Raw genomic sequence first — 53,871 nt, 5'->3', positions numbered from 1 at the left:
AAATCACCATGGGCATTCTCTGGACGATCATCATCGGCTTTCTCGCCGGCATCGTCGCCAAGTTCCTGATGCCGGGTCGCGATCCGGGCGGCTTCATCATCACCACCCTGCTGGGCATCGCCGGCGCCTTCGTCGCCACCTATCTGGGTGCTGCCGTCGGTTGGTACCGGCCGGGTGAAGGCGCGGGCTTCATTGGCGCCATCGTCGGCGCGATCATCATCCTGGCCATCTACCGCATGATCGCCGGCCGCCGCACGACGGTGTAAGGACGGTTCAGAGAAGCGTCGGCCTGCCCGTAGGCCGGACATGAAAAAGGGACCGCCGGACGACCGGCGGTCCCTTTTTCATCGCGTGGAGGGCATCAGGCCAGCGCCACCGGCTGCGGCATGAAGATGGCACGGGAGATGGCGGCCTGGATGCCGGCGTTGGTGAAGGGCTTGCGGACGATCTGCCCCAGATGGCGGGCGTCGCGGGCCAGAATGTCGTCGTCGAACGCGGTGACGAAGATGGTGCGCAGGTCGCGCACGCGTTTCAGCCGCCGGGCAATCTCGATCCCGCTGCCGCCATCGGCCAGCCGGACGTCCAGCAGGGCCAATGTCGGCTTTTCGGCATCCAACAGGGCCAGCGCCTCCGGCTCGTTGCCGGCGGTGCCACAGACGACATGGCCCATTTCCGCGACCAGCGCTCCCAATTCCATCGCCAGCAGGGCGTTGTCCTCGACCACCATGACCCGCTGCACCATGGTGCTGCGGACCCGCGCGCGCGCGGACTTGAGCCGCAGGATCGCCTCCCCCGTCCTCAATTGCAGGACCTTCGCCGCCTGCGGCAGGGACAGCCCCTCCAGAGCGGTCAGCAGATACAGGCGACGGTCGGCCTCCGGCAGTTCGGCCAGGGCGCGTTCGATGGGATGGGGAGAGGGCAACGGGCGGCCGGGCGGCCCGAATTCCTCCGGAGAGCGGTCGAACAACAGGTTCAGCAGGGCGTACATCGACAGGCGGGCGCCATCGCCGCCGCGGTCCAGCCCGAAACGGGTGGGCGCCATCACCGCAGCCTCGACACAGCGTGTCACCAGGGCGTCGCCACGATCGGTGGCACCGGTCAATGCACGCGCATAGCGGCGCAGCACCGGAACCACTTCGAACAGTTCGCATTCGTAAACGAGCATACCCGTGACTCCGCTCCCCGGTGGGAGTTGCCGCTCTGGAATCGCGCCGGCCCTGTCCAATCGGGCCACAGAACCTGCTTGATGATCGTCCGTCGTCTTTCCCGGATCCTACCACGACCGGCGGAGGGGTCGAATGGGAAATGGGGGTGTGGGCGGTCATCGCCCGGTCAGCAACTTACGATCAAGGTCAGGCCGATCGGTCGCTTGGCTTCCGGTCACTTGGCGCACAGGTCACTTGGCGCACGGATCACTTGGCATTCTGGCGAATCTGCCTGCTGCGCCACTGCCACGGCTTTTCCACCTGCCCGGCCCACAGCCCCAGCCGCTTGCTCTGGGCATAGGCTTCGCCCTTCTGATAAGCGGGCGACAGGCTGGCATATTGAAAGGCCCAGCCGCGCGCCACCATCGCAGCCCCCAGATCGACGCCGCGCACGCGGCATTCGCCCTTCTTCTCGCCGGTGCGGTCCTGTTCGGTAACGGTGCAGGTCACCTCCTCGCCCTTCACCATGTTGGCGAGCACCGCGGTGGCGACCTTGAAGCAGTCCAGCTCGTGGCCGTGGCGGTTCTTGCACTTCTGCCCCGGATCGGGCGCATCGATGCCCATCAGCCGCACCGCCGTCCCGTTGACGGTCAGCAGATCGCCCTCCACCGCCATGGCGGAGCCCTTGATCGTCTGGTCAGGCGTGTTGGCGACGGGGCCGCGGCTCTTGGCCGACTGGTTGGTCTGCGCCGCTGCGGAGCTGGCCAGTGAAAGCATCGCAACGACCGCTGCAACCCTCATCGCCGCCGCCCTAAGCATCGCCTCAGAACAGGCTCGGCTGATCATCGCCCCGCTTGTCCTTCGCTTTCGCCGGCACGGTCTCCTGCGGCGGGTCGAGGCAGGAGCAATCGTCGTTGCGGACGCTGTTGACCTTCGGCCCCACCGGCACGACGTCCAGCCACTCCTCCGGTGCGGAGCGGATCAGCCCCTCCAGAACCGGCAGCGGGGTGGCCGGGTCCAGCCAAGCATCCCAATCGGCGGGGTCGAGCACCACCGGCATGCGGTCATGCAGGAAGGACAGCGTGGCATTGGTGGCCGTCGTCACCACCGTCGCGGTCTCCAGCGGCGGATCGAGCGGAGCGGCGCCCTTCGGTCCGCGCCAACACTCCCACAGGCCGGCGAGTGCGAACAGGCCACGGTCGCGGCGGCGGATGACGTGGCCCTGCTTGCGCGGCTTCGCCCCCTCCCCCACGCTGGTCCATTCATAAAATCCGTCCAGTGGGACCAGGCAACGACGCTTGCGGAAGGCATCGCGGAAGGCCGGCTTGTCGGCCACCGATTCGCCGCGCGCATTGATCATGCGGCCGCCGATGGCGGCATCGTCGGCCCAGGGCGGCACCAGCCCCCAGCGGACCATCGCCAGATGGCGGCCGTCCTCCTCCCGCCGAATGACGGGAATGTCCTGGGTCGGGGCGATATTCCACCGCGGCATCAGGTTCGGCCGCTCCCGCACGCCGAACACACGCTCGATCTCGTTGATCGGGGTGGTGAGAAGCATTCGTCCACACATGCCCTGGAATATGGCCCCGGAAGCCCCCGTGCGCCAGCCGCATTCCCCTGGCATCGGTGCGCTCCACCGACAATCCTTGCGGCGGACAACCGTCACCCATACCGGCGGCCGGGGTTTCCCTGGCGGTCAAGCCGGCCTATCTTCGCGGGGCACACCAATCGCATCGAACCGGAAGGCGGGAGTTCACCCATGAAGTTCGGCATCGGACAGGCGGTTCCGCGCACCGAAGACGCCCGGCTGCTGACCGGCGGCGGCCGCTATACCGACGACGTGTCTCTTCCCGGACAGGCCTATGCGGCCTTCGTCCGCTCGCCCCATGCCTTCGCCGCCATCGGCGCGGTCGATGCGTCGGAAGCGCTGGCGCAGCCGGGCGTGCTGGCGGTCTACACCGTCGCCGATCTGGACGCCGAGAAGATCGGCATGATCCCCTGCCAGGCGGCGCTGAAGCAGCGTGACGGGTCGGATTATGTCCAGACGCCGCGACCGGCGCTGGCCCGCGGCTTCGCCCGTCATGTCGGCGATCCGGTCGCCATGGTGGTGGCGGAAACGCTGGAGGCCGCGCGCGAGGCCGCCGAACTGGTGATCGTCGATTACGAGGACCGTCAGCCCGTCACCGGCACGCTGGAGGCGCTGGAGCCCGGCCGCCCGCTGGTGTGGGACGAGGCGCCGAACAACCTCTGCTTCGACTGGGACACCGGCGACGAGGCGGCAGTGGAGGCGGCGCTGGCCGGTGCTCACCGCGTGATCGAGCTGGAACTGGTCAACAACCGCGTCGTCGCCAATCCGATGGAGGGTCGCGCCTGTGTCGCCGGCGTCGAATCCGGGGCGGACGGCGCGCCCGGCCGGCTGCTGATCTACGTCACCAGCCAGGGCGTGCATGGCCTGCAGAAGCAGTTCGCCAAGATTCTGAACGAACCGGAACAGCGCATCCGCGTGCTGACCACCGATGTCGGCGGCGGGTTCGGCATGAAGCTCTTCAACTACCCCGAATATGTCGCCTGCCTGTTCGCCGCCCGCCGTTTGAACCGCGCGGTGAAATGGGCGGCCGACCGGATCGAGGGCTTCATCAGCGACGACCATGGCCGCGATCATGTCAGCAAGGCGCGCCTCGCGGTCGATGCCGACGGGCATTTCCTCGGCCTGCGGGTCGATACCGTCGCCAACCTCGGCGCCTACCTGTCCAACTACGGCCCCTTCATTCCGACCGATGCCGGTTCGGCGATGCTCGTCGGCTCCTACAAGACGCCTGCCGTCTATGTCCGGGTGAAGGGCGTCTTCACCAACACCCAGCCGGTGGACGCCTATCGCGGCGCCGGGCGGCCGGAGGCGGCCTATCTGCTGGAGCGGCTGATCGACCATGCCGGCCGCGTTACCGGCCTCGGTCCGGCGGAGATCCGGCGGCGCAACTTCATTCCGGCCAGCGCCATGCCCTATGCCACGCCGATGGGGCAGGTCTACGACACCGGCGCGTTCATCCAGAATCTGGAGGACGGGCTGATCCTTGCCGACATGGCCGGCCTGCCCGCCCGCAAGGCGGAGGCGAAGGCCCGCGGCAAGCTGCGCGGCGCCGGCCTGGCCACCTACATCGAGGCCTGTTCGGGCGGCGGGCCTGAGCAGGCGACCGTCCAGGTCAACGGCGACGGCAAGGTGGTGCTGATGATCGGCACCCAGACCAACGGTCAGGGCCACGAGACCGCCTACAAGCAGATCCTCGCCGACCGGCTCGGCGTCCCGCCGGAGGATGTGGAGGTGGTGCAGGGCGACACCGACCGCGTCAGCTGGGGATCCGGCACCGGCGGCTCCCGCTCGGTCCCGGTCGGCGGCTCGGCGCTGGCGGAGGGGGCAGCCAAGGTGGTCAAGGCCGCGACTACAGTCGCCGCCGACCTGCTGGAAACCGCGGAGGTCGATGTGGAGTTCGCCGAAGGCCGCTTCACCATCGTCGGCACCGACCGCTCGGTGTCTCTGAAGGACGTGGCCGCGAAGGCGGCGGACGGCGGCACTAGCGGCATTGCCTTCTCCGAGATGGCGCGCTGGACCCCGCCGGCCAGCACCTTTCCCAACGGCTGCCACATTGCCGAGGTGGAGATCGATCCCGCCACTGGCATCATCGAGGTTCTGCGCTACAGCGTCGTCGACGATTTCGGCACGGTCATCAACCCGATGCTGGTGATCGGCCAGATCCATGGCGGCGTCGCCCAGGGGCTGGGTCAGGCGTTGCAGGAGCGTGTGGTGTTCGATCCCGACAGCGGCCAGCTGCTGTCGGGTTCCTTCATGGACTATCAGATGCCGCGCGCGGTCGACATGCCGCCGATCGAGGTGAAGCTCAACAGCGTGCCCAGCACCACCAACATGCTGGGCATGAAGGGCGCCGGCGAGGCCGGGGCCATCGGTGCACCGCCGGCCATCATCAACGCGGTGGTGGATGCGCTGTCCGACCTCGGCATCACCCACATCGACATGCCGGCGACGCCGGAAACGGTGTGGGCGGCAATCCGTCATGCCGAAACCCGGATGGCCGCGGAATAGGCTGTTTAACGAGCCTTACCGGAATGGTAAGGGAAAGTCCTAGTCGGAAGGTGCGGTACTTGCCACACCTCTGTCGGATGAAATCCATGGCATTGTTCCTTACCTAAAGGTGGCAATCTATTGACTGACAGGGGTAAGGCGATGGCGTTTGGCGATGGTGGGTGTGGCGGTCAATGTGCTGACCGTCTCGATCTGGACTTTACGATGGCTTTCCAGCCCATTGTCGATGTCGCCAACGGAGATGTCTGGGCCCATGAGGCGCTGGTGCGCGGTCTTCAGGGCCAGGGTGCGGGCTGGGTTCTGGGACAGGTGACCGATTCCACCCGCTATGCCTTCGACCAGTCCTGCCGCATCAAGGCCATCGAGCTGGCATCAAGCCTGCCGATGAACGGAGCGCGCCTGTCGATCAATTTCCTGCCGAACGCCGTCTACAAGGCGGAAGCCTGCATCCGCGCCACGCTGGCCGCCGCCCGCCGCACCGGCTTCCCCACCGACCGCATCATCTTCGAGGTGACGGAGAACGAGCGGGTGGTGGACCACGACCATCTGAAGAGCATCTTCAACGAATACAAGCGGCAGGGTTTCCTGACCGCCATCGACGATTTCGGCTCCGGCTATTCCGGGCTGAACCTGCTGGCCGAGTTCCAGCCCGACATCATAAAGCTGGACATGGAACTGACCCGCAATATCGACAGCGAGCGGGCGCGGCGCAGCATCGTCAAGGCCATCCTGGCGGTGTGCGAGGATCTCGCCATCACGCCCATCGCCGAGGGCATCGAGACCGCGGATGAGGCCAAGACCCTGCGCGATCTGGGCGTCACCCTGATGCAGGGCTACCTTTTCGCCAAGCCGGCCTTCCAGGCCGTGGTGACCGATCCGGAAATGGCGATGCTGGCCGCCTGAGCCTCATTCCCGGGCCTGAACCGGCGCCGTCATGTAGCTCATCCCCCCGCCATAGCTGGCCAGCTTGACCTCCAGCGCCGGCCCGCCTTCCGCATAAGGCGTGAAGCCGACCCGCTCCCAATAGCTCCGTGCGCCCGGCGTGGAGGTCAGCGCCAGCCATCGCCAGCCCTCCCGCTTCGCCAGCCCGTGGGCATAGTTCAGCACCGCCGACCCCAGCCCGGTGCCGCGCGACTCCGGCAGCAGCGCGATGTCGTGAAGGTACAGGCAATCCGCATCCGCCGGCAGGCTGCCGAGCGGCGTGTCGAGCGGCGGTGGCACACCGAGCCTGCCGGGATGCATGACGCCGTAGCCGATGGCCTCTCCGTCGCGCTCGGCCACACGGCAGCCGGCGGGGTAGAGCGCCAGCCGTTCCTCGAACACGCTGCGCTCCTCCGGATAGGCCGGATGCACGATGTCCGCAATGGCGAGAATCCGATCCAGGTCGGCCGCGGTCATAGCACGCCATAGGGCCGATGCGCCGCGGCACTCTCCCCGATCACCGTCAGACTGCAATGCGGCCGTCATCCGCCTTCTCCGTTCCACACCCGTTCAAGAGCTTCCGGCCCGCCATCGGGCACGGTATGCTGACTCTTCATACCATAGGGAGTTCACCCCATGCCCGATGCCGCTGTGGCGCGCCTGCTGCCGACGGTCCGCACCATCGCTCACGAGGCCGGTCAGGTCATCCTGCGCTTCTACAACGACGGCATCGACGTCGCCACCAAGGTCGACGGCAGCCCTGTCACGCAGGCCGACCATGCGGCGGAGGCGGTGATCGTTCCGGCGCTGCACCACCTGCTGCCCGGAGTCCCGGTTGTCGCGGAAGAGGCGATGGCCGCCGGCCACAAGCCGGACATTTCCGGCGGCAGGTTCTGGCTGGTCGATCCGCTCGACGGCACCAGGGAGTTCATCTCCCGCAACGGCGAGTTCACCGTGAACATCGCCCTGATCGAGAATGGCGCCCCGGTGCTGGGCGTCGTCTATGCTCCTGCCACCGGCGACCTGTATGCCGCGGCCGGCCCCGGCACCGCCGTCCATTGCGCGGAAGGCCGCCACGACCACGCGATCTCCGTCCGCAACCCGCCGGCCGACGGGCTGACCGTCGTCGCCAGCCGGTCCCACGGCAGCGGGTCGGTGCTGGACGAGTTCCTCGGCAAATATGCGGTGAAGGACCGGGTGTCCTGCGGCAGCTCGCTGAAGTTCTGCACGGTGGCGAGTGGCAAGGCCGACCTCTACCCGCGCTTCGGACCGACCAGCGAATGGGACACCGCCGCTGGCCACGCCGTGCTGATCGGCGCCGGCGGCCGGGTGGAACAGCCGGATGGCTCGCCGCTGGTCTATGGCAAGGACGACATCCTGAATCCGAACTTCGTCGCCTACGGCTGGAAATGACGGTGTCCGTATCGTGCCTGGGTGAAGCGGCGACCGCGGTGCTCACCACCGCGGCGCCGCTGGAGAAAGTCCGCCTGACCCGCCTTCATGCCGCCGCATGGCGCGACAACCTGCTGTCGCCCGACGTGCCGGCACCACCGCCCGACCGCCCTGCCCGTCCCGACCGGCCGGAGTTGAAGCTGCCTCGCGACATGCCCAAGCGCGGGCGCGGCGGCAGTGCCCAGAACCGCATCGCTCTGCTGCATGCGCTGGCGCACATCGAACTGAACGCCATCGATCTCGCCTGGGACATCGTCGTCCGATTCGCGCCTCTCGGCCTGCCGAAGGGCTTTACCGACGACTGGGTCCAGGTGGCCGACGACGAGGCGCGGCATTTCCAGATGCTGGAAACCCGGCTGAACGCCCTGGGGTCCTCCTACGGCGACCTGCCGGCCCATGACGGGCTGTGGCAGGCGGCGACCGAGACCGCCCACGACCTCGCCGCCCGACTGGCGGTGGTGCCGATGGTGCTGGAGGCGCGGGGACTCGACGTGACGCCGGAGACCGTGCGCCGCCTGCGCGATTTCGGCGACACGGAAAGCGCCGATCTGCTCCAGACCATCCATGACGAGGAGATCGGCCACGTCGCTGCGGGCCGCCGATGGTTCGTCCATCTCTGCGCCGACCGCGTGGCAGAGCCGGTCGCCTTGTGGCAGGAGCTGGTCGGCCGCCATTTCCGTGGCGGGCTGAAGCGGCCCTTCAACACCGCCAGCCGCCAATTGGCCGGCTTCGGCCCGGAATATTACGAGCCGATCACTCCCGAAATTGACCGCAAGCCGGAAACCCGGTAAGGCGCTGCACATCATGGCCGTATACACCGAAGTCACCGACGAGGATCTCAGCACCTTCGCCGCCCAGTACGATCTGGGCGCGGTGCTGTCGTGCAAGGGCATCGCGGAGGGGGTGGAGAATTCCAACTTCCTGCTGGTGACCGAGAGCGGACCCTACATCCTGACGCTCTATGAAAAGCGCACGCGGAAGGAGGATTTGCCCTTCTTCCTCGGCCTGATGGAGCATCTGGCGGACAAGGGCATCGCCTGCCCGCTGCCGGTGGCGGCGCGCGACGGCGTGGCTCTGCGCGAGCTGTGCGGCCGCCCGGCGGTGATCGTCACCTTCCTGGCCGGAATGTGGCCGCGCCGGATCACGCCGCAGCATTGCGCCCAGCTGGGCGAGGCGCTGGCACGGCTGCATCTGGCGGTCGGCGATTTCCGCATGGAGCGGCCGAACGCGCTGGCCCTGCCCGGCTGGAAGGATCTGTTCGCCAAGTCGGCGACCCGCGCCGACGAGGTGGCTCCCGGCCTGCGCGCGACCCTGGAAGCGGAACTGGCGGCATTGGAGGCCAACTGGCCGGTCGGCCTGCCTTCGGGCGTCATCCACGCCGATCTGTTCCCGGACAATGTCTTCTTCCGCGGCGACAGCCTGTCCGGCCTGATCGATTTCTATTTCGCCTGCAACGATTTCCTCGTTTACGACGTGGCGATCTGCATCAACGCCTGGTGCTTCGAGATCGACGGCTCGTTCAACGCCACCAAGGCCCGGCTGCTGCTGTCCAACTACCGCAAGGTCCGGCCGCTATCCCGCGAGGAGCTGGACGCTCTGCCCTGGCTCTGCCGCGGCAGTGCCGTGCGTTTCCTGCTGACCCGCCTCTATGACTGGCTGAACCACCCGCCGGGCGCCTTCGTGCGGCCGAAGGATCCGTTGGAATATCTGCGCAAGCTGCGCTTCCACCAGTCGGTCCGCGGTCTGGGCGACTATTTCCTCGACGACTCGGACGCGGGCAGGACCTGACGGCATGACGGACAGCACCACCTCGCCTGACGCCGGCCGCAAGACCGTCGACATCTTCACCGACGGAGCCTGCAGCGGCAATCCCGGCCCCGGCGGCTGGGGCGCCATCCTGCGCTATGGCGAGGTGGAGAAGGAGCTTTACGGCGGCGAGCCGGCGACCACCAACAACCGCATGGAACTGATGGCGGCCATCATGGCGCTGGAGGCATTGAAGAAGCCCGTGACCGTCCGCCTCTTCACCGACAGCGAATATGTGAAGAACGGCATCACCAAGTGGATCCATGGCTGGAAGGCCAAGGGCTGGATGACCGCCGACAGGAAACCGGTGAAGAACGTCGATCTGTGGCAGCGCCTGGAAGAGGCGAAGCGGCAGCACGAGATCGAGTTCCACTGGGTCCGCGGCCACGCCGGCCACCCCGAAAACGAGCGCGCCGACGAACTGGCGCGGCGAGGGGTTGCCGACGTGCGTGCACGGAACTGACCAAGCGCCCTCTCCCCGGAAACTCCCGGAGAGAGGGCGCTGAGCGATCAGATTTTTTCCAGCAGCGCTTCGGCCGACGACACTTCGAACTTGCCGGGGGCCTCGACGGCGACATGGGTGACCTTGCCGTCCTCCGCCACCAGGGCGAAGCGCTGGCCGCGGGTGCCCAGGCCATGGGCCGAGCCGTCCATGGTCAGGCCAAGGGCGGTGGTGAAGGTGGCGTTGCCGTCCGGCAGCATCTTGACCTTGTCGCCGACGCCGCCCTTGTCACCCCAGGCGCGCATCACGAACGGATCGTTGACGGCGAGGCAGATGATGCTGTCCACGCTCTTGGCCTTCAGCGCGTCGGCCTGCTGGACGAAGCCCGGCAGGTGCTTGGCGGAGCAGGTCGGGGTGAAGGCGCCGGGAACGGAGAACAGGACGACCTTCTTGCCCTTGAACAGCTCGTCCGTGGTGACTTCCTGCATGCCGTTGTCGGTCAGCCACTTCAGCGTGACGGACGGAATGGTATCGCCAACCTGGATGCTCATCGTCTCTAACCCTTCCGGTTTTTCGGCTTGGCCCGATTTTGGGTTCGGCCCGTTTTCGGGTCCGGCCGGACTCCCGTTTGCGGAGCCCGGCCCTGCATCCCTTCTATCCCCCGCGGCGAATGGCCGCAAGGCGTGGTTGGCTCCCCAATCCAGTTAAGACCGACAGCCAGGGTCACGCCTTCTTCACGAACTCCGACTTCAGATTCATCGCACCGATGCCGTCGATCTTGCACGCGATGTTGTGCCCGTCGGCGCCATCGACCAGACGGATGTTCTTCACCTTGGTCCCGCCCTTGACCACAAGCGACGATCCCTTGACCTTCAGGTCCTTGATGACGGTGACGCTGTCGCCGTCTGCCAACGTGTTGCCGTTGGCATCGCGCACGCCCTGCCCGGCTTCGGCATCGACGGCCGCGGCGGCCGTGTCGGGGTTCCACTCATGCCCGCAGTCCGGGCAGTTCCACAGGCTGCCGTCATTGTAGGCGTTTTCGGAGCTGCATTGCGGGCAGTTGATCTGATCGTCCATCATCGTCCTCATGGCGCGGGAGGCTCTCCCGGAGCCGCCCTGTTACCGCAGAATAGCCGCAACAGCCATAGGCCTTTTCCGGACCCTGCTCAGACCCCTTTGCCTGCTGGCTTGCCCGCCGCCTTGCTCAACGCCTCCAGCACCGCGCCCTCGCTCAGCAATTCAGGCAAGGCAAGGCCGTCCGGTGCGCCGGGGCCATAGACGATGTTGAAGGGAATGCCGTAGCGGCCATGGTCTGACAGGAACTTCGCGATTGCCGCGTCCGGGCGGGTCCAATCGGCGCGCATCGCCACGACGGTCGGATCGTCCATCCGCTGGGCGACCTCGCCGCGATTCAGCACCAGCTTCTTGTTCGCCTGGCAGGTGATGCACCAGTCGGCGGTCACGTCGACGAACACCGTGCGTCCGGCGGCGACATGCTCGCGGATCGTCGCTTCGGCAAAGGGCACCCAGCGCGCCTTGGATTCGGCAAGCACCGGTGCCGCACCGGCCGACGGACCGACCGCCGCCGGCATGGCGAAGGCAGCGAGTGCCAGCACGCCCGCCAATGCCGGCCCGGCGGTCCGCGCGGTACCCCGCGCGCTCCGCCCGACCCACAGCGCCAGCACCAGCCCCGCCATCATCAGCCCGACCGTGGCCGCGGCCACCTCGCCGATCTGCGCGGTCAGCACCGACAGCAGCCAGAGCGCCGTCAGCATCATTGCGAACCCCAGCACCGTCTTCAGAGTCGCCATCCAGCGCCCCGGACGCGGCAGCCAGCCCGCCACCCGAGGCCATGCCGCGACCGCCAGATAGGGCAGAGCCAACCCGACGCCCAGCGTCGCGAAGATCGCGTAGATCTCCACCGGCCCTTTCGACAGGGCGAATCCCACTGCCGTGCCCAGGAAGGGAGCGGAACAGGGGGTTGCCAGCAGGGTCGCGAACATGCCGGTGGCGAACGGCCCGGCCAGCCCGTCGCCGCCCAGCCGGTCGGCCAGGGCACGCGGCAGCGGTACCTCGAACAGGCCCCACAGGTTGGCCGAGAACAGCGTGACCAGCACGACCATAAAGACGAGGAACAACGGCTGCTGGAACTGGATGCCCCAGCCGACCGCCCCGCCCGCTGCCTTGACGCCGACCAGCACCGAGGCCATCAGCAGGAACGAGGTCAGGATACCGGCGGCACTCGCCAGGAAGCCGCCGCGCACCGCGGCAGGCGCCTGCCCGCCATGCTTGACCACCGACATCAGCTTCAGCGACAGCACCGGCAGCACGCAGGGCATCAGGTTCAGAATCAGGCCGCCCAGCAGGGCCACCCCCAACATCGCCAGCAGCCCGACACCGCCGGGCACCGACGCGGCGCCGCCGGCCGACGCGGTTGCCGGTGCTTCGACCGCTTTGTCGCCATCGACCAGGGTCAGCGTCATCGCACGCCCAGCCAGATCGAGGCCCTGCTGCGGATCGGTCACCGTCAGGGTCAGGCGGACATGGCGGTCATTGTCGGAAAACACCGTCTTCGGGGCGGAGAAGGTCAGCGGCGGGTCCGTCTCCACGAACAGATCGGGGGAAACGAAGCCATCAGCGGCGGTCGCCTCGACTTCGAGAGCGGATCCCTTGCCCTGCACGGAGTCGACGCGCAGCAGACCATTCGGCCCCTTCGGCACCAGCGCCTGCGCTCGCGCCACGTCGTTGGCGGCGTCGCTGGGCTCGGCCGGCCCGGCCGGAAGGGCAAGCGCAAGTTCCAGCGTCTGCGGCACGCAGATTTCCGAGCAGACCAGCAGTTCAGCGGTCAGCGCCAGATCGACCGGCTTGCCGGGTGTCGCCGGCTTGCCCTGGATCGGGAAAAGAACCGCCGTGTCATAGCCCGCCGTTTCGAACCCCAGAACCGAGAAGCGATGCGGCGCCGGATAGGACAGCGTCGCCTCCCCCAGGTTGGCGGAGCGGCTCCAGTCCAGGCGCGGCGCGAATCCGGCATCGCCCGGGGAGCGCCAATAGGTTTTCCACCCCGACTCCAGCCGCAGTTCCAAGCCCAAGGGCAGCGCCGCCAGATCGCCGGTGCCGCGCACCGCCGACACCAGCCGCGCCTCCACCGGTCCCGCCTTGGTCCAGGCCCCGACCGCATCCTGCGCAAAAACGGGGGCGCCGCCACCGGCCAGCGCGGCGAGACTCAGCAGGAGGGCGAGGGCATGTCTTTTCATCGCGCGCACTGTTCTCTTCCCTGGAAGGGGCGCATCCGCGTCCCTGACGCCCTATATGATAGCCCATATAATGGTGACAAAGCTCGGCCGGTGCTGTCACACTCCGGTGAAAGCGTCGCCAGAGCGCCAACCACAACCGCACGTAGGGACGGACGCGGTTTCCCGCACCGGACCGACGACAAGGATAATCGCCCATGCCGCGCCTGACCAAGTCTCCGGACTCCAAGACCACGGAATCGCTGACCGGCCAGCTGCTGATCGCCATGCCCGGAATGGAGGACCCGCGTTTCCAGCGTACGGTCATCTATGTGTGCGCCCACAATGAAGACGGCGCAATGGGGCTGGTGGTCAACCGGCTGTTCGGGTCGATCACGTTCGAGGATCTGCTGGAACAGCTCGACATGGACATCTCGCAGCCGGTCAACAACCTGCCGGTGCATTATGGCGGCCCCGTCGAGTCGGGCCGCGGCTTCGTCCTGCATTCGACCGATTATGTCCGCGATGGCACCCTGGTGGTGAACGATGATGTGGCCCTGACCGCCACCATCGACATCCTGCGCGCCATCTCCGAAGACCGCGGCCCGCGCCGCAACCTGCTGCTGCTCGGCTATGCCGGCTGGGGTCCGGGTCAGCTCGATGCCGAATTCCAGGCCAATGGCTGGCTGAACGTGCCCTGCGACGAGAAGCTGCTGTTCGATACCGACCTGGACGCCAAGTGGGAACGCGCCATCGGCAAGCTGGGTGTCAGCGTCTCCATGCTGTCGGGTGAAGCCGGGCACGCATGAGGAGTCGATACTTGAGACGATCATAATACGGCGAACAAGATCGACACGGATGTCACGGATTTATACACGGATTACACTGTTTTTTGATTTCGGCCGCCCCCCGCTTTTCGGCGAGGCGATGATGAGCAAAGCGATATCCGTGAAATCCGTGTTTTAATCCGTGGCATCCGTGTAAATGTTGCTGGCAACGCCACAGCCTCCCGCGCAAGACGGCGATCTGGTTCTACTCCACCCACCGCGCCGCCGCAGCGTCGTCGCTCTCCTTGGCCTCGACCCAGCGCTCACCCTCCGGCGTGGCTTCCAGCTTCCAGAAGGGGGCCCTGGTCTTCAGCCAATCCATCAGGAAGCGGCAGGACTCGAAGGCGGCGTCCCGGTGGGCCGACGCGGTGGCGACCATCACGATGCGGTCGCCCGGCTCCAGCCGGCCATGGCGGTGGATCACCAGCACGTCGTCCAGCGGCCAGCGGCGGCGCGCCTCCTCCTCGATTGCCTCCAGCTGCTTCTCGGTCATGCCGGGGTAATGCTCCAGCGTCATGGCGCTGACGGCGGCACCGCCGGCGATGTCGCGCACCAGCCCGACGAACATCGCCACCCCGCCGACACTGGTGCGGCCGGCGGTGAAGGCTGCATATTCGGCGCCGACATCGAAATCCCCGGCCTGGACGCGGATCGCCATGCCGTCAGCCCCCCGTCACCGGCGGGAACAGCGCCACCTCGTCGGTCGGCGAGATCGGATGGTCGTAGGGCACATGCTCCTGGTTCACCGCCACCTTGACCACCTTGCTGTTCGCCAGGGCTTCGGCATGGCGGGAGCTGCGGGTCTTCAACCATTCGACGAGATCGCCAGCCGTGGTCACCTCCGCCGGCAGTTCCACCGTCTCGGTCGGCACGCCGATCTTGCTGCGCAGCCAGGCGAAATAGAGAATCTTCATCACGTGACCTCTACAGGAATTCTTTGAAAGGCAGGAAATCGACGGTCATGCCGGGCTCGACCCGCGCAAGATCCTCGGGCAGTTCGATCAAACCCTCGGACTCCACCAGCGACGACAGCACGCCGGCCCCGTCGCGCGGGAATTTGGTCGCCTCCAGCGCGCCATCCGAGCCCAACGCCAGAGACCCGCGCAGGAACTCGCGCCGGCCCGGCTTCTTCTTGTGGGCGAAGCCTGCGCGCACCGGGATCGGCCTCGGTGTTTCGCCGGACGCCCCCATCAGCGTCAGCAGGATCGGCCGGGCGATGCGCAGGAAGGTCACCACCACGGCAACCGGATTGCCGGGCAAGCCGACGAACACGGCATCGCGCACCCGTCCCAGCGCCACCGGCCGTCCCGGCTTGATCGCCAGCCGCCAGAAATCGAGCCGCCCGTTCGCCTCGACTGCCGGCTTGACGTGGTCCTCCTCGCCGGTGGACATGCCGCCGGAGGTGATGAGCGCATCATGACCGGCCGCGGCCTCGGCCAAAGCGTCGCGGATGGCCTCGAACCGGTCGGGCAGAATGCCGAGGTCGGTGACGGAGCAGCCCAGCCGGGTCAGCAGCGCGATCAGGGCAAAGCGGTTGGCGTCATAGACGGCGCCGGGCTCCAGTGCCTGCCCCGGCTGCCGCAGCTCGTCGCCGGTGGAGAACACCGCCACCCGCAGGCGGCAGCGCACGTCCAGCATCGCATGGCCGAGCGAGGCGGCGAGCGCGATGTCCTCCGGCCGCAAGCGGCGCCCGGCCGAAAGCACGACCGAGCCCTCGCGCACATCCTCTCCCGCCAGCCGGCGGTTCACGCCACGGCGAATGCCGGGCGGCAGGGTGACAGTCGCATCGCTTCCGGTCCCGGCGCTGCGGCAATCCTCCTGCATGAAGACGGTGTCCATGCCCGCGGGCATTGGCGCGCCGGTAAAAATCCGCACCGCCTCCCCCCGCGCCGCCGGCCGGCCGACCCACTGCCCGGCCGCCACCCGCGCCGTCACCGGCAAAGTGGTGGGGGCGTCGGGGTCAAGGTCGTCGAAGAACACGGCATAGCCGTCCACAGCGGCGTTGTCGTGCGGCGGCACATTGAAGGGCGCCACCAGATCGGCGGCCAGAACCCGCCCCAGCGCACTGGACAGCGGCACGGCTTCGGTCGCCGTCACCGGCCCGACCCGTCCGGCCAGCAGCGCCAGCGCCGGCTCCAGCGCCATCATCGGTCCGCCGAAGGCGAAGCAGTCATTATCGAGTTGCACCATGGCAGCCACTCTAGTCCGTTGCGGCGTCAGGTGCGAAGAGGGAAAAGGCGCGCTTTCCGGGACGTGGCATTCAGCCGCCGAACAGGCCCGGAATCTCCTCCACCCGGGTCAGCAGCCGATCCGGATGCCACGCCGCCAGCGCATCGCCGCGTGTATAGCCCCAGGCGACCGCGGCACAGGCCATGCCCACCTTCCGAGCCGCCTCGATGTCGCGCACCTCATCCCCGATCCCGATGGCATGGGACGCCGGAATGCCGGTGACGCGCAGCATCCTGCGGAACTTCGCCGCCTTGCCGAACAGCGAGGCACCGCATCCGTAATGAGCGATCTGACCCGTCGCCTCCGGCCCCAGGATGCGGCGGATATTCTCGGCGGAGTTGGAACTGACGATGGCGACCGTCACCCCCCGCTCGGTCAGCGCCCGCAGCATGTCGGGCACGCCGTCGAACAGCCGGATGCCGTCGATGTCGCTCGCCATCAGCCGGCGCATGTGGTTGGCGATGAAGGGAAGCTTCCAGCCGGGCACCCGCAGGTGCCGCATGATCTTCCGTGCGTCATAGCCGCGAAGCAGTTCGACCTCGTCGGCCTGTACACGGTTGAAGCCGTAGCGGTCGGCAACGCCGTTCAGAACGCCGACGAACCAGGGAAAGGAGTCGGCCAGTGTCCCGTCGAAATCGAAGATGGCGAGCCGATGACCACCGCGGTCGGGCGCCCATTGGGTGGAAGAGGAAGCGCCATCCATACTACCGTCCGACCAAGTGAAGGCCCAGCCTCACCCCAACCCGCAGCGCGCAACGATGAAGGCCGCGACCGCATCCGCGTCGTTGAGGTCCAGCACCGGAACCGGGCATCCCGGCACCACACTGTCGCTTGCCACCGCGACGATGGTGGGATCGTCCGGCGCGATCAGCGCCTTGTCCACATCGGCCCGCCAGACCTCGATCTTCTCGTGCCGGTCGCGCTTGAAGCCCTCGATCAGCAGCAGATCGACCGGAGCGATCTTACCGATCAGTTGGTCCAGCGTCAGTTCCGGTTCGGCGTCGCGCAGTTCGTGCATCAGCGCCCAGCGGCGCGGGGAACTGACCAGAACCTCCGTGGCGCCGGCCATACGGTGGTTGTGGCTGTCCTTGCCGGGATGGTCGATGTCGAAGCCCTTGTGCGCATGCTTGACCGTCGAAACCCGCAAACCACGCGCCGTCAGCGCCGGAATCAGGCGCACCATCAGCGAGGTCTTGCCGCTGCCGCTCCAGCCGGTCAGCCCGAAAATCTTCATGTCGGAAACTTTCAACCGGCGCTACGGGCCGAACGGGCGGCACCGGGCTTTGCCGGCTGCTCCGCCATCATGTGGGTCAAGCCGGCGCGCATGTAATCCCACCCGGTGTAGAAGGTCAGCGCCGCCGCGATCCACAGGCCGACCGTACCGATGAAGGTCACCGGCAGTTCGGCCGGACCATAATCGCCGACGATCAGGAAGCCCAGCGCGATCATCTGGATCGTCGTCTTCCATTTCGCCAGCCAGGTCACCGGCACACCGACATGCAGACCGGCCAGATACTCGCGCAGGCCCGACACCAGAACCTCGCGCAGCAGGATCACAACCGCCGGCAGGATCGACAGGCCGGTCAGCCGGTGGAAGCCCGCCAGCATGATCAGCGTCGCCGCCACCAGCAGCTTGTCGGCGATGGGGTCCAGGAACTTGCCGATCACGCTTTCCTGCGCCCAGGCGCGCGCCAGATAGCCGTCGAACCAGTCGGTGATGCAGGCGGCCGCATAGAGCGAGCAGGCGGTATAGGCGGCCCACGCCTCCGGCACATAGAACAGCCCGACCACCACCGGGATCACCGCGATGCGCGACAGGGTCAGCAGGTTGGGCAGGCTGGTCAGCATGACGGAGAACTCGAACCGCTGGAGGATGTCGCCGCACGGCGCCCGTGAGAGAGCCGGCTGAATTCGTGTGCCTGCATTCTAACCATCGGGATGGAAGTGATCGTATATCTTTTTCGCAACGGTCCGATTGATCCCTTCCACCGCCTCCAGATCGGCGAGCCCGGCGCGCGCCACGGCGGCGCCGCTGCCGAAATGGTGCAGCAGGGCCTTCTTGCGGGCGGGACCGATGCCGGCGATCTCGTCGATGGGCGATTTGCCGATGGCCTTTGTCCGCTTGGCCCGGTGGGTACCGATGGCGAAGCGGTGGGCCTCGTCGCGCAGCCGTTGCAGGAAATACAGCACCGGATCGCGCGGCTCCATCTGGAAGGGCGGGCGGTTCTCCATGAAGAAATGCTCGCGCCCCGCATCGCGGTCCGGCCCCTTGGCGATGCCGACCAGCGTCACGTCGTCGATGCCCAGTTCCGCGAACACCTCCAGCGCGACGTTCAGCTGTCCCAGGCCGCCGTCGATCAGCACCAGATCGGGCCAGCTTCCCAGGCTGCGTTCCGGATCCTCCTTCACCGCCCGGCCGAATCGGCGGGTCAGCACCTCGCGTATCATGGCGAAGTCGTCGCCGGCCGCACCCTCCGTGCGGATGTTGAACTTGCGGTAGGCGTTCTTGATGAAGCCGTCCGGACCTGCGACGATCATCCCGCCGATGGCGTGTGCGCCCTGGATGTGGGAGTTGTCGTAGACCTCCACCCGCTCCGGCGCCGAATCCATCCCGAAGGCGGCGGCCACACCTTCGAGCAGCCGCGCCTGGCTGGAGCTTTCTGCCAGCCGGCGCCCATGCGCCTCGCGCGCATTGGTCAGCGCATGCTCGACGATCCGGCGCTTCTCGCCGCGCTTGGGCTCCGCCAACTCCACCTTGTGCCCGGCACGGACTGCCAGCGCCTCGCTCAGCAGCTCCAGCTCCGGCAGGGCGTGGCTGACCAGAACCAGCGGCGGCGCCGCTTTGTTCTCGTAGAACTGGGCGATGAAGGCGGCGAGAACCTCGTCGGTCTCCGCCGCCTTGTCGTGGCTGGGGAAGTAGGCGCGATTGCCATAGTTGCGCCCGCCGCGGAAGAAGAAGACCTGGATGCAGGTCACCCCACCCTCGGCATAGGCGGCGATGACGTCGGCATCCTCCACCACCCCCTCGACATTGATGTCCTGGTGGGCCTGGATCGCCGTCAGGGCGCGGATACGGTCGCGGTATCGCGCCGCCGTCTCGAAATCCATCGCGTCGGACGCGGCCATCATCCGGTCCGCGAACTCCGTCTGGATGTCGCGGCTCTTGCCCGACAGGAAGGCGCGCGCATGATTGACCTGCGCCTGATACTCCGCCGGGCTGACCCGGCCGACGCAGGGCGCCGTGCAGCGCTTGATCTGGAATTGCAGGCAGGGCCTGGTGCGTGCGGCGAACACCGTGTCGGCGCAGTTGCGCAGCAGGAAGGCGCGTTGCAGAGCCGTGATGGTGCGGTTCACCGCCCCGGCCGACGCGAAGGGGCCGAAATAGTCGGCATCGCGCCCACGGGCGCCGCGGTGCTTGGTCAGCTGCGGATAGTCGTGGTCCTTGGTGATCATGATGTGCGGAAACGTCTTGTCGTCCCGCAACAGCACGTTGTAGCGGGGCATCAGCTTCTTGATCAGGTTCGATTCGAGAAGCAGCGCCTCCACCTCGGTGTGGGTGTTGACGAACTCCATCGTCTCGGTCTCCGCGACCATGCGCTGGAGCCTGACCGGCAGCTTTCCCACCTGGGTGTAGTTGGTCACCCGGCGCTTCAGGTTGCGCGCCTTGCCGACATACAGGACCGCCCCGTCGCCCGCCAGCATGCGATAAACGCCCGGCGTCTGCGGCAGGGTCTTCAGATGCTCGCGAATGATCTCGACACCCCGGTTGATGTCGGCCGGACGGCGCTTCGGGCGCGCGGCGGCACCTTCCCCCGCCGGCACCGCGTCGGTCGGGGTGGCCAAATCGCTCAAACCGTCTTCGGCCAAGCGATCTTCAGCGAAACCACCTGCGGCATCGTCGGCCGAGGGGGAATCCAGGGGGTCTGAGGAATGCGTTTCGGACATGACCAGAATGTCGTTGAGCGGCCGCCGTGGGTCAACTGTTGGGCACATGCAGGTCGCATGTGGATCGACTCACCCCTCCGAAAGAATATCCACGAAACCTGTGGATAAGTTTGTCGATAACGGAGGGAGTAGCCCGCCCGGAGCTAGGCGCCGCAAGGGATCGCATGCCTCTGCCTATTTTTTTAGCATTTTTTCTAAGTCGTTGATTTCACTAGGGCAGGGTCAAGTCAAGAGCGGGAATTGGCGTGCTGACACAAAATTGTCGCTGCGGCGCAGGCGCCTCTTGCGCGGGGTGGGGCACCTGTGTAAAACGCGCGGTCCTTTTCCTCGCCCCCGCCTTCGCCCGCCTCGATCCCGCCCACCCTCCGGCTCCGGACGGGCGCGTCTTCCCATGTTTACGCGCTGTAACACGCCGTCATTCGGTGGGCACGAAGCCATGCGCCGGCTGCGCCCATCCCAGATGCTCCCCACCGTCCAGCGCGATCATCTGTCCGGTCATTGCCGGGGCGGCGATCAGGAAGCGGATGGCGGCGCAAACCTCCTCCGGCGTGGTGCCGCGCCGAAGCGGGGTCGAGTCCCACTGTTCGGCGAATTCCTCCACCGTCTGGCGGTCGTTGCGCAGGGTCGGGCCGGGACCGATGCCGTTGACACGGATCCGTGGGGCCAGCGCCAATGCCATCGTCCGGGTCAGCGCCCACAGCCCCATTTTCGACAGGGTATAGGAGACGAAGTGCGGCGTGGGGTTCCAGACGCGCTGGTCGATGATGTTGACGATCAGCCCACTCTCCCCGTCCGGCAACCGCGACGCGAAGTCCTGCGACAGCACGAAGGGAGCCCGCAGGTTCGCCTCCATATGCGCGTCCCACGATTCGCGGGTCACGTCGGCGACCTCGTCGCGTTCGAAGCGGGACGCGTTGTTGACCAGCAGGGTCAGCGGACCGAGCTGCTCCGTCACCGACGGCACCAGCGTCTTCACCTCCGCCTCGCGGTCCAGATCGGCGGCGAAGGCCATGGCGCGTCCGCCCGCCCGCTCGATCTCCGCGACGACGGCATCGGCCTCCGCGCGGGAGCTTCGGTAATGGACGGCGACGTCCCACCCCCGCCCCGCCAGATCGAGCGCGATGGCCCGCCCGATGCGCTTACCGGCCCCGGTGACGAGGGCCGCTTTCCTCTTGATCTCGACCATGGCGCCATAGGTACCTTGCCACCCTCGCTGGTCAAGGGGTGAGACGGCCAAAAGGCGAGGCGCCAGGGAGAAACCGACGGGAGGTAATTGGCCGGCGATGTTGCGCGAAGCCTTCGAATATCTGACCACCCCCTGCCCGCCGCTGGCCCGCAGGTTCGGCCATCTGTCGGAGATGGTGGCGCTGGGCGCCCGCTACCGGCGGCAGAGACGGGCATGGGCACCGCATGTCGCCGCCTGCCACCGCTTCGTCGAGCAAGCGATGGAATGGGCGCCTCCGGGCGGACGGGCGCTGGTCGCCGGTTCCGGGCTACTGATCGAAATCCCACTGGAAAGGCTGACGGCCCGCTTCGACGAGGTGGTGCTGGTCGACATCCTGCACAGCCGCGCCGTCCGCCGCCGGGCCGCCGCCTTGCCCAACGTCCGGCTGGTCGAGATGGACGTCAGCGGCGCCCTGGCCCCGCTTGCAGCGTCGCTCGACAGCCGCGGCCCGCTGCCAACCGGCTTCGTTGCACCGATTCCGGAGGGGAGTCCCTTTCGCTTCGCCCTGTCCTGCAATCTGCTGTCCCAGTTGCCCCTGCTGCCGCTGGAGGCGGTGGAGCGCCGTGCGCCGAAGGTTCCGGCAGCGGAGCGGATGGCCTTCGCGCTGCGCATGGTCCACGGTCACCTGTGCTGGCTGACCGCCATCGCCGAACACGCGGCACTGTTCACCGACATCGACGCCTCCTGGATCCATGGCGGCACCGTGACCGAGGTGGAGGATTCGACCTGGGGCCTTGCCCTTCCCGCCCCCGACATGTCCTGGCTGTGGGACATCGCCCCGGCACCGGAACAGGACCGGCGGCACGATCTGCGCCACAGCGTCGGCGGCTGGTTCGATGTGCGGTCGGTGACAAGCGCCCTTCCGCCCTGTTGAGGACAGCGAAACCTCGACACATCAGAGCGGAGAGCACCCATGGCCACCAATGACCGCAACAACGACAGCCGCAAGGCCGGCAACACCACCGGCCCCAGCGACAGTGACGGCATCGACGAGCGCGACATCCCGCTGGATATCCCCGAGACGCGCGATCATCTGGACGTGGACGAGGAGATCGAAGGCTTCCAGCGTATCATCGGCCCCGGCGCCGGCGGCCCTATCGACCAGCCCGACGAGGATTTCGGCATCCCCGGCAGCGAGGAGGCCGGCGGTCTCGGCACCGGTCCGCTGCCACCGCGCCAGCCCGACCATCCGCAGGGGCAGGCGGGAGAACGCAGCAACGACCGCATCGTCTCCGACCGCAACGTCGCAGTGGACGGCGCACGCGACCGCGAGTGACAGGTCCTGCGAACTGTTGCCCACTGTCGGCCGCAGCCAGCCGCAAACCGCGTCCTGCGGCAATAGTTCGCACCTCCGTTGATTGACGAAGCTGATACGGAAAACGTCGGTCGGCCTTGCACGGACCGCGCTTCATGGGACAGTGGCTCTGCCCTACCTTGAACTCCACAAAGCAAACAATGCCAAAGGGAGTGGACGTCTCTCACCTCACGTGGAGATTCCTAGAGCCATGACCATGTCTATCAACGAAGTCCGCGATCCCCGCAGCCACGACGAAATCATGCTGGCCGCCCGCCAGATGCGCGCCGACTACCTGCGCGAGCTGTTCGGCAAGCTGCGCGCCAGCCTGTCCGGCGCCCGCGCCGGTCACGGCAGCGCCCTGCCGAGCGCGCGCTGACGGCAAGTCGTCAAGAAAAACGGCACCGTGCTTCGCTGCGCGGTGCCGTTTCCATGTCCGGGAAATCATCTACGGGAAATCTGGATTCCGGTCAGTGCCGGTAGGAACCGTCGAAACTGCGCCGCCAGTCCTTCCATCCGTTCATCGCGCCGAGATACGCGCCGATGAACACCGGAAATCCGGCAGCCCAGCGGCTGCGATGAAGCAGACCGGCATCGGCGAATCCCCACAGGACCGCCAAGGCAACGGCCGCACCGATGGTGCCGCAAACCGCCGCCAAACCCAACGGTCCAATTCTCTCGGCCCACGCTGGGTTCATATCGATCAGGAAACTGCCCGGTTCCGAAGGTTTGCGCGCGATCCGCATTCGGCCGCTCTCCACCGCAACAACCGGCAGCAAGCTTGATCCTGGCGGGAAATCCCGTCAACCGACTCCTTCGCCGCGCTCCGACCCCGGCGCGCCGGTGCTCCACAGCAACCCCAGCACCAGCCCCTTGCAGCGCGGCAGCAGAAGCAGCGTCAGCAGCAGGGTCAGCGACGGCCAGATCGTCAGATGCACCCAGGTCGGCGGCTCATAGGTCTGCTCGACCGACAGCAGGGCGGGAATGACGATGTGGCCGACGATCAGGATCGTCATCCATGGCGGCGCGTCGTCGGCACGCAGGTGACCATAAGCCTCGCCGCAAGCCGAACACTGGTCGACCGGCTTGAGGAAATTCCGCAGCAGCCGGCCGCGCCCGCAATTGGGGCAGCAGCCGATCAGGCCGCGGAAGGAGGCGAGAAACTTCGACGGAGCCGTTCCGGTCCCTGCGATCATGGCCACTCCTTCCGTGTTGCCCACAATATAGGCTCTTCTCCTGCAAACCACACTCCCGATTGCGGGCAGGGCCGGCATGCCGCCATATCCTGGCCCGGACGCCCCTGCTGCCGAGTTGACGGCGGCGTCCGCGCGGTCTAGGGGAAGACCTTTGCGTTGCGGAGAGTCCCAAGCCATGTCCTTCACCCGCCTGTTGTGCGCCGCGGCGGCACTCGCCGCCTTCGTCGGTCCGATCGCCGCGCCGGTTCCGGCCATGGCGCAGAGCAAGACCGTCGCCATCACCGCCATCGTCCAGCACCCGGCGCTCGACGCCACCCGCGACGGCATCGTGGAAGCGTTGAAGGACGCCGGCTTCGTCCAGGGCCAGACGCTCAAGGTCGAATACCAGAGCGCGCAGGGCAATCCGGCCACCGCCGCGCAGATCGCCCGCCAGTTCGCCGGTTCCCGCCCGGACGTGATCGTGCCGATCTCCACCCCCTCGGCCCAGGCCGTGGCGGCGGCGACCCGCGACATCCCGGTTGTTTTCACCGCAGTGACCGATCCGATCTCGGCCCAGATGGTGAAATCGATGGACAAGCCCGGCGCCAACATCACCGGCCTGTCCGACATGGCCCCGGTGGGCGAGCATGTGGCGCTGATCCGCGAGATCCTGCCACAGGTCAAGCGCATCGGCGTACTGTACAACCCCGGTGAGCCCAACTCCATCGTGCTGGTCAAGGCGTTGAAGGACGAGGCGGCCAAGGTTGGCCTGAGCGTCGTCGAGGCTTCCGTGCCGAAGTCGTCCGATGCCCAGCCGGCGGTGCGCAGCCTCGTCGGCAAGGCCGATGCCGTCTACATCCCGCTCGACAACACCGTCGTGTCGGCCCTGGAAAGCGTGATCGCGGTCGGCCAGCAGGCGAAGCTGCCGATCTTCTCCGCCGACACCGACAGCGTCGCCCGCGGCACGGTCGCCTCGGTCGGCTTCGATTATTTCCAGGTCGGCAAGCAGACCGGCGCCATCGTCGCCCGCGTCCTGAAGGGCGAGAAGCCGGGCGACATCCCGGTGGCGCTCGCCAAGGGCACCGACCTGTTCGTCAACCCCAAGTCCGCCGCCGCCATGGGCGTCACCCTGCCCGACGCGGTGGTGAAGCGCGCGACGAAGGTTGTCGGGCAGTAAGCGATCGTCTGGGGGGAGCCGAGCGCTCCCCCGCCAAGCCCTTTCAAAAGCACCGCAATGACTGAAATCGCCCTCTTCGGCGCCATCGAGATCGGCCTCGTCTATGCGCTGGTCGCCATCGGCGTCTATCTGTCCTTCCGCATTCTGGACTTCCCCGACCTGACGGTGGACGGAAGCTTTCCGCTGGGGGCGGCCGTCTGCGCGGTGCTGCTGATCGCCGGGGTCAACCCATGGCTCGCCAGCCTCGCGGCGGCACTTGCCGGTGCTGCGGCCGGGCTGGTCACGGCGACGCTGAACGTCCGCTTCAAGATCCTCCATCTGCTCGCCAGCATCCTGACGATGATCGCGCTGTTCTCGGTCAACCTGCGGGTCATGGGCCGGCCGAACGTCGCGCTGCTGATGCAGGACACCGTGCTGACGCCCTTCTATGGGCTGGGGATTCCCGACCACATCGTCCGTCCGCTGGTGGTCGGCGTCATCGTCGCGGTGGTCGTGCTGCTGCTCGCCCGCTTCCTGGGCAGCGAGTTCGGGCTGGCGATGCGGGCGACGGGCGTGAACGCACGGATGGCGCGGGCGCAGGGCGTCGACACCGACGCCCATGTCTATGCCGGCATCGCCCTGTCGAACGCCCTGACCGGTCTGGCCGGCGCCCTGTTCGCCCAGACCAATGGCTTCGCCGACGTCACCACCGGCATCGGCACCATCGTCGTCGGGCTGGCCGCCGTGATCGTCGGCGAGACGGTGCTGCCCGCCCGCGCGCTGGCCCTGGCGCTGGTCGGCTGTGTCGCCGGCTCGATCCTCTATCGTCTCGCGGTCCAGCTGGCGCTGTCGGCCGACGCCATCGGGCTGCAGGCCTCGGACCTCAATCTGGTGACCGCGGTGCTGGTCGCCGTCGCCCTGATCCTGCCGCGCCTGAAGGCGAAGGCCAGCCGCAGCACGAAAGCCGCCCGATGATCGTCGTCGAAGACATCCACGTCACCTTCGGGCGCGGCACGCCGCTGGAAAAGCATGCGCTGCGCGGCGTCGACCTGACCATTCCCGAAGGCGAGTTCGTCACCGTCATCGGCTCCAACGGCGCCGGCAAGTCGACCTTCCTCGGCTCGCTGGCCGGCGACGTGCTGGCGGAGCAGGGGCGCATCTCCATCGACGGCACCGACGTCACCCGCTGGGACACGCCGCGCCGCGCCGGTCTGGTTGCCCGTGTCTTCCAGGATCCGATGGCCGGCAGCTGCGCCACATTGACCATCGAGGAGAACATGGCGCTCGCCGCCGCCCGCGGACGCCGCCGCGGTCTGGCGTCGGCGCTGGGCGGCGACCGCCGCAAGGGCTTCCGCGACCGCATCGCGGCGCTGGGGCTGGGGTTGGAGAACCGGCTGCACGACCGCATGGGCCTGCTGTCCGGCGGCCAGCGTCAGGCGGTAAGCCTGCTGATGGCGACGCTCGCCGGCTCCAAGATCCTGCTGCTGGACGAGCACACCGCGGCACTCGACCCCGCCACCGCCGACTTCGTGCTGGATCTGACCCGCCGCATCGTCCGCGACAACCGCCTGACCACGCTGATGGTCACCCATTCGATGCGGCAGGCGCTCGACTATGGCGACCGCACGCTGATGCTGCACGAGGGCCGCGTCGTGCTGGACGTGGCGGGGGAGGAGCGCGCCGGACTGGACGTGCCGCACCTGCTCGCGCTGTTCGCCAGACAGCGTGGCGGGGCGGAGATCAGCGACGACAGCCTGCTGATCGGTTAGGCGCTGGCGGTTCTCGGTTCCGCCTCTCCCTGCACGGCATCCTCGCGGTCCGCCTCGAACAGCGACTGAAGCTCGGCGGCGGCATCGCGGGAGGTCTGGATCAGCTTGGTCTCGTCATTGTGGACGGCATGCTGACGGATCAGGGTGCGCTCGTCATGGGCACGGAAGGTGTCGAGCGTCCGCCCGACCTCGGCCTCCGGCATGCCCATCTGGCGCAGCACGTCGCCGGTCAGCCGGATGCTGCTGTCGAAGGTCTCGCGCACGATGTGGGTGACGCCGCGGTCCATCAGATGGTGGACATGGCGGCGGTTGCGGGCGCGGGCGAAGATGGTCAGGTTGGGGAAATGGCGCGTCGCCATCTCGACCACCCGCAGCGACTGCTCCATGTCGTCCAGCGCCACCACCAGCACCCTAGCCTTGTCCGCCCCGGCGGCGCGCAGAAGTTCGACGCGCGTCGGGTCGCCGTAATAGGCCTTGCTGCCGAACTTGCGGACGAAGTCGACCTGCGCCGCACTGCTCTCCAGCGCGGTGAAGGCGATGCCGCGCATCCGCAGCACGCGGCCCACCACCTGCCCGACCCGGCCGAATCCGCAGATGATGACGGGCGGGTTCTCGTCGGGCGGGGTGTCGAACGGGCGCTTGGGCTTGCCGGCCATCAGGCGCGGCGCGAACCAGCGCTCCTCCGCCGCGAACAGGAAGGGGGTTGCCAGCATCGACAGGGTGACCACCAGCATGGCTGCCGACGCCTGCTCTCCCGCCATCGCACCGCCACCGACCGCAAGCCCGAACAGGACAAAGCCGAACTCGCCGCCCTGGCTCAGAACCGTCGCCATCCGCATAGACCCGACCCAAGGCACCCCGGCAACGCGGGCCAGGACCAGCATCACCAGCCCCTTCGCCAGCAGCAGCGCGACGGCAAGACCGAGGAAGCGGATCGGGTGCGCCAGCAGGGTCGGCACATCCGCCCCCATCCCGACCGAAACGAAGAACAGGCCGAGCAGCAAACCCTCGAACGGCTCGATATCGGCCTGCACCTCGTGCCGGTATTCCGAATCCGACAGCAGGACGCCGGCCATGAAGGCGCCCAGCGACATCGACAGGCCGGCCTCCTGGATCAGCACGGCGGTGCCGATGACGATCAGCAAAGCGGTGGCGGTGAAGATCTCCGGCGCGCCGGCACGGTCGACGGCATGGAAGATCGGCCGCAGCAGATAGCGTCCGCCAATCAGCACCAGCGCCACCGCGACCACCGCCTTGGCCACGGCCATCCAGGCGCCGTCCGCATGCGGAACGCTGCCGTTGCCCAGCAACGGCAGCAGCGCCACCGCCGGGATGATGGCGAGGTCCTGGAACAGCAGGATGGAAAAGGCGCTTCGTCCGGACTGGTTGGCGAGCAGGCCGCGCTCCGCCATCATCGGCAGAGCCATGGCGGTTGAGGACAGGGCGAAACCGAAGCCAAGCACCACCGCGGTCGGCCAGGGGAGCCCCAGGCCCAAACCGCACAACGCGGCGATCACCGCACCGGTGACGGCGACCTGCGCACCACCAAGCCCCAGCACCGATTTCCGCATGACCCACAGGCGGGCGGGCCGCAGTTCCAGCCCGATGAGGAACAGCAGCATGACGACGCCGAGTTCCGAGGCGTGGGCGATCGCCCCCACATTGGTCACCAGCCCAAGGCCCGCAGGCCCCACCGCCAGTCCGGCAGCGAGATAGCCGAGCGGCGCCCCGAACCCAAATCTCTTTGCCACCGGCACGGCGACCACCATCGCCGCCAGCAGCACAACCAACGTCACAAGCTCCGCCATATTCCCCGCCGCTCGACTGTCGCTGCGGCACTATGACGCGTTTTCAACGGGCAAGGCCAGACGCTTGACCGTCGGCCCGGCCCTACACCTTCATGCTATTGATCATTCCGCTGCGGAGGCAACGCGCGACCGGTTGGACGGCGAGTTGCCGGCCGCCCAGCGGGTCAGCAGCAGGATGCCCACGACCACCCCGACATAGGCGATCAACTGCGCCTCGGTCGGACGGTCGGTGTAGCCGACCAAGACGTGCAGCGCCTGCCCAATCAGGCTGTTGTCGCGCAGAATGCCGGAGCTGTCCCACAGAACGGTCCCGCCGGCATTCAGCATGCCGCCCTGCGCCAGGAAATTGACCGCCGTTGCGGCCATGCCGGCGGCCAGCAGCGTCAGCAGCCACGTGGTGGTGGCGAACAGGTGCCGCGTCGGAATCTGCACCAGCCCGACATAGAGAAGGACGGAGACCAGCGCGCCCAACGCCATGCCGCCCAGCCCGCCAGCGGCCACGGTGGCGATGCCGCCCTCTTCCGACGCCAGGATGCCGGTCAGGAAAAGCACGACCTCGGACCCTTCGCGGAGAACGGCGACGCCGATGACAATGGCCAGAGCGGCCAGCGATTTCTCGCCGCTCCGCACCGCATGACCAACCGCTTTCATGTCGCGCGCCAGTTCGCGGCCATGCTGCGCCATCCAGGCATTGTGCCAGGCCAGCATGACGACGGCGATCAGCAGGACGGTGGCGTTGAACATCTCCTGCCCGGTGTCGGCGAACAGAGAGCTGATGCCGTCGGCGAAGGCCGCGACGACGCAGGAGCCGACGATGCCGCCGACGATGCCGAGGGCGATCCACCTACCGCGCCCGGCCACCCCCTGGGTGGCGGCCAGCACGATGCCGACGATGAGGCCCGCTTCGAGGACCTCGCGAAAGACGATGATCAGACTGGCGAGCATGGTCGTCTCCGGTACTGGGCGGTCTCCGCCTTAAGACTGCGCCCTAAGACTGCATCGAACGGTCTTAAGACTGCGTCACTCGGCGATCACGGCGCCCTGCGCCGTCGCCTCGTGGAACTCGCCGAAGAAGGGATAGCGCCCTGGCTTCAGCGGACCGACCATGACCTTGATCTGCTTGCGGCCGCCGACGATCTTCTCGACCTTCATCTCGCCGCTTTCGAACTCTTCCGACGTGGCGTCCTGGTTGTCGACCAGCAGGGTGACCCGCTTGTTGGCAGGCACCTTGACCTCGGCCGGTTCGAACTTGTGGTCATTGATGACGATGGTGATCGCATCGTCTGCCCGGACCGGAGCGGCATTCAGAAAAGCCGCGCCGGACATGGCGATGGCGCAGGCGGCAGACAGCAGGGAAACACGGCGCATTCGCGGAGAACCTCAGGGGCTGGTGGGCCTTTTGCTTCTGAAAATCATTCTCACCCCAGCCACCCCTGGTCAAATGAAAAGGCACCCGCAGGCTCCGCAACGCACCTGCGACGGAAACGCGCACCCGGCAGGAATGCGGCCGTCCACAAACAACTATCGTCACCAACTTTCCGAGGTTGAAATCCCGGCCCGTCTATTCCAGTTCCGACGACCCCGAAAACTGCTCCAGCCCGTCGGTGATCTCGTAGTAATCGGCTTTGCCGGCGACATAGCCATGGCGGAGCGTCGTCAAGCCGGTCGGCTGGTCCAGGCTGCCGGCGGCGATCTCGATCTCGCTTTTGCCGTCGCCCTTCCAGAACAGCGACGATCCGCACCGGCCGCAGAATCCGCGCTCCGCGATGTCGGAGGAGCGATACCAGGATAGGGTCACGTCGGCATCGAAAGTGACGGTGTCGCGCGGCACGGTGATGTAGGCGCCGATATGGCCGTGAAAGCGGCGGCACTGGCCGCAATGGCAGGTCACAACCCCGTCCGGCCGCTCGGCCAGCAGGAAGCGCACACCACCGCACAGGCAGCCCCCGGAAAGTGCCCTGCCATGTTCGCTCATTCCACCGTCTCTCCCGTGCTGGCCCGGCGTTCGACGCCGTCGTCGCCGATGTCGTAATAGGCGCCCTTGTGGTCGACGAAGATGTGGCGCTCGACCCGGAGCCCCGACGCATCGTCCAGGCTACCGGCGGTCACGGTGATGCGCGGTCCATCCTCGGCACCGCTCTGGTCGAGCGCCTCCCAGAATAGCCCGGCACCGCAACGCGCGCAGAAACCGCGCCGCGCCCGGTCGGAAGCGGCATACCATGTCAGCGTGGTGTCGTTCAGCAGACGCAACGCCGCACGCGGCAGTCCGGTGTAGGCGCCGACATGGCTGTGCTGGCGCCTGCATTGGGAACAGTGGCAGAAGGAGATCGGCTCCGGATGCGTGTCGATGGCATAGCGCACGCCGCCGCACAGGCAGCCGCCGGTCCAGACCCGCTCTCCCCCTGCCGTCGCGTCGGTCATCGCTCAACCCCGCCAGAACGGCTTCTCGGCCTCATAGTCGGCGTCGGCACGGGAAATACCGATGTCCGACAGCAGGTGATCGGGCAAGGCCTCCAGCGCGCGGCGCTGCCGGCGACGCTCGTTCCAAGTGGCGAGGCGGTCGAACAGCGACATCACGCGCTCGCCCAGACCGGGGTTGGTCTGCACCGGCTTGGCGACGAACAGCTCTGCGGCGGAAAACTGCGACTGCGTTCCCTTTGCCATGATTCGATTTCCTTCGCTGGATGGGGAGCGGGGCCTCAGCCTCGCCGCTCCGTTCAGTGTGATCGCTTGTGAAACTGAGGATGGGGCATGGAACGCTTGCCGACAAACGACGCTTTCTCATAGAATCGATTAGCTTTGCTAATCCGAACCCACCTCCTGCCCAGAACCGCCCCATGTCCCGCCGTCTGCCCCCTCTGAACGCGCTGCGCGCCTTCGAAGCCGCCGCCCGCCATCTTTCCTTCACAAAGGCCGCCGAGGAACTGCATGTGACGCAGGCGGCCGTCAGCCATCAGATCAAGGCGCTGGAGGAGTGGCTCGGATTACCGCTGTTTCGCCGAATGAACCGGGCGCTGGCGCTGACCGAGGCCGGGCAGAGCTACCTGCCGCCGGTGCGCGAGGCGATGGACACGCTGTCCCAGGCGACCGACCGGCTGATCCGCGCCGACAGCAGCGGCACGCTGACCATCTCCACCATGCCCAGCTTCGCGTCGAAATGGCTGGTGCCGCGGCTGGTCCGCTTCCAGAAGCGTCATCCCGATATGGACGTGCGGGTCCACAGCACGGCGCAGGTGGTCGATTTCGCCCGTCACGACGTCGATCTGGCGATCCGCTTCGGCAACGGACTGTGGCCGGACCTGCGGGTGGAGCGGCTGTTGACGGAGGACATCTTCCCGGTCGGCCATCCATCTCTGCTGTCCGGCAAGCGGCCGCTGGTCAATCCGGAGGATCTGCGGCACCACACGCTGCTGCACGACGACTACAACATTTCCTGGGCGGTGTGGTGCCGGGTGGCGGGGATCGACGGGGTGGACACCGAACGCGGCCTGCGGTTCGACGATTCGTCCTTCACCCTCCAGGCGGCGATCAACGGCCACGGCATAGCACTCGCCCGCGGCGTGCTGGTGGCCGACGACATCGCCGCCGGGCGGCTGGTCCGCCTGTTCGATGTGCGGTTGCCGGGAAGCCTCGCCTATTACGTCGTGGCACCGCAGCATTATTTTTCCCGGCCCAAGGTGAAGGCCTTCTACGACTGGTTGTTCGAAGAGGCGGGAGCGGTGTGAAAACGGCCGCATGGAGCGGCTTGCGGGCGTAACGGACCGCTCCTATAGTCCGCGGCCATGAGCGCGAACCCGCCCCCCGACACGGTCTTCCCGCACCGCCACCTTCTCGGAATCGAGGGGCTGCGGGCCGGCGAGATCACCCAGATTCTCGACCTCGCCGATGGCTATGTCGAGCAGAACCGCCGCCCCGTGAAGAAGTCCAACCTGTTGGACGGCCGCACGCAGGTGAACCTGTTCTTCGAGAACTCCACCCGCACCCGCACCAGCTTCGAGCTGGCCGGCAAGCGGCTGGGGGCCGACGTCATCAACATGTCGACCGACAGCAGCTCGGTGAAGAAGGGCGAGACCCTGATCGACACGGCGATGACGCTGAACGCCATGCACCTCGACGCGCTGGTGGTGCGCCATGCCGATTCAGGTGCCGTCAAGCTGCTGGCCGACAAGGTCAACTGCTCCGTCATCAACGCCGGCGACGGCCACCACGAACACCCGACCCAGGCCTTGCTCGACGCGCTGGCGATCCGCCGCCGCCTCGGCCGGCTGGACGGGCTGATCGTGGCGATCTGCGGCGACATCCTGCACAGCCGCGTCGCGCGCTCCAACATCCACCTGCTGAACGCCATGGGTGCCCGGGTGCGCTGCGTGGCGCCGCCAACCCTGCTGCCGTCGCAGATCGAACGGTTGGGCGTCGAGGTCCACCACTCGATGAAGGCCGGCCTGCGCGACGCCGACGTGGTGATGATGCTGCGCCTGCAGACCGAGCGGATGAGCGGCCAGTACGTCCCCTCCACCCGGGAATACTTCTACTTCTACGGCCTTGATTACGAGAAGCTGGAGGTGGCGAAGCCCGATGCGGTCATCATGCACCCCGGTCCGATGAACCGCGGCGTGGAGATCGATTCGGAGGTCGCGGACGATCTCAAACGCTCGATGATCCTCGATCAGGTGGAGTTGGGCGTGGCCGTCCGCATGGCCGTGCTCGACCTGCTGACCCGTGAACGCCGCCAGTCCGACCTTGCGGGAGCCGTCTGATGAGTGGCCCGATGAGTGCGCGTACCGTTTACCGCAACGCCCGCCTGCTCGATCCGGCGACGGGCCTCGATCAGCGCGGTGACCTGCTGATCGATGGCGAGACCATCGCCGATTTCGGCCCCGGCCTGTTCAACGACGCCACGCCCGAAGGTGCGGAGGTGATCGACCTCGCCGGCCAGTGCCTCGCTCCTGGCCTTGTCGATATGCGGGTGCTGATCGGCGAACCGGGCGAGGAAGAAAAGGACACGATCAAGAGCGCGTCGCGCGCCGCGGCAGCCGGCGGCATCACCGCCATGGCGCTGCTGCCCAATACCGACCCGGTGCTGGACGAGGTCGCCGGCCTTGAGTTCATCGCGCGGCGTGCCCGCGAGGTTAAGCTGGTCAAGGTCTTTGCCTACGGCTCCGCCACCCGCGGCACCGAAGGCAACGAGATCACCGAGATGGGCCTGCTCGGGCAGGCCGGCGCGGTCGCCTTCACCGACGGCATCAAGGCCATCGTCAGCGCCAAGACCATGCGCCGGGCGCTGAGCTACGCCAAGACCTTCGGCAAGCTGATCGTCCAGCACCCCGAAGAGCCCTCGCTGGCGTCGGGCGGCATGATGAATTCCGGCGAGATCGCCACCCGCCTCGGCCTCGTCGGCATCCCGCGCGAGGCCGAGATCATCATGATCGAGCGCGACCTGCGGCTGGCGGAGCTGACCGGCGGGCGCCTGCACTTCGCCCACGTCACCACCGGCGAATCCGTCGACCTGATCCGCCGCGCCAAGGCGCGCGGGCTGAAGGTGACCTGCGACACCGCCCCGCACTATTTCGCCCTGACCGAGACCGACGTCGGCGACTACCGCACCTATGCCAAGGTGTCGCCGCCGCTGCGCGGCGAGATGGACCGCCGCGCCATCGTCGAGGGGCTGGCCGACGGCACCATCGACGCCATCGCCTCCGACCATGTGCCGCAGGACCAGGACCAGAAGCGCCTGCCCTTCGCCCAGGCCGCCCCCGGCGTCATCGGGCTGGAGACGCTGTTCCCGCTGACGCTGGAACTGGTGCACAAGGGCCGGATGCCGCTGCTGAAGGCGCTGGCCTGCGTCACCGCCAATCCGGCGGCCATCCTCGACTTGCCCCTGGGCCGCCTCGTCAAGGGCGGGGCGGCCGATCTGGTCGTCTTCGATGCCGACGTGCCGTGGCAGATCGACGTCAGCCGCTTCAAGTCGAAGTCGAAGAACTCGCCTTTCGAGAACCGGCCGGTCCAGGGCCGGCCGCTGCGCACCATCGTCGACGGCCGCACCGTCTGGCAGGCGGAGGGCTGATACGGTGCTGACCCTCCTGCTCGCCGCCCTGCTGGGCTACCTGCTGGGCTCGATCCCCTTCGGGCTGGTGCTGACCCGGATGGCCGGTCTGGGCGACATCCGCCAGATCGGCTCCGGCAACATCGGCGCCACCAACGTGCTGCGCACCGGCAACAAGCCTTTGGCGCTGGCGACCCTGCTGCTCGACAGCGGCAAGGGGGCCATCGCGGCTCTGCTGGCCCTGTGGTGGGCCGGACCGGAAGCGGCTGTTCTGGCCGCCGGCGGCGCCATGCTGGGCCACAGCTTCCCGGTCTGGCTGGGCTTCAAGGGCGGCAAAGGGGTGGCGACCGCCATCGGTGTCCTGCTGGCGATCTCCTGGCCGGTCGGGCTGCTGGCCTGCCTGACCTGGATCGTCATGGCGGCGCTGTTCCGTATCTCGTCGCTGTCGGCGCTGACGGCTCTCGGCCTCAGCCCGCTGACCGGCTGGTATTTCGGCGGACCGCTGGTCGGCGGGCTCTGCCTGTTCATCGCCGTGCTGGTCTTCATCCGGCACGAGGCGAACATCCGGCGCCTGCTGAAAGGCGAGGAGCCGAAGATCGGCGCCGGCAAGAAGAAGGCCGCCTGACCGCAGCCAGACAGAACGATCATATGGGGCGGGGAGGAAACTCCCCGCCCTTTTCGTTTGCAGCGCCTTGATTCCGTTACCATTGCCCTCCACCACCCTATCCGATTTCGCCCACCCGGACGCAGACAACCGGTGCGGCCATGCGCTATGCTGCACGGCAATCCGGGGCACGAACAAGCAACCCGGCAGGAGAGCCGGCCGCTGGGGCCGGTCGAAAACGAGACGCTGAGGGAACCGAGAATGGACACTCCGCTGTGGAGCCCGAGTGAGGAGCGCATCGCGCAGGCCAACCTGACCGCCTTCCGCGCGGCGGCGAACGCGCGATTCGGACTGCGGCTGGACGATTACGACGCGCTCTACAACTGGTCGATCGCGGAGAAGGAGCGGTTCTGGCGCTTCCTGTGGGAATGGGCCGGGCTGACCGGCGATCTCGGTGCCGTCGATCTGCTGGACGGCGACAGGATGCCGGGCGCCCGCTGGTTCCCGGAAGCCCGCCTCAGCTATGCCGAGAACCTGCTGGCCGGCGCGCCGGACGACACTGCGGTCGTCTTCTGGGGCGAGGACAAGGTGAAGTACCGCTGGAGCGGGGCGGAGCTGAAGGCCACCGTCTCCCGCCTTCAGCAGGCGCTGAAGGCCAAGGGCGTCGGCAAGGGCGACCGCGTCGCCGCCATCATGCCGAACATGCCGGAAACGCTGGCGGCGATGATCGCCACCACCAGCCTGGGCGCGGTGTGGTCGTCCTGCTCGCCCGATTTCGGCATCCAGGGCATCACCGACCGCTTCGGCCAGATCGAGCCGAAGGTGGTCTTCGCCCCCGACGCCTACTGGTACAACGGCAAGAGCCACGACGTCCGCGCCAAGGTGGCCGAAGTCCTCAAGGATCTGCCGACCGTCGTCGCCACCGTCATCGTGCCCTATGTCGACAAGGATCCCGACCTGTCGGCGATCACCGGCGCCGTCGGCTTCCACGACTTCATGGCGCCCCATCCGGTGGCCGAGCCGACCTTCGAACGGGTCGAATTCGATCACCCGCTGTTCATCCTCTATTCTTCCGGCACCACCGGAAAGCCGAAATGCATCGTCCACGGCACCGGCGGCACCATCCTTCAGCATGTGAAGGAGCACCGGCTGCACTGCGACCTCAAGCCCGGCGACCGGCTGTTCTACTTCACCACCTGCGGCTGGATGATGTGGAACTGGCTGGTGACCGGATTGGCCAGCGGCACCACGCTGGTCCTCTATGACGGCTCGCCCTTCGCCCCCACCGGCAATATCCTGTTCGACTATGCCGATGCGGAACAGGTGACGCTGTTCGGCACCTCGGCCAAGTTCATCCAGTCGCTGGAAAAGTCCGGGCTGGAGCCGATGAAGACCCATTCCCTCGCCAGCGTCCGCGCCCTGGCCTCCACCGGCTCTCCGCTGATGCCGGAGAATTTCGAGTTCGTCTATCGCTCGATCAAGCAGGACCTCCATCTCGCCTCGATCAGCGGCGGCACCGACATCATGTCCTGCTTCGTGCTGGGCAACCCGATCTCGCCGGTGTGGAAGGGCGAGATCCAGACGCGCGGCCTCGGCATGGCGGTGGAGGCATTCGACGACAACGGCCATGCCGTCCGCGGCGAGAAGGGCGAACTGGTCTGCACCCGCCCCTTCCCCAGCATGCCCATCGGCTTCTGGGCCGATCCGGACGGCTCGAAATACCGCTCCGCCTATTTCGACCGCTTCCCCAACATCTGGGTGCATGGCGACTTCATCGAGCAGACGGAGCATGGCGGCTGGGTCATCTATGGCCGCTCGGACGCGGTGCTCAACCCGGGCGGCGTGCGCATCGGCACGGCGGAGATCTACCGTCAGGTCGAGCAGCTGCCGGAAATCATGGAGGCGGTCTGCATCGGCCAGGAATGGGATGGCGACGTCCGCGTCGTGCTGTTCGTCGTGCTGCGCGAGGGGATGAAACTGGACGATGCTCTTGCCGCCACCATCCGCAAGCGGATCAAGGACAACTGCTCGCCCCGCCATGTTCCGGCGAAGATCGTGCAGGTCACCGACATCCCGCGCACCCGCTCGGGCAAGATCACCGAGCTGGCGGTGCGCGACGCCGTCCACGGCCGGCCGATCAAGAACACGGAAGCGCTGTCCAACCCGCAGGCGCTCGACGAGTTCCGCGAGCGGACGGAACTGAGTGGGGCCTGAGGTGGCGCCGCCGCTGTTCCTCGACCTCGACGGCGTGCTTGCCGATTTCGACCGTGGCGTCGTCGCGGCCACCGGCAAGCGGCCGGAACAGCTGGCGATGAAGGAGATGTGGCGGGCGCTGTCCCGGCATGCCGACTTCTTCGGCACGCTGGAGTTCATGCACGACGCGCAGGAGCTTTGGAGCTTCTGCGCGCCGCACCGGCCGACCATCCTGACCGGCCTGCCGCTCGGCAGCTGGGCGCCGGAGCAGAAGACGCGCTGGGTCGCCCGCATGCTGGGGGCCGATGTCCCGGTCATCACCTGCATGGCCCGCGACAAGGCCCGCTACGCCACTCCCGGCGCCATCCTGGTCGACGACCGCGAGAAGGCCCGCAAGCCTTGGGAAACGGCCGGTGGGCGATTCATCCTCCACCGCAATGCCGCGGACAGCATCGCCGAACTGGCGAAGCTGGGGTTCTGAGAATGACGGAAAGGGCGGCACCGGCGTGCCGCCCCCCAGCGTCGAACGGCACGGTTACTCGGCTGCCACCGCCTTGTTTTCGCGGCTGGTCTTCCATAGCGACACCGCCACGCCACCGCCGATGAGGGCGAAGGTTACGCCCAGCGCGATCAGCGGGTCGGGCTTGCCGAAGAACTGCGTGTAGAAAATCTTGCCGCCGATGAACACCAGCACCAGCGCCAGGGCGTATTTCAGGTAACGGAAGCGGTGGACCATCGCAGCCAGGGCGAAATACAGCGCGCGCAGGCCCAGAATGGCGAAGATGTTGCTGGTATAGACCAGATACGGATCGGTGGTGATGGCGAAGATCGCCGGCACGCTGTCCACCGCGAAGACCAGATCGGCCAGTTCGACCATGATCAGCGCCAGCAGCAGCGGCGTCGCCGTCCAGCGCATCGCGCCGCTGTCGCCCATCGGCTCCTTGACGAGGAAGTGATGGCCGTGGAAGCGGTCGGTGACGCGGATGTGGCGCTTTACGAACCGGAGCGCGACATTCTCGCCCAGGTTGGTCTCCTCGTCCTTCGCGAACAGCATCTTGATGCCGGTCAGCAGCAGGAAGGCGCCGAAGACGTAGAGAATCCAATGGAATTCCGACACCAGCGCCGCACCGGCGCCAATCATCAGGCCGCGCAGCACAATGACGCCCAGGATGCCCCAGAACAGCACCCGGTGCTGCAATTCGCGCGGCACGGCGAAATAGCTGAAGATCAGCGATATGACGAAGACGTTGTCGAGTGACAGGCTCTTTTCGACGAAAAAGCCGGTATAAAACTGCAAGCCGGCTTCGCCGCCCATCGACCACCAGACCCAGCCGCCGAAGAGCATCGCCACTGTGATGTAGAATGCGGAGAGCTTCAGGCTCTCGCCGACGCCGATGACATGGTCGCGGCGGTTCAAGATACCCAGGTCCAGCACCAGAAGGGTCAGGACAATGCCGACGAATACCAACCAAATCCAGACCGGTTTTCCCAAAAATTCGAGAAAAACAGTCGCTAACAAACTGTCCATCGCAAAACCCACTTGATGACGCTGCGTGAGCGGAGAGATCAAGCGGTTCCGACATCACGACCGACGCCTCGATCGTCAGAGGGGCCCGGACCCGAACTTGCCAGCAGATGGTGTCGCTCTGCCGCGGGTCAAGACCGTGATAAAGAGCGAACCCACCCGTTAAGCAAAAGCACCGCTCAGCATCTTTCGCTGACCTTTGCGAGTCGCAGCTCCGACAGCGTGTCTGAGATGCCGAAGCCCTGGAAATCTGCAACGGTGGCGAACGAAACGCCACCCGAACCCTGTACTTGATGCAGCGACGCCACAGATGGCGAACGAATGACCCGCAAGAAAAACACCAAGGGTTGCCCGATCTGTGTTCGCTCTTGTGCGGATGGTGCCGTTCTGCCAATAACTCCGAAAAACCGAAACCAAACCGAACAAATGGAGTTTTGCATGAACCAGGCCGAGCTGATCGAAACCGTCGCCACCAACGCCGGCATTAAGAAGGCCGACGCGGCCAAGGTCGTTCAGGCTGTGTTCGAGGGCATCTCCGGCGCGCTGGGCCGCGGCGAAGATGTGCGCCTGGCCGGTTTCGGCATCTTTGAGGTGGCCGAGCGCGCCGCCCGTGAAGGCCGCAACCCGCGCACCGGCGAAGTCGTGGCGATCGCCGCCTCCAAGGCTCCGAAGTTCAAGCCGGCCAAGCAGCTGCGCGATCTGGTGAACGGCTGATCCGCCCGCATCCGCGTCACAAGGGATCGCAGCCATGACCATCGATCAAACCGAACTGCAGTCGCTGACCGCCAAGGTCGTTGCCGCCTATGTCGGCAACAACTCGGTGCCGGTACAGGAATTGCCCACGCTGATCAACAGCGTCCAGATCGCTTTCCGCAATTTGGGCGACGACAAGCCGGCCCCGGCCAAGGCCGAACTGGTCCCGGCCGTCGCGATCAAGAAGTCGGTCACACCGGAATTCATCGTCTGTCTGGAAGACGGAAAGAAGCTGAAGATGCTGAAGCGGCATCTGAAGACCGTCTACGACATGACGCCGGACGAATACCGCGCCAAGTGGGGCCTGCCGCCGGAATACCCGATGGTTGCCCCGAACTATGCCAAGGCGCGTTCGGAAATGGCGACCAAGCTCGGGCTTGGCCGCAAGCGTGCGGCGGCCGAATAACGGCCTTCCGTCCATTGCTGCTCGATCGGGCGCGTCCTTCGGGACGCGCCTTTTTCTTTGTCCCAGCCCCGGCCCCGCTCAACACTGCCGCACTCCGCCCGGGCTACCTCGCTGCCCCGGTGTCGTCATATGACCAATGTTCGGGTGGCGATGTGGCTCGGCCTTCCCATCTAGGGTTCCGGTATGGTTGAGGGACCACGGGCGGTTCTATCACCATCCTCATCGCAGAGGCATAGTCGCCTCCCGCCAATCCGATCGACCGGGGGATTGCCTGCCTCCGTTCCCTTTCGCAGATGCGGTATGACGATGATGTCCGGCCATAAGTTCGACCGGCCGATTGGAGATGAACCGCTCGCCCGTAAGTCACCCGGCCGAAGGTCAGGGGTCATAGAAACGCCTCTCTTCCAGACTGCCGGTGCGGGTGGAAGAAGAGCCTGGGTATACGCCGAAAAACACCCGAAACACGCCCTTTACAGGGTTGATCGGTCGCATTTCTGCGGCCACATTAACAGTGTCATAAGGACGCAGTTCCTTAAGACGACAGGCAAAATACAGACCCCAATACAAACCAGAGCCGGCCAGAGCCGATAGAGGCGGACGATATTCCTGCGTCCGCCAATGGATCATCGCCTCTAAGGCGATCCCCGCCATGGGCCCCGACCGGGCTGGCCTTGGAAAAGAGGCCGTTCCGGGAAGCGTTGGAGAGGAGGCAATCGCGTGCTGAAGAAACTGCTGACCGGTGAAAACGCCAGCCTGACCCGCTACATCGAGGAGTCGAAGCGCTTCCCGATCCTTGCCCCGGATGTCGAGCGCGACCTCGCCATCGCCTGGCGCGAGCGCGGGAATCCGCAGGCCCTGGAGCAGCTCGTGGGCAGCCATCTCCGCCTCGTCATCAAGATCGCCCGCGGCTTCGGCGGCTATGGCCTGCCGCTGGTCGATCTGGTCGCAGAGGGCAATGTCGGCCTGATGCAGGCGGCCCAGAAATTCGATCCGCAGCGCGGCTTCCGCTTCGCCACCTACGCCACTTGGTGGATCCGCGCGGCGATCCAGGAATACATCCTGCACAGCTGGTCGCTGGTGAAGATGGGCACCACCGCCGCGCAAAAGAAGCTGTTCTTCAACCTGCGCCGGCTGAAGAGCCAGATGGCCGAGCTGGAACAGGGCGACCTGTCGCCGGAGACCGTCGCCACCATCGCTGCCGAACTGGACGTGCCGGAGACCGAGGTGGTGGAAATGAACCGCCGTCTCGCCGCCAACGACAGCTCGCTCGACGCCACCCTCTCGTCCGATGGCGAAACCAACTGGCTGGAACTGCTGGCCGATGAGCGGCCCACCCAGGATGCCATGCTGGCCGAGGCCGACGAACTGGCGCTGCGCCGCCGGCTGGTCGGACAGGCGCTGGACCGGTTGGACGCCCGCGAACGCCGCATCCTCTTCGAACGCCGCCTGAAGGACGACCCCTCGACCCTGGAAGCGCTGAGCCAGCAATTCTCGGTTTCGCGCGAACGGGTGCGCCAGATCGAAGTGCGGGCTTTCGAGAAGCTCCAAAAGGCGGTGCTCAGCGCGGCGCAGGCCCTGCGCCGCCCGGCCACCCCGATGGTGGCCTGAACGGACATCGTTCTCCCGTCCGGCTGCTTGGCTGCCGGACGGGACATATGCGGAACCGGCCACGCCGCGCTCCGCATCGTTCCAGCGGGCTGTCGGCCCGCCTGTTGCCTCCAGACCTGTAACCTTCACGCCGGCGGTGCCCATGGCCCCGCCGGCCTTTTCTTTTGTGGACTGTTTCGGCTTCGATCCCAGCCGGCTGCAATCCGATGCGTTGGCTGCCGCTTAAGGGCGTCATGCGACAAAGTGACAGGTTCAAAGTTGCGAATGCCTGCGCATGATGTGCGGCCCGCGGGAAAGATTGCATTTTCGCCAATTCTTAGTACGCTAGTCATATCACAAATGGGAGAGGGCTCCATGCCGAACGCTGCCCAGACTCAATCGATTGTCGACCGCATCACCTTCTTGCGCATCGACGAGGCGACGAAGGCAACCCTGCGGGAGTTCCAGCCCTATCTGGCGCAGCGCATCGATCAAATTCTGGAAGAGTTCTACGGTTACCTGCGTGCCGTGCCGCAGGTGGCGCCAATGCTGGGCAATCCAGCGGTGACCAGCCGCGCCCGCGACCTGCAGAAGCAGCATTGGCTGCGCAACGTCTTTACCGGCACCTTCGACGAGGCTTACGTCAATCAGGTCCTGAAGATCGGCCAGACCCACCAGCGCATCGGGCTTGAACCGCGCTGGTACACCGGCGCCTATTGCTTCACCCTGAACAAGCTGATCGAGCTGGCGACCCAGATCTACCGCAAGAAGCCGGAAAAGCTGTCGCAGCTACTCCAGGCGATCAACAAGGCGGTGTTCCTGGACATGGACCTCGCCACCTCCGTCTATATCGACTTGAACACTGCGGCGATCATCGCGCGGGAACTGGGCAGCACCGCCGACAGTTTCGAACGCGAAGTCAAGGGTGTGGTCCAGGCGGTGGCGAGTGCTGCCCAGCAGCTGCAGGGCACTGCCCAGGCTATGAGCCGCACGGCGGAAACCACCAGCGAGCAGTCGACCCAGGTCGCCGCCGCCGCCGAGGAGGCCTCGGTCAACATCCAGACCGTCGCCGCGGCGGCGGAGGAGTTGACCGCCTCGATCGGCGAAATCAGCCATCAGGTGACCCAGTCGGCCGCCATCGCCAACGCCGCGATGACCGAGGCCGAGCGGACCAATGCCACCGTGCAGGGCTTGGCCGATGCCGCCAGCCGCATCGGACAGGTGGTTAAGCTGATCCATGACATCGCCAGCCAGACCAATCTGCTTGCCTTGAACGCCACCATCGAGGCGGCGCGTGCCGGTGAGGCCGGCAAGGGCTTCGCCGTCGTGGCGAGCGAGGTGAAGAGCCTCGCCAACCAGACCGCCAAGGCAACGGAGGAGATCAATTCGCAGATCGGCGCCGTCCAGGGGGCAACCCAGGAGGCCGTCGGGGCCATCCGGTCCATCTCCGGCACCATCGCCCGCATCAACGAGATCTCCACCTCCATCGCCACGGCCATGGAAGAGCAAGGCGCCGCCACGACGGAGATCGCCCGCAACGTGCAGCAGGCTTCGATCGGCACCCGCGAGGTCAGCGAAACCATCGTCGCGGTGAACGCTTCGGCCAACAATGCCGGTGAAGAGGCCCGTCAGGTTCTGGAGGCGACCAACGAACTGTCGCGCCAGTCGGGAACCCTGAGGTCCGAGGTCGAGCGGTTCCTGACCCGCGTCCGCGCCGGCTGATCCGTTTCACGGTACAGGGTTGAAGAAAGGGCGCGTTCCCAGGAACGCGCCCTTTCTCATTGTCCAGGCTTGGCCGTGATGCGACCGCTCAAGGCAGCGTGCGAACCACGAGATCGCTGACCGGAATATTCTCCGCCAGCGCAGCGCGGCGAACCTCGTCAACGCTGCGCCAATGGCTGTGACCGCCGAGGCTGGTCATAACTCCACCGCGCATCGCCACGAATAAACCAGTACGTCCCAGATTGACGATTCTCGTCATGATTCAATCCCCCGCCCGATGACGCGAATTTTAGATAAAATCGTTTTGTTCTTCATACGATAGAGAGTTTATCTCTACTCACAGATCTATCAAACAGCGTCCTCTAACGTCAATAAGACTTCTGGTATTCAACCCACTGCCGTTTTCATAGATCGTCTTTCATCCGTAAGCATCAGCCCTCTTCAGAACACCACCGGCAAATGTCTATTATTAATTTTTATCAAATTTTATTTGTTTTATATGAAGCCGCGGAAAAGGGGTGTCCCACCGAAAGCCTTATCCCAACCGCGCAGCGTGGGAACGTCCGCATGGCGTGTAGGGTTGTCAGCGAAGCCGCCCCCCGATCCATCGGCGGCACAGTGCGGGGAAAAACCTGCGAGGCATCGGCATCATGGCAACAGCACAGCGCCGCATCGGCATCCGCGGCACAGCCACCACCGCTCACTTCGGACTGGATACGGCAGAGGAGGACAGCAGCGAAGGCGGGAACAGCGAAAAGCTCGAGTTGCCGCTGACCATCCGTCCGGCAAGGCAGGAGGATTTGCCGTCGCTCGAATGGTACGGTCTGCACACACCCCATCGCGAAATCATCGCTGGCGCTTTCCGTCTTCAGGAACGCGGTGACGGCGCCATGCTGCTGGCCGACGTCAATAGTTTTCCGGTCGGCCAGATCTGCATAGATTTCCTGCGCAAGCGGCCGAGCGGCCGTGCGACCCTATGGGCATTGCGTGTGTTCCAACCCTTTCGCGGGATCGGCATCGGTGTCCGTCTGATGCGGGCAGCCGAACGGGTGGTGATCCAGCGCGGCGTGCCCTTCGCCGAACTGGGGGTGGACCGCGACAATGTCGGCGTGCTGCCCTTTTACGAACGGCTCGGCTATGAGCATTGCGGACGGGAGCGCGGGCAGTTCCTCTACCACACGCCGGAAGGCCGGCTGGTCCGCGTCGCCATCGACCAGTGGCTTCTGCACAAACGTCTGCCCGAAGCCAGTGGCGCGGCCGGTGCCCCCTTAGACCGCAGCCGGAGCCTGAAGATGGCCGGCGACTGACCCCCACGCCGCCGTTATCTATCTCGCCACCGTTTATTCGGCCGCCATCGCCATATCGCCCATGGTCGGGCCGTTTGCCGGCGTCACCAGACGCGCCACCCGCCGGCGCGGCAGGAAGATACGCGCGCCATCCAGGATGCCGCCAAGCTCGACCATCGCGTCGGTCGCCATGAGCAGTGCGACCGGCGGCAGCCAGCGGTCGAACAGTTGCGCCGCCATTTCCGCGTCGCCGCTCTGTACCGCGGCCAGGGAATCCAGCAGGGCGGCTTCGTCGATGCTGATCCGGCTGCAGGCCGGGCAGCGTATCTCCGGCCGGCGGGCGCCGGCCACCGCGAAGGTACCGAGCAGGGCGAACAGCGGCAGCAGTGCGGTGTTCGGCACACCGGCCACATTCAGACCGATGCGCATCGATGCCATCGCCCCGGCGGTACCGGCGCGGAACCACTGGCGCACACCGGTCAGCAGCGCCCGTTCGGCGGTCGTCAGGTCCGCCACCGTCCAAGGCGAGTACCGCCCCTCTTCCACCGTCCCGCACATGCCGACGCTCCTTCATCCGGTTGCAGGAACACCCTACCGCTTCCCCTCTCTAAATGCGAGTCATTCTTATTTGCGAAGCTGGCCTGTGACAAAAAACGGCCGTCCGTGACAGTGGAAACCATGGAAAGGTCGCGTTAACGAACGGCGGCAATCCTGAAGCGACTAAGCAGTTCAGGGGGATCGCTGGGCATGAGGCGGACGATTCGGGGGGTTGTTCTCGCACTGGTCGCGACAATCGGATTGGCTGTCGCCGGGGGCCTGACGGTCGCCCGCCCGGCAACGGCCCAGATCGTTCTGAAATCCGCCTACGGCGAGGCCTCGCTGGCCGGCCCGGCAAAGGCCCGCGGCGCGGTGGTCTGGAGCCACGGCCGGTCGGTGGACTCCGAAGATTCGGAAGCCCCCACCCCGCTCTACATGAAGGCAATGCGCGACGCCGGCTGGGACGTCTACCGGCTGGACCGCATGCGGGTCAGCGACACCCTGCCCAACAGCTCCCGCGCGCTCGCCGGCTATTCGGAGGCGCTGAAGGCCAAGGGCTATCGCCGGGTCGCCCTGACCGGCCAGTCCTTCGGTGCTTTCATCTCGCTGATCGCCGCCGGCCAGACCAACGCCATCGATGCCGTCGTCGCCACTGCCCCGGCCGCCTTCGGCAACTTCACCGAGGCGTTCGACAGCTACCGCGAGAACGCCGCCCAGCTCTGGCCGATCCTGCGCGAGGTCCGGCGGGCGCGGGTGATGATGTTCTTCTTCCACGGCGACGATTTCGATCCGGGCGGGCGCGCCGAGCCGGCCCGCAACATCCTGACCCAGCGCGGGTTGAGCAGCCTGATCGTCGACCAGCCATCGCTGCTGACCGGCCATGGCGCCGCCAACACAGGGCTGTTCGTCCGCCGCTTCGGCGCCTGCATCGCCCGCTTCGCGGAGGAGCCGCCGACCCCCAACGACCCGCCCTGCGACGAGACCTGGGGCCGCAGCCCGAGTGCCGAAATGCTGCAGGCCGCCCTGCCCGCGAATGCGTCGGGCTCGGCCAGGGGCAACGACGCGACCGCCACGCTGCGCCCCTATATGGGCATGTGGTACGGCAGCTACATCAACGGTCGCGAAGTCGCCCTGTCGGTGGAAAAGGCCGAGGGCGACGCCGTCTATGCCGACTATGTGCTGGGCGCCGGCATGGAATCGGACCAGCCCGCCGAACGGGTGCGCCGCAAGGGCCGGATCGAGAATGGCGAGCTGGTCTTCGACGAAAAGGGGCGCAACATCCTGCGCTACCGCCTGCGTCCGGATGGCCGTGTCGCCGCCAGCTGGCTCGACAAGGACGGCCATGGCCGGCTCGACACGGTGCTGCGCCGGGTGAACTGATTGGCCGCTCCGGAGGGCGCTCAGCCCTCCGCCAGGAAGTTGCGGACGATGGCGATCTGCTCGTCCGTCATCAGGGAGGGGGCGTGGCCGGTGTTGGCAATCTCCACCACCCGCACCAGACCGGCGGCCCCCGGTCCACGCTCCGCCATCCGCTCCGCGGTTTCGGCGCTCAGCAGGTCGGACTCGGCGCCGCGCAGGACCAGCACCGGGCAGCGCACGCGATCCCACAATGCCCACAGATCGACATCGCCGATGGGCGCCGTCTTGAACGCATCGCCAATGGCCGGATCATAGGCCAGGCGGAAACGCCCGTCGGGCAGCGGCCGGGCACTGTGCTGCGCCATGTGGCGCCAGCACTGGTCGCCGATCGTGCCGAAGCCCATCAGCACGAAACGCAGGTAGGATTCCAGCGCCGGCAAATCCTCGAACACCGGGTCCTTGCCCACGTAATCCGCAATCCGCTGCAGCCCTGCCTGGGCGATGAAGGGGCCGACATCGTTGATCACCATGCGGCGGATCGGGCTGTTGGCCTGCGCCGCCAAAGTCATGCCGATCAGCCCGCCCATCGAGGTGCCGACCCAATCGACCGTTTCCACCCCCATGCGGGCGATCAGCGCCACCATGTCGGAGCAGTATTGCGGATAGCCGTAGAGCGCCGGCACCGGCAGCCAGTCGCTGCGGCCGCGCCCGACCACGTCGGGACAGGCCACCCGCCAACCATCCGCCAAGGCCAGCGCCAGCCGGTCGAAATCGCGGCCGTTGCGCGTCAGCCCATGGACACAGACCGCCGTGCGCGCGGCATCGTCCCGCCCCCACTGGGTGTAAGCCATCCGGTGGAACCCGGCGGCGCTGAGGCCGAGGACGTGGCGTTCGGACATCGGCACGGGCGGGCACTCCTGTTCAGGATTGACGGGACTATCCCTTTTTCGGCGATTTGGCGCCGCGTGGCAACTCCGCCTCGACCGCGCGCTCCGCCGCAGCACGGATGGCCGGCATGGCCGAAGACGGCTCCGCCACCGACCCGTCGAAGGGATGGCGGGTGTTGTCATAGATGCGGTGGATGATGCGGACGTAGTTGCGCGTCTCGTCATAGGGCGGAACGCCCTTGTAACGGTCGACCGCTCCTTCCCCGGCATTGTAGCCGGCCAGCGCCAGCGTCACGTCGCCCTGGAAATAGGCCAGCAGCCAGCGCAGGTATTTCACCCCGCCGGTGATGTTCTGCTTGGGGTCGAAGACGTCGCCGACGCCGAAGCGGTCGGCCGTGTCAGGGATCAGCTGCATCAGCCCGGCAGCGTCCTTGGGCGACACCGCATCGGTGCGGAAGGCGCTTTCTGCCTGGATCACCGCCAGCACCAGCGCCGGGTCGACGCCGTATTTCGGCGCGATGCTGTTGACCAGCGCCACCACCTCCGCCGGGGGCGGCCCCATCTCCCGCACCGGACCGGCGCCGGGTCGGCACCAGGGACGGATGCGCCCCATGCGGCCGGGCACATAATTGACCAGCCGCCGCGCCTCCGGATGTCCGCGCGAGGCGGCGGCGCGCAGCCAGGCGGTGCCGAGCCGCCGGTCCTTGCGCACTCCCTTGCCGAACAGATAGCGGCGGGCCAGCCGGAACGCGGCATCGGCGTTACCCTGCTCCGCCAGCTCACAATCGCCTGATCTGGTCTTGAGTGACGGCGGCGGCAGTTCGGCCACCGCGTTCGGCTTCGCTGCGGATTTCGCATCCGCCGCCGCGGCGATGGATACCGAACCGATGCCGACGCCACTCAGCGCCAGCGCAATCAGCGGCACCATCAAGACACGACGAACGAACAAGCCACGACCCTCCTGCGATCCCGCGCCACCCTACCGGAAGCGGAAGTATGGTGTTGCAACCTGTTCAGGACAAGGGTGGGTCAACAGGAGGTGGATCACGGCCCGCGACGGCGCCTGCCTTGCTTCTTCGGCGCCCCTTCCGGAATGCCGCGACCCTGGCGCGCACTGCTGATGCCGATGCTGCCGGGGGTTTCCAGCCCCAGATCCATCGCCTCCAGCCGGCGCAGTTCGTCGCGCAGGCGGGCGGCCTCCTCGAACTCCAGGTCGGCGGCAGCGGCCCGCATGCGCTTTTCCAGATCGGCGATGACACTCTTCAGGTTATGCCCGACCAGCTCGTTGGAGTTCAGGCCGGTCTTGACCGTGACGTGGTCGCCGCGCTCGAAGACGCTTTCCAGAATGTCGCCGATGGCCTTCTTCACCGATTCCGGTGTGATGCCGTGTTCCAGATTGTAGGCCATCTGCTTCTCACGGCGGCGTGCCGTTTCGTCGATGGCGTACTTCATGCTGTCAGTGATCTTGTCGGCGTAGAGGATCGCCCGTCCGTCGATGTTGCGGGCGGCACGGCCGATGGTCTGGATCAGCGAGGTCCTGGAACGCAGATAGCCTTCCTTGTCGGCGTCCAGGATCGCCACCAGCGCGCATTCCGGGATGTCCAACCCCTCGCGCAGCAGGTTGATGCCGACCAGCACGTCATAGGCACCCAGCCGCAGGTCGCGGATGATCTCGATGCGTTCCAGCGTCTCCACGTCGGAGTGGATGTAGCGCACGCGCAATCCCGCTTCGTGCATGTATTCGGTTAGCGCCTCCGCCATCTTCTTGGTCAGGGTGGTGACCAGCACGCGATAACCCTTGGCGACCACCTCCTTGCACTCGCCGATCAGGTCGTCGACCTGGGTCTCGGTCGGGCGGATGATCACCGGTGGATCGATCAGGCCGGTCGGGCGGACCAGCTGTTCGGTGAAGACGCCGCCGGTGCGCTCCAATTCCCAGGGACCGGGCGTGGCGGAGACGAAGACCGTCTGCGGCCGCATGCCCTCCCACTCCTCGAACTTCAGCGGGCGGTTGTCCTTGGCGCTGGGCAGGCGAAAGCCATAATCGGACAGCGTCGACTTGCGAACCAAGTCGCCGCGGTACATGCCGCCGATCTGCGGCACCATCACGTGGCTCTCATCGACGATCAGCAGCGCATCGCCCGGCAGATATTCGAACAGCGTCGGCGGCGGATCGCCAGCGGCGCGGCCGGTCAGATAGCGGGAATAGTTCTCGATGCCGGCGCAGGAGCCGGTCGCCGCCATCATCTCGATGTCGAAGGTTGTGCGCTGCTCCAGCCGCTGCGCCTCCAGCAGCTTGCCTTCGGCGGCGAACTCCTCCAGCCGGTCCTTCAGGTCCCGCTTGATCTGGTTGATCGCCTGATTCAGCGTCGGCTTCGGCGTCACATAGTGGCTGTTGGGATAGACGCGCACGGCCTCCAGCGCCGCCAGCTTCTCGCCGGTCAGCGGGTCGATCTCGTGGATGGCCTCGATCTCGTCGCCGAACAGAGAGATGCGCCACGCCCGGTCTTCCATGTGGGCCGGGAACAGCTCCACCGTGTCGCCGCGCACGCGGAATAGGCCGCGGCCGAAGGCGGCGTCGTTGCGCTTGTACTGAAGCTCGGTCAGCTTGCGCAGCAGCTCCGGCTGGGCGATCACCTCGCCCTTGCGCAGGTCAACCGTCATCTCAGAGTAGGTCTCGACCGAACCGATACCGTAGATGCAGGACACCGACGCCACGATGATGACGTCGTCGCGCTCCAGCAGGGCCCGTGTCGCCGAGTGGCGCATGCGGTCGATCTGCTCGTTGATCGACGATTCCTTCTCGATGTAGGTGTCGGTGCGCGGGACGTAGGCCTCCGGCTGGTAGTAGTCGTAATAGGAGACGAAATATTCCACCGCGTTGTTCGGGAAGAAGGACTTCATCTCGCCATACAGCTGTGCCGCCAGCGTCTTGTTGGGCGCCAGGATCAGCGTCGGGCGCTGCACCGTCTGGATGACGTGCGCCATGGTGAAGGTCTTGCCCGACCCGGTGACGCCCAGCAGCACCTGATCCTTCTCGCCCTGCCGCAGTCCGCCGGTCAGTTCCTCGATGGCGTTCGGCTGGTCGCCCGCAGGCGTGTAGTCCGACACGATGACGAATTGCTTTCCGGCTTCCAGCTTCGCGAGGGGCTTGGCGGGAATGGCGGACAGGACAGGGCTTGCCATGGGACGGCGATCCGATCGGAGGAAGGGTACGGAACGGGAACCGATTATATGGCTGCAATGCCCCCGTCTGTCGAGCGCAGGCTTGGCGGGAATAGCGATACGGTTCATACCCTGCCCCGCATCCGATATTCTGAAGCGCTTGCCCTCAGTACATTCACTGGGACTTCAACGCCTCACACAAGTGGCTTGGAAGTTGATGGCACGGCAGGGAGTGGTTCCCCAACTTGAACGCTGCATTAGGGTATGGCATTATCCTGTTTAGAGTATGAAGTTGAGGCGACTCACGAAGCGTATCCGGGACGGGGCAACAGCAGGTAGTCCTTCCTTAAGTACGTCCACAACGTTTCATAGACCTACTATTGTTGTGCAGTCGACGGATCATCCATGTCAGACAAGTTTTTCTCCGAGATTTCCGACACCCTGTCTTCCGCCCGGTCAGTAGAAGATTTGACCCGTCCGCTGCTGAGCCTGCTTGAAGCGGTAACGGAACTGGAGGCCACCTATCTGACCTGCATCGACCAGGAGCTGGGCATACAGCGTGTTCTGTTTGCCTACAACACCAAGACGATGCAGATTCCCGAAGGGCTTGTCGTTCCTTGGGAAGGGACCCTGTGCAAGCGCGCACTCGACGAGGGAAAGTTCCACACCGAAGACGTGCCAGCGCTGTGGGGCGATTGCGACGCCGCCAAGGCTCTCGGCATCCAGACCTACGTCAGCACTCCGGTCAGGCTGAATGACGGCACACTTTTTGGAACGCTGTGTGCGGCCGGGTCGGAACGCAAGCCGCTGACTCCGAAAGGGGAGCAGACTCTTCGCCTCTTCTCCTCGCTGATCGGCCTGCATGTGGAACGGGAACAGCTTCTCGAAAACCTGCAATCGATCAACAGCGCGTTGGAAGCGCATTCCTTCACCGACGTCCTGACCGGATTGCCCAACCGGCGCTTCCTTCTGAAGGAGATGGACCGTCTGTTCGCCGGCGCCGAATCGACAGGGCAGACGGTCCTGATCGCCTTCATCGATCTGGACGGCTTCAAGGCGATCAACGACCGTCACGGCCATGAAGTCGGAGATGCGTTTCTGATCGAGGTGGGCAAGCGCCTGTCGGCAGGCCTCCGGTCCGGCGACATCCTGGGCCGCTTCGGCGGCGACGAATTCATCGTCACCGGCCTCGGTCCATCCGGAGATGCTGCGGGTCAGGCGGCCGCGGAGACCCTGTGCAACCGTCTGGCGCCGCTGCTGATCGGTGAATATGAATTGCGGGGCATCACCCTGCACTATTCCGGCGCAAGCTTCGGACCCACAGCCGTCGACCCACGCACCGTCGCCGTGGACGAGGCGTTGCGGAAGGCCGATGCCGCCATGTATGAGGTTAAGCGCGAACGGAAGGCACAGAGAGTCTGACCGCGAAGCGGGGCGCCGGAAGCGCCCCACCCCCGGTGCCCTTACCCCAACGCCTTCGGGTTGGAGATCCCAAGCCGCGCTTCAACGATGGCCTCCAGCGCATCCATCAGCACGCCCTGCCCCTCCTGGTCGAAATCGCCGGCGGCGATCTCGATGCACAGGCGGTGCTGCAAGGCTTCCACCCGCTTGCGCAGGTCGTCGCCGGACAGCACGTCGTCGGCATCCTCGCCATAGAGCAGGGCGAGCGCGCCCAGCATCGAATGGCCGGCGGCGTCCAGCCCCTTCAACTCGCGCTCGGCAATCTCCAGCGCATTGGCGACCATCAGCGCGGCGAAACGCGCCTCCGGGGCCACATGGGGAAGCACGTCGGCACGGAAGGTGGAGGCGGCGATCTCCAGCAGGCCGCGGGCGTCGGGATTGGCGCGCATCAGGCCACCTTTTCCACGGCATCCGCCGCCATCCCCCCGAGGGCACCGATGGTGCGCAGATGGCGCAACATGTCCATCTCGATTTCCGGCAGCATCCGTCCGGTCAGCGCCAGTTCCAGCGAGCGCTCGGCACCGGAGCTGTGGCGCAGCCCCTGCTCAACCGCGACAGCGGCCCAGCGCAGATAGGCCGCCGTCTCCCAATAGGCGACGCGCGCCGGATCGACGCGACGGCCGGAGGTTTCCTCATAGCCGGCATAGAACTCCGCCCGGTCGGCGATGCCGCCCGCCTCGCGGTCGGGCCGGCGGAACCGCCAGGAGCGTGAGCAGAACCAGCCGAGATCCTCCATCGGGTCGCTGAATCCGGCAAACTCCCAATCCAGAATCGCGGTCAGCGCGCCGTCCTTGACCAGATAATTGCCGGTGCGGAAATCGCGATGACACAGCACCACCGCACCCGGCAGCGGCGCGTTGACCTCCAGCCAGCGCAGCCCCCAGGCGATCACCGGATCGCGCCGCCCCAGATCGCCGAACCAGCGGCGGTACTGCGCCAGCGTCTCCTGCGCCGGGCAGTCGGGCGCCTCACCCAGCCGCTCCAGCCCCTCGGTATCCGGCGTGATCCGGTGCAGCAGGCCAAGCTGCCGCCCAAGTTCGCGCGCCAGTTCCGGCTGCGCCGCTTCGGACCGCGTCACCGCGTGGCCGGCACCGAGCCCTTCGGCCCGCCGCATGATGTAGAAGTCATGGCCCAGCACCGCCGGATCGTCGCAGCCGAACAACGGTTCCGGCGCCATCACCCCGGCCGCGAAGGCGGCGCGCAGCACCACGAATTCCCGCAGCTTGCCGATGCTGGCCGAGATACGCCCGCCGCCTTCGGCCCGCAGCACGCAGGCATGACGCCCGGCCAGCGGCCCGCCGACGATATCCAGCGTCACCGCCAGATTCAGGGAAATCGCCCCGCCGCCGAGCCGTCCATCCTCCGTCACCGTGACGCGGGATGCGCCGGCCTGTGCGGCCAGCCAGTATTCCAGTCGAACCCGGTTGTCACCTGACAACAGCGAAGGCGGGGACTGGTCGGACGCTTTCACGACATGCATAACGATCTCCCTCCGAAGGATGCGGGGCGCGTTGGTTCGCGCGCCTTTATCGGTTTGAGCCGCCGATGGTAGGCACGAAGCGCTGTTGCAGACAAGTTTCACCTTGGTGGGAAAAGCGACTCCACCCCCAAAAAAGTCGGCCCCTCCCCCACAGGTCAGGCGGGGAAGGGGCCGTTTTTGCATGAGTGATGGAAGATGGGCCTTATGCGGCGACCGGGTGGCTCGTGCCCTGCTCCTGGCCGGCGGTGTTGCCCTGCTGGGCGGCCGGAACCGGGGCCGGCTTGGCTTCACGGACCGGAAGCATGTCACCGATGCCGAAGGCGACGGCCATCAGGTTCGGCAC

Annotated in this window: 60 protein-coding genes (1 of these 60 cut by a window edge); 27 read left to right on the top strand and 33 right to left on the bottom strand. The window is 66.5% G+C overall.

The genetic code is table 11. The annotated features are described in order from the left end of the window. Positions 1-8 precede the first annotated feature (8 nt). The gene (locus tag GBZ48_RS04320; RefSeq protein ID WP_085089454.1) at positions 9-266 is read left to right on the top strand and encodes a GlsB/YeaQ/YmgE family stress response membrane protein; all 258 of its coding nucleotides are present in this window, start codon (positions 9-11) and stop codon (positions 264-266) included. Positions 267-361: 95 nt separating this feature from the next. Here the strand turns inward: GBZ48_RS04320 and GBZ48_RS04315 are convergent, their stop codons facing one another. From GBZ48_RS04315 to GBZ48_RS04305, 3 genes are all read right to left on the bottom strand, one after another. Then, entirely contained in the window at positions 362-1,165 is an 804-nt protein-coding gene (locus GBZ48_RS04315) for a response regulator (protein WP_174469884.1), read from the bottom strand. Between the two features lie 247 nt (positions 1,166-1,412). Beyond that, positions 1,413-1,922 carry a thermonuclease family protein gene (locus GBZ48_RS04310; RefSeq protein ID WP_246306966.1) on the bottom strand — a complete coding sequence of 170 codons (510 nt, stop codon included), beginning with the start codon at positions 1,920-1,922 and terminating at the stop codon, positions 1,413-1,415. A gap of 46 nt (positions 1,923-1,968) precedes the next feature. After that, the gene (locus tag GBZ48_RS04305) at positions 1,969-2,703 is read right to left on the bottom strand and encodes an SOS response-associated peptidase (protein ID WP_209798136.1); all 735 of its coding nucleotides are present in this window, start codon (positions 2,701-2,703) and stop codon (positions 1,969-1,971) included. A gap of 201 nt (positions 2,704-2,904) precedes the next feature. On the opposite strand from GBZ48_RS04305, the gene GBZ48_RS04300 reads away from it, so the two are divergent. Together GBZ48_RS04300 and GBZ48_RS04295 are read left to right on the top strand one after the other, a co-directional pair. After that, entirely contained in the window at positions 2,905-5,241 is a 2,337-nt protein-coding gene (locus GBZ48_RS04300) for a xanthine dehydrogenase family protein molybdopterin-binding subunit (protein ID WP_174469881.1), read from the top strand. A 204-nt stretch (positions 5,242-5,445) separates the two neighbouring features. Further along, entirely contained in the window at positions 5,446-6,144 is a 699-nt protein-coding gene (locus tag GBZ48_RS04295; protein WP_209798135.1) for an EAL domain-containing protein, read from the top strand. Positions 6,145-6,147: 3 nt separating this feature from the next. Here GBZ48_RS04295 and GBZ48_RS04290 read toward each other — a convergent pair whose 3' ends face one another. Further along, complete coding sequence (locus GBZ48_RS04290) at positions 6,148-6,639, bottom strand: GNAT family N-acetyltransferase (RefSeq protein WP_246306965.1); 492 nt, start codon at positions 6,637-6,639, stop codon at positions 6,148-6,150. A gap of 159 nt (positions 6,640-6,798) precedes the next feature. On the opposite strand from GBZ48_RS04290, the gene cysQ reads away from it, so the two are divergent. Genes cysQ through rnhA form a run of 4 tightly spaced genes read left to right on the top strand, consistent with a single transcriptional unit; the run spans position 6,799 to position 9,883 of the window. Next, the gene (cysQ, locus tag GBZ48_RS04285) at positions 6,799-7,575 is read left to right on the top strand and encodes a 3'(2'),5'-bisphosphate nucleotidase CysQ (RefSeq protein WP_174469878.1); all 777 of its coding nucleotides are present in this window, start codon (positions 6,799-6,801) and stop codon (positions 7,573-7,575) included. Continuing rightward, the gene (locus tag GBZ48_RS04280; RefSeq protein WP_174469877.1) at positions 7,572-8,405 is read left to right on the top strand and encodes a ferritin-like domain-containing protein; all 834 of its coding nucleotides are present in this window, start codon (positions 7,572-7,574) and stop codon (positions 8,403-8,405) included. The genes cysQ and GBZ48_RS04280 overlap by 4 nt, the downstream gene beginning before the upstream one ends. Positions 8,406-8,418: 13 nt before the next feature. Beyond that, positions 8,419-9,402, top strand: a complete 984-nt coding sequence (locus tag GBZ48_RS04275) for a homoserine kinase (protein WP_174469876.1) — start codon at positions 8,419-8,421, stop codon at positions 9,400-9,402. A 4-nt stretch (positions 9,403-9,406) separates the two neighbouring features. Continuing rightward, positions 9,407-9,883, top strand: a complete 477-nt coding sequence (gene rnhA, locus GBZ48_RS04270) for a ribonuclease HI (RefSeq protein WP_174469875.1) — start codon at positions 9,407-9,409, stop codon at positions 9,881-9,883. Positions 9,884-9,930: 47 nt separating this feature from the next. Here rnhA and GBZ48_RS04265 read toward each other — a convergent pair whose 3' ends face one another. The 3 genes from GBZ48_RS04265 to GBZ48_RS04255 all read right to left on the bottom strand — a co-directional run bounded on the left by GBZ48_RS04265 (position 9,931) and on the right by GBZ48_RS04255 (position 13,116). Next, the gene (locus tag GBZ48_RS04265; protein WP_174469874.1) at positions 9,931-10,413 is read right to left on the bottom strand and encodes a peroxiredoxin; all 483 of its coding nucleotides are present in this window, start codon (positions 10,411-10,413) and stop codon (positions 9,931-9,933) included. Positions 10,414-10,585: 172 nt separating this feature from the next. Continuing rightward, positions 10,586-10,939, bottom strand: coding sequence for a zinc ribbon domain-containing protein YjdM (locus GBZ48_RS04260; protein ID WP_174469973.1), 354 nt, complete (start codon positions 10,937-10,939; stop codon positions 10,586-10,588). A gap of 89 nt (positions 10,940-11,028) precedes the next feature. Further along, on the bottom strand, positions 11,029-13,116 hold the full coding sequence (locus GBZ48_RS04255; RefSeq protein WP_174469873.1) for a protein-disulfide reductase DsbD family protein: 2,088 nt from the start codon (positions 13,114-13,116) through the stop codon (positions 11,029-11,031). A gap of 194 nt (positions 13,117-13,310) precedes the next feature. On the opposite strand from GBZ48_RS04255, the gene GBZ48_RS04250 reads away from it, so the two are divergent. Then, complete coding sequence (locus tag GBZ48_RS04250; protein ID WP_098739902.1) at positions 13,311-13,901, top strand: YqgE/AlgH family protein; 591 nt, start codon at positions 13,311-13,313, stop codon at positions 13,899-13,901. A gap of 223 nt (positions 13,902-14,124) precedes the next feature. Here GBZ48_RS04250 and moaE read toward each other — a convergent pair whose 3' ends face one another. The 8 genes from moaE to GBZ48_RS04210 all read right to left on the bottom strand — a co-directional run bounded on the left by moaE (position 14,125) and on the right by GBZ48_RS04210 (position 21,279). Beyond that, the gene (moaE, locus tag GBZ48_RS04245; protein WP_174469872.1) at positions 14,125-14,577 is read right to left on the bottom strand and encodes a molybdopterin synthase catalytic subunit MoaE; all 453 of its coding nucleotides are present in this window, start codon (positions 14,575-14,577) and stop codon (positions 14,125-14,127) included. A 4-nt stretch (positions 14,578-14,581) separates the two neighbouring features. Continuing rightward, positions 14,582-14,833, bottom strand: coding sequence for a molybdopterin converting factor subunit 1 (moaD, locus tag GBZ48_RS04240; protein ID WP_174469871.1), 252 nt, complete (start codon positions 14,831-14,833; stop codon positions 14,582-14,584). Between the two features lie 10 nt (positions 14,834-14,843). Continuing rightward, on the bottom strand, positions 14,844-16,109 hold the full coding sequence (locus GBZ48_RS04235) for a molybdopterin molybdotransferase MoeA (RefSeq protein WP_174469870.1): 1,266 nt from the start codon (positions 16,107-16,109) through the stop codon (positions 14,844-14,846). Positions 16,110-16,179: 70 nt separating this feature from the next. Continuing rightward, complete coding sequence (locus GBZ48_RS04230; protein ID WP_174469869.1) at positions 16,180-16,851, bottom strand: HAD hydrolase-like protein; 672 nt, start codon at positions 16,849-16,851, stop codon at positions 16,180-16,182. A gap of 30 nt (positions 16,852-16,881) precedes the next feature. Further along, positions 16,882-17,382 (bottom strand): molybdopterin-guanine dinucleotide biosynthesis protein B, encoded by a 501-nt coding sequence (gene mobB / locus GBZ48_RS04225; protein WP_174469868.1) that lies wholly within the window; start codon positions 17,380-17,382, stop codon positions 16,882-16,884. An 11-nt stretch (positions 17,383-17,393) separates the two neighbouring features. Continuing rightward, positions 17,394-17,996: a CDP-diacylglycerol--glycerol-3-phosphate 3-phosphatidyltransferase gene (gene pgsA, locus GBZ48_RS04220; protein ID WP_109049932.1), complete on the bottom strand. Its 603-nt coding sequence runs from the start codon at positions 17,994-17,996 to the stop codon at positions 17,394-17,396. 78 nt (positions 17,997-18,074) lie between these two features. Beyond that, positions 18,075-20,093 (bottom strand): excinuclease ABC subunit UvrC, encoded by a 2,019-nt coding sequence (uvrC, locus tag GBZ48_RS04215; protein WP_425485969.1) that lies wholly within the window; start codon positions 20,091-20,093, stop codon positions 18,075-18,077. Between the two features lie 415 nt (positions 20,094-20,508). Further along, positions 20,509-21,279 (bottom strand): SDR family oxidoreductase, encoded by a 771-nt coding sequence (locus GBZ48_RS04210; RefSeq protein ID WP_174469867.1) that lies wholly within the window; start codon positions 21,277-21,279, stop codon positions 20,509-20,511. 97 nt (positions 21,280-21,376) lie between these two features. Between GBZ48_RS04210 and GBZ48_RS04205 the strand changes: the two genes are divergently transcribed. From GBZ48_RS04205 to GBZ48_RS04195, 3 genes are all read left to right on the top strand, one after another. Further along, positions 21,377-22,192 carry a hypothetical protein gene (locus GBZ48_RS04205; RefSeq protein ID WP_174469866.1) on the top strand — a complete coding sequence of 272 codons (816 nt, stop codon included), beginning with the start codon at positions 21,377-21,379 and terminating at the stop codon, positions 22,190-22,192. Positions 22,193-22,231: 39 nt separating this feature from the next. Further along, the gene (locus tag GBZ48_RS04200) at positions 22,232-22,594 is read left to right on the top strand and encodes a hypothetical protein (RefSeq protein WP_174469865.1); all 363 of its coding nucleotides are present in this window, start codon (positions 22,232-22,234) and stop codon (positions 22,592-22,594) included. A 229-nt stretch (positions 22,595-22,823) separates the two neighbouring features. Further along, positions 22,824-22,991 (top strand): RSP_7527 family protein, encoded by a 168-nt coding sequence (locus tag GBZ48_RS04195; protein WP_174469864.1) that lies wholly within the window; start codon positions 22,824-22,826, stop codon positions 22,989-22,991. A 91-nt stretch (positions 22,992-23,082) separates the two neighbouring features. On the opposite strand, the gene GBZ48_RS04190 is transcribed toward GBZ48_RS04195, so the two are convergent. Both GBZ48_RS04190 and GBZ48_RS04185 read right to left on the bottom strand, forming a co-directional pair. Next, entirely contained in the window at positions 23,083-23,358 is a 276-nt protein-coding gene (locus GBZ48_RS04190) for a hypothetical protein (protein ID WP_174469863.1), read from the bottom strand. A 57-nt stretch (positions 23,359-23,415) separates the two neighbouring features. Continuing rightward, entirely contained in the window at positions 23,416-23,808 is a 393-nt protein-coding gene (locus GBZ48_RS04185; protein WP_174469862.1) for a DUF983 domain-containing protein, read from the bottom strand. A 175-nt stretch (positions 23,809-23,983) separates the two neighbouring features. On the opposite strand from GBZ48_RS04185, the gene GBZ48_RS04180 reads away from it, so the two are divergent. The 3 genes from GBZ48_RS04180 to GBZ48_RS04170 are packed head-to-tail and all read left to right on the top strand — an operon-like array spanning position 23,984 to position 26,712. Then, on the top strand, positions 23,984-24,964 hold the full coding sequence (locus GBZ48_RS04180; protein WP_174469861.1) for an ABC transporter substrate-binding protein: 981 nt from the start codon (positions 23,984-23,986) through the stop codon (positions 24,962-24,964). Positions 24,965-25,021: 57 nt separating this feature from the next. Then, complete coding sequence (locus tag GBZ48_RS04175) at positions 25,022-25,918, top strand: ABC transporter permease (RefSeq protein WP_174469860.1); 897 nt, start codon at positions 25,022-25,024, stop codon at positions 25,916-25,918. Further along, complete coding sequence (locus tag GBZ48_RS04170) at positions 25,915-26,712, top strand: ABC transporter ATP-binding protein (protein WP_174469859.1); 798 nt, start codon at positions 25,915-25,917, stop codon at positions 26,710-26,712. The genes GBZ48_RS04175 and GBZ48_RS04170 overlap by 4 nt, the downstream gene beginning before the upstream one ends. Here GBZ48_RS04170 and GBZ48_RS04165 read toward each other — a convergent pair. From GBZ48_RS04165 to GBZ48_RS04140, 6 genes are all read right to left on the bottom strand, one after another. After that, positions 26,709-28,520 (bottom strand): monovalent cation:proton antiporter-2 (CPA2) family protein, encoded by a 1,812-nt coding sequence (locus GBZ48_RS04165; protein ID WP_174469858.1) that lies wholly within the window; start codon positions 28,518-28,520, stop codon positions 26,709-26,711. The genes GBZ48_RS04170 and GBZ48_RS04165 overlap by 4 nt on opposite strands. 102 nt (positions 28,521-28,622) lie before the next feature. Continuing rightward, positions 28,623-29,465, bottom strand: a complete 843-nt coding sequence (locus GBZ48_RS04160; protein WP_174469857.1) for an FTR1 family iron permease — start codon at positions 29,463-29,465, stop codon at positions 28,623-28,625. 75 nt (positions 29,466-29,540) lie between these two features. After that, a complete protein-coding gene (locus GBZ48_RS04155) occupies positions 29,541-29,888 on the bottom strand; it encodes a cupredoxin domain-containing protein (protein ID WP_174469856.1) in 348 nt (115 codons plus the stop codon). Between the two features lie 193 nt (positions 29,889-30,081). After that, positions 30,082-30,495 carry a GFA family protein gene (locus tag GBZ48_RS04150; protein ID WP_174469855.1) on the bottom strand — a complete coding sequence of 138 codons (414 nt, stop codon included), beginning with the start codon at positions 30,493-30,495 and terminating at the stop codon, positions 30,082-30,084. Beyond that, complete coding sequence (locus tag GBZ48_RS04145) at positions 30,492-30,941, bottom strand: GFA family protein (RefSeq protein ID WP_174469854.1); 450 nt, start codon at positions 30,939-30,941, stop codon at positions 30,492-30,494. Before GBZ48_RS04145 ends, GBZ48_RS04150 begins: the two co-directional genes overlap by 4 nt. Before the next feature lie 3 nt (positions 30,942-30,944). Further along, positions 30,945-31,184: a DUF1127 domain-containing protein gene (locus GBZ48_RS04140; protein ID WP_174469853.1), complete on the bottom strand. Its 240-nt coding sequence runs from the start codon at positions 31,182-31,184 to the stop codon at positions 30,945-30,947. A 173-nt stretch (positions 31,185-31,357) separates the two neighbouring features. Here GBZ48_RS04140 and GBZ48_RS04135 point away from each other — a divergent pair, with 173 nt between their 5' ends. The 6 genes from GBZ48_RS04135 (at position 31,358) to GBZ48_RS04110 (ending at position 37,841) form a co-directional block, all read left to right on the top strand. Beyond that, positions 31,358-32,245, top strand: a complete 888-nt coding sequence (locus GBZ48_RS04135) for a transcriptional regulator GcvA (protein WP_174469852.1) — start codon at positions 31,358-31,360, stop codon at positions 32,243-32,245. Positions 32,246-32,302: 57 nt separating this feature from the next. Further along, positions 32,303-33,277 carry an aspartate carbamoyltransferase catalytic subunit gene (locus GBZ48_RS04130; RefSeq protein WP_098739924.1) on the top strand — a complete coding sequence of 325 codons (975 nt, stop codon included), beginning with the start codon at positions 32,303-32,305 and terminating at the stop codon, positions 33,275-33,277. Positions 33,278-33,288: 11 nt separating this feature from the next. After that, complete coding sequence (locus GBZ48_RS04125) at positions 33,289-34,584, top strand: dihydroorotase (protein ID WP_174469851.1); 1,296 nt, start codon at positions 33,289-33,291, stop codon at positions 34,582-34,584. Positions 34,585-34,588: 4 nt separating this feature from the next. Then, positions 34,589-35,188 carry a glycerol-3-phosphate 1-O-acyltransferase PlsY gene (gene plsY, locus GBZ48_RS04120; protein WP_174469850.1) on the top strand — a complete coding sequence of 200 codons (600 nt, stop codon included), beginning with the start codon at positions 34,589-34,591 and terminating at the stop codon, positions 35,186-35,188. A 240-nt stretch (positions 35,189-35,428) separates the two neighbouring features. After that, positions 35,429-37,381 carry an acetoacetate--CoA ligase gene (locus tag GBZ48_RS04115; protein ID WP_174469849.1) on the top strand — a complete coding sequence of 651 codons (1,953 nt, stop codon included), beginning with the start codon at positions 35,429-35,431 and terminating at the stop codon, positions 37,379-37,381. Next, the gene (locus GBZ48_RS04110) at positions 37,371-37,841 is read left to right on the top strand and encodes a hypothetical protein (RefSeq protein ID WP_343049222.1); all 471 of its coding nucleotides are present in this window, start codon (positions 37,371-37,373) and stop codon (positions 37,839-37,841) included. Before GBZ48_RS04115 ends, GBZ48_RS04110 begins: the two co-directional genes overlap by 11 nt. Before the next feature lie 54 nt (positions 37,842-37,895). Here the strand turns inward: GBZ48_RS04110 and GBZ48_RS04105 are convergent, their stop codons facing one another. Continuing rightward, entirely contained in the window at positions 37,896-38,888 is a 993-nt protein-coding gene (locus GBZ48_RS04105) for a TerC family protein (protein ID WP_174469970.1), read from the bottom strand. Positions 38,889-39,323: 435 nt separating this feature from the next. Between GBZ48_RS04105 and GBZ48_RS04100 the strand changes: the two genes are divergently transcribed. Both GBZ48_RS04100 and GBZ48_RS04095 read left to right on the top strand, forming a co-directional pair. Next, positions 39,324-39,599 (top strand): HU family DNA-binding protein, encoded by a 276-nt coding sequence (locus GBZ48_RS04100; protein ID WP_012974184.1) that lies wholly within the window; start codon positions 39,324-39,326, stop codon positions 39,597-39,599. A 34-nt stretch (positions 39,600-39,633) separates the two neighbouring features. Next, positions 39,634-40,044: a Ros/MucR family transcriptional regulator gene (locus GBZ48_RS04095; RefSeq protein WP_109096302.1), complete on the top strand. Its 411-nt coding sequence runs from the start codon at positions 39,634-39,636 to the stop codon at positions 40,042-40,044. 378 nt (positions 40,045-40,422) lie between these two features. On the opposite strand, the gene GBZ48_RS04090 is transcribed toward GBZ48_RS04095, so the two are convergent. Next, entirely contained in the window at positions 40,423-40,695 is a 273-nt protein-coding gene (locus tag GBZ48_RS04090; protein WP_174469848.1) for a hypothetical protein, read from the bottom strand. Between the two features lie 66 nt (positions 40,696-40,761). Here GBZ48_RS04090 and rpoH point away from each other — a divergent pair, with 66 nt between their 5' ends. Beyond that, positions 40,762-41,652: an RNA polymerase sigma factor RpoH gene (gene rpoH, locus GBZ48_RS04085; RefSeq protein ID WP_174469847.1), complete on the top strand. Its 891-nt coding sequence runs from the start codon at positions 40,762-40,764 to the stop codon at positions 41,650-41,652. Positions 41,653-42,006: 354 nt separating this feature from the next. Continuing rightward, positions 42,007-43,353 (top strand): globin-coupled sensor protein, encoded by a 1,347-nt coding sequence (locus GBZ48_RS04080; RefSeq protein WP_174469846.1) that lies wholly within the window; start codon positions 42,007-42,009, stop codon positions 43,351-43,353. An 88-nt stretch (positions 43,354-43,441) separates the two neighbouring features. Here GBZ48_RS04080 and GBZ48_RS04075 read toward each other — a convergent pair whose 3' ends face one another. Next, on the bottom strand, positions 43,442-43,612 hold the full coding sequence (locus GBZ48_RS04075) for a hypothetical protein (protein WP_174469709.1): 171 nt from the start codon (positions 43,610-43,612) through the stop codon (positions 43,442-43,444). Positions 43,613-44,003: 391 nt separating this feature from the next. Here GBZ48_RS04075 and GBZ48_RS04070 point away from each other — a divergent pair, with 391 nt between their 5' ends. After that, positions 44,004-44,660: a GNAT family N-acetyltransferase gene (locus GBZ48_RS04070; protein ID WP_174469845.1), complete on the top strand. Its 657-nt coding sequence runs from the start codon at positions 44,004-44,006 to the stop codon at positions 44,658-44,660. A gap of 33 nt (positions 44,661-44,693) precedes the next feature. On the opposite strand, the gene GBZ48_RS04065 is transcribed toward GBZ48_RS04070, so the two are convergent. After that, on the bottom strand, positions 44,694-45,197 hold the full coding sequence (locus GBZ48_RS04065) for a hypothetical protein (RefSeq protein ID WP_174469844.1): 504 nt from the start codon (positions 45,195-45,197) through the stop codon (positions 44,694-44,696). Between the two features lie 240 nt (positions 45,198-45,437). On the opposite strand from GBZ48_RS04065, the gene GBZ48_RS04060 reads away from it, so the two are divergent. Next, positions 45,438-46,556, top strand: coding sequence for an alpha/beta fold hydrolase (locus GBZ48_RS04060; RefSeq protein ID WP_246306964.1), 1,119 nt, complete (start codon positions 45,438-45,440; stop codon positions 46,554-46,556). A gap of 20 nt (positions 46,557-46,576) precedes the next feature. Here the strand turns inward: GBZ48_RS04060 and GBZ48_RS04055 are convergent, their stop codons facing one another. The 3 genes from GBZ48_RS04055 to uvrB form a co-directional block, all read right to left on the bottom strand. After that, positions 46,577-47,434 (bottom strand): alpha/beta fold hydrolase, encoded by an 858-nt coding sequence (locus tag GBZ48_RS04055; RefSeq protein ID WP_211105621.1) that lies wholly within the window; start codon positions 47,432-47,434, stop codon positions 46,577-46,579. A 37-nt stretch (positions 47,435-47,471) separates the two neighbouring features. Continuing rightward, entirely contained in the window at positions 47,472-48,371 is a 900-nt protein-coding gene (locus GBZ48_RS04050; protein WP_246306963.1) for a lytic transglycosylase domain-containing protein, read from the bottom strand. A 95-nt stretch (positions 48,372-48,466) separates the two neighbouring features. Then, positions 48,467-50,608, bottom strand: coding sequence for an excinuclease ABC subunit UvrB (gene uvrB / locus GBZ48_RS04045; protein WP_174469841.1), 2,142 nt, complete (start codon positions 50,606-50,608; stop codon positions 48,467-48,469). A 384-nt stretch (positions 50,609-50,992) separates the two neighbouring features. Here uvrB and GBZ48_RS04040 point away from each other — a divergent pair, with 384 nt between their 5' ends. Next, positions 50,993-52,009 (top strand): GGDEF domain-containing protein, encoded by a 1,017-nt coding sequence (locus tag GBZ48_RS04040; RefSeq protein WP_174469840.1) that lies wholly within the window; start codon positions 50,993-50,995, stop codon positions 52,007-52,009. A gap of 41 nt (positions 52,010-52,050) precedes the next feature. Here GBZ48_RS04040 and GBZ48_RS04035 read toward each other — a convergent pair whose 3' ends face one another. From GBZ48_RS04035 to GBZ48_RS04025, 3 genes are all read right to left on the bottom strand, one after another. Then, positions 52,051-52,437 (bottom strand): DUF6285 domain-containing protein, encoded by a 387-nt coding sequence (locus GBZ48_RS04035; protein WP_174469839.1) that lies wholly within the window; start codon positions 52,435-52,437, stop codon positions 52,051-52,053. Beyond that, a complete protein-coding gene (locus tag GBZ48_RS04030; protein ID WP_174469838.1) occupies positions 52,437-53,528 on the bottom strand; it encodes a phosphotransferase family protein in 1,092 nt (363 codons plus the stop codon). The genes GBZ48_RS04035 and GBZ48_RS04030 overlap by 1 nt, the downstream gene beginning before the upstream one ends. A gap of 202 nt (positions 53,529-53,730) precedes the next feature. Next, positions 53,731-53,871: the final stretch of a glycosyltransferase gene (locus GBZ48_RS04025; RefSeq protein ID WP_174469837.1), read on the bottom strand. It continues 2,505 nt past the right edge of the window; only the last 141 of its 2,646 coding nucleotides appear in the window; the start codon falls outside the window, past its right edge; its stop codon occupies positions 53,731-53,733.

It is taken from the genome of Azospirillum melinis, assembly GCF_013340935.1.
Taxonomy (GTDB): domain Bacteria; phylum Pseudomonadota; class Alphaproteobacteria; order Azospirillales; family Azospirillaceae; genus Azospirillum; species Azospirillum melinis.
This window is presented reverse-complemented; position numbering and strand designations above follow the sequence as displayed.

Bases quoted from the DNA above. Each gene is read 5' to 3' on its own strand.
- GBZ48_RS04320 (WP_085089454.1), top strand. From the start codon at position 9: ATGGGCATTCTCTGGACGATCATCATCGGCTTTCTCGCCGGCATCGTC.
- GBZ48_RS04315 (WP_174469884.1), bottom strand. From the start codon at position 1,165: ATGCTCGTTTACGAATGCGAACTGTTCGAAGTGGTTCCGGTGCTGCGC.
- GBZ48_RS04310 (WP_246306966.1), bottom strand. From the start codon at position 1,922: ATGCTTTCACTGGCCAGCTCCGCAGCGGCGCAGACCAACCAGTCGGCC.
- GBZ48_RS04305 (WP_209798136.1), bottom strand. From the start codon at position 2,703: ATGCTTCTCACCACCCCGATCAACGAGATCGAGCGTGTGTTCGGCGTG.
- GBZ48_RS04300 (WP_174469881.1), top strand. From the start codon at position 2,905: ATGAAGTTCGGCATCGGACAGGCGGTTCCGCGCACCGAAGACGCCCGG.
- GBZ48_RS04295 (WP_209798135.1), top strand. From the start codon at position 5,446: ATGGCTTTCCAGCCCATTGTCGATGTCGCCAACGGAGATGTCTGGGCC.
- GBZ48_RS04290 (WP_246306965.1), bottom strand. From the start codon at position 6,639: ATGACCGCGGCCGACCTGGATCGGATTCTCGCCATTGCGGACATCGTG.
- cysQ (WP_174469878.1), top strand. From the start codon at position 6,799: ATGCCCGATGCCGCTGTGGCGCGCCTGCTGCCGACGGTCCGCACCATC.
- GBZ48_RS04280 (WP_174469877.1), top strand. From the start codon at position 7,572: ATGACGGTGTCCGTATCGTGCCTGGGTGAAGCGGCGACCGCGGTGCTC.
- GBZ48_RS04275 (WP_174469876.1), top strand. From the start codon at position 8,419: ATGGCCGTATACACCGAAGTCACCGACGAGGATCTCAGCACCTTCGCC.
- rnhA (WP_174469875.1), top strand. From the start codon at position 9,407: ATGACGGACAGCACCACCTCGCCTGACGCCGGCCGCAAGACCGTCGAC.
- GBZ48_RS04265 (WP_174469874.1), bottom strand. From the start codon at position 10,413: ATGAGCATCCAGGTTGGCGATACCATTCCGTCCGTCACGCTGAAGTGG.
- GBZ48_RS04260 (WP_174469973.1), bottom strand. From the start codon at position 10,939: ATGGACGATCAGATCAACTGCCCGCAATGCAGCTCCGAAAACGCCTAC.
- GBZ48_RS04255 (WP_174469873.1), bottom strand. From the start codon at position 13,116: ATGAAAAGACATGCCCTCGCCCTCCTGCTGAGTCTCGCCGCGCTGGCC.
- GBZ48_RS04250 (WP_098739902.1), top strand. From the start codon at position 13,311: ATGCCGCGCCTGACCAAGTCTCCGGACTCCAAGACCACGGAATCGCTG.
- moaE (WP_174469872.1), bottom strand. From the start codon at position 14,577: ATGGCGATCCGCGTCCAGGCCGGGGATTTCGATGTCGGCGCCGAATAT.
- moaD (WP_174469871.1), bottom strand. From the start codon at position 14,833: ATGAAGATTCTCTATTTCGCCTGGCTGCGCAGCAAGATCGGCGTGCCG.
- GBZ48_RS04235 (WP_174469870.1), bottom strand. From the start codon at position 16,109: ATGGTGCAACTCGATAATGACTGCTTCGCCTTCGGCGGACCGATGATG.
- GBZ48_RS04230 (WP_174469869.1), bottom strand. From the start codon at position 16,851: ATGGATGGCGCTTCCTCTTCCACCCAATGGGCGCCCGACCGCGGTGGT.
- mobB (WP_174469868.1), bottom strand. From the start codon at position 17,382: ATGAAGATTTTCGGGCTGACCGGCTGGAGCGGCAGCGGCAAGACCTCG.
- pgsA (WP_109049932.1), bottom strand. From the start codon at position 17,996: ATGCTGACCAGCCTGCCCAACCTGCTGACCCTGTCGCGCATCGCGGTG.
- uvrC (WP_425485969.1), bottom strand. From the start codon at position 20,093: ATGTCCGAAACGCATTCCTCAGACCCCCTGGATTCCCCCTCGGCCGAC.
- GBZ48_RS04210 (WP_174469867.1), bottom strand. From the start codon at position 21,279: ATGGTCGAGATCAAGAGGAAAGCGGCCCTCGTCACCGGGGCCGGTAAG.
- GBZ48_RS04205 (WP_174469866.1), top strand. From the start codon at position 21,377: ATGTTGCGCGAAGCCTTCGAATATCTGACCACCCCCTGCCCGCCGCTG.
- GBZ48_RS04200 (WP_174469865.1), top strand. From the start codon at position 22,232: ATGGCCACCAATGACCGCAACAACGACAGCCGCAAGGCCGGCAACACC.
- GBZ48_RS04195 (WP_174469864.1), top strand. From the start codon at position 22,824: ATGACCATGTCTATCAACGAAGTCCGCGATCCCCGCAGCCACGACGAA.
- GBZ48_RS04190 (WP_174469863.1), bottom strand. From the start codon at position 23,358: ATGCGGATCGCGCGCAAACCTTCGGAACCGGGCAGTTTCCTGATCGAT.
- GBZ48_RS04185 (WP_174469862.1), bottom strand. From the start codon at position 23,808: ATGATCGCAGGGACCGGAACGGCTCCGTCGAAGTTTCTCGCCTCCTTC.
- GBZ48_RS04180 (WP_174469861.1), top strand. From the start codon at position 23,984: ATGTCCTTCACCCGCCTGTTGTGCGCCGCGGCGGCACTCGCCGCCTTC.
- GBZ48_RS04175 (WP_174469860.1), top strand. From the start codon at position 25,022: ATGACTGAAATCGCCCTCTTCGGCGCCATCGAGATCGGCCTCGTCTAT.
- GBZ48_RS04170 (WP_174469859.1), top strand. From the start codon at position 25,915: ATGATCGTCGTCGAAGACATCCACGTCACCTTCGGGCGCGGCACGCCG.
- GBZ48_RS04165 (WP_174469858.1), bottom strand. From the start codon at position 28,520: ATGGCGGAGCTTGTGACGTTGGTTGTGCTGCTGGCGGCGATGGTGGTC.
- GBZ48_RS04160 (WP_174469857.1), bottom strand. From the start codon at position 29,465: ATGCTCGCCAGTCTGATCATCGTCTTTCGCGAGGTCCTCGAAGCGGGC.
- GBZ48_RS04155 (WP_174469856.1), bottom strand. From the start codon at position 29,888: ATGCGCCGTGTTTCCCTGCTGTCTGCCGCCTGCGCCATCGCCATGTCC.
- GBZ48_RS04150 (WP_174469855.1), bottom strand. From the start codon at position 30,495: ATGAGCGAACATGGCAGGGCACTTTCCGGGGGCTGCCTGTGCGGTGGT.
- GBZ48_RS04145 (WP_174469854.1), bottom strand. From the start codon at position 30,941: ATGACCGACGCGACGGCAGGGGGAGAGCGGGTCTGGACCGGCGGCTGC.
- GBZ48_RS04140 (WP_174469853.1), bottom strand. From the start codon at position 31,184: ATGGCAAAGGGAACGCAGTCGCAGTTTTCCGCCGCAGAGCTGTTCGTC.
- GBZ48_RS04135 (WP_174469852.1), top strand. From the start codon at position 31,358: ATGTCCCGCCGTCTGCCCCCTCTGAACGCGCTGCGCGCCTTCGAAGCC.
- GBZ48_RS04130 (WP_098739924.1), top strand. From the start codon at position 32,303: ATGAGCGCGAACCCGCCCCCCGACACGGTCTTCCCGCACCGCCACCTT.
- GBZ48_RS04125 (WP_174469851.1), top strand. From the start codon at position 33,289: ATGAGTGCGCGTACCGTTTACCGCAACGCCCGCCTGCTCGATCCGGCG.
- GBZ48_RS04115 (WP_174469849.1), top strand. From the start codon at position 35,429: ATGGACACTCCGCTGTGGAGCCCGAGTGAGGAGCGCATCGCGCAGGCC.
- GBZ48_RS04105 (WP_174469970.1), bottom strand. From the start codon at position 38,888: ATGGACAGTTTGTTAGCGACTGTTTTTCTCGAATTTTTGGGAAAACCG.
- GBZ48_RS04100 (WP_012974184.1), top strand. From the start codon at position 39,324: ATGAACCAGGCCGAGCTGATCGAAACCGTCGCCACCAACGCCGGCATT.
- GBZ48_RS04095 (WP_109096302.1), top strand. From the start codon at position 39,634: ATGACCATCGATCAAACCGAACTGCAGTCGCTGACCGCCAAGGTCGTT.
- GBZ48_RS04090 (WP_174469848.1), bottom strand. From the start codon at position 40,695: ATGGCGGGGATCGCCTTAGAGGCGATGATCCATTGGCGGACGCAGGAA.
- GBZ48_RS04080 (WP_174469846.1), top strand. From the start codon at position 42,007: ATGCCGAACGCTGCCCAGACTCAATCGATTGTCGACCGCATCACCTTC.
- GBZ48_RS04075 (WP_174469709.1), bottom strand. From the start codon at position 43,612: ATGACGAGAATCGTCAATCTGGGACGTACTGGTTTATTCGTGGCGATG.
- GBZ48_RS04070 (WP_174469845.1), top strand. From the start codon at position 44,004: ATGGCAACAGCACAGCGCCGCATCGGCATCCGCGGCACAGCCACCACC.
- GBZ48_RS04065 (WP_174469844.1), bottom strand. From the start codon at position 45,197: ATGTGCGGGACGGTGGAAGAGGGGCGGTACTCGCCTTGGACGGTGGCG.
- GBZ48_RS04055 (WP_211105621.1), bottom strand. From the start codon at position 47,434: ATGTCCGAACGCCACGTCCTCGGCCTCAGCGCCGCCGGGTTCCACCGG.
- uvrB (WP_174469841.1), bottom strand. From the start codon at position 50,608: ATGGCAAGCCCTGTCCTGTCCGCCATTCCCGCCAAGCCCCTCGCGAAG.
- GBZ48_RS04040 (WP_174469840.1), top strand. From the start codon at position 50,993: ATGTCAGACAAGTTTTTCTCCGAGATTTCCGACACCCTGTCTTCCGCC.
- GBZ48_RS04035 (WP_174469839.1), bottom strand. From the start codon at position 52,437: ATGCGCGCCAATCCCGACGCCCGCGGCCTGCTGGAGATCGCCGCCTCC.
- GBZ48_RS04030 (WP_174469838.1), bottom strand. From the start codon at position 53,528: ATGCATGTCGTGAAAGCGTCCGACCAGTCCCCGCCTTCGCTGTTGTCA.